The following is a 57,671-nucleotide window of genomic DNA, read 5'->3' on the forward strand; positions in this document are numbered from 1 at the left end:
GGAGAATCCCTTCCTTCTTTTTCGCGTGAAAATGAGTCAGACCTATACTATATTTTAGGTCACGAAAACTGGTCTCTATGCCCCATCTGTAGGCATAGAGATCTTTTAATTTTTCTGGAGAATAATCGGTGTTTGTCACCAAAGTTTCAAAGACTCCCGGCTTGATTTCTAGACGCACCATTCGAAAATAAAGTTCGTAAAACTGGAGTGGATCATTTTTTCGGCTAGAGCTTGGTAGAAAGTCAAAGGGTGAGTGATTAGGTAAACAGCGATAGTGATTAGGTAAATTTTGATACTGTTGTTTCATCTCATTGGTCTGTTTCCGGCAGATGTTTAGGTCAAATTTTTCATCAAAACAAGGAGTATCAGGGAGATGAAAACTCTTTTTCATAGAATTATTTCCATCGCGAATACGAATAATATACGACCAATTTTTCTCCTGGCAATGCGCCATGACATCGTAGGATTCATACCCCCTATCCATTATCACCAGAGCTTGTTCAAAAGGGACAACTCTCCATCATGTCGATGAAAGCTGCACGCTCATCAACCTCCCGATTATCCTGAATTCGTAGGTCATGGTAAATCTCTTGTTCAAGATTGTAGAGAGCATTGATATGAATGAGATTGTAAGGAGTGTGGTGTGGTCCAGTTTGGAACGAGGTCGTTTTATCAGAACGATTTCTTGGTAGAACCACATCACTACCATCAACAGCTAGGATAAGGAGATCTTTAGAAGTTGGAATTTTAGAAGTAATATTGGCAAACAGGGTTTTAAAAGCTTGATGTTTGATCCGATATCGTCGTTGGACAAAGGCAGATTGAGTGACTGGCAAATCTAAATCAAGTAGCTCTTTGGCTAAGGTATTACCACCCATGGTCAGTATAGCTTGAATCATGGTTTCCATAGTTAGCTGACTTTTCCGACTAAAATCTTTTTCAGGATGAAGCACAAACTGGTTTGCGATGGAAACGATGTCGTTAATACTATCAAGTAAATGAGCTTTAATCTGGTCTAGCATGATTTTTCCCCTTTTATTTCTAGTGTAACATAAAAAACTAACCTACCACAAAACGTGATAGGTTAGCTAACTTAATGACATTGTGAATAGGCCGTTCCTTATTTATGCTGGTTTCTGGGATATTTTAAAAATACTTGTATTGGTAGAAATGTAAAATAGCCGATTTAATCGCATTTTAAATTTATTTTTACAACTCATTAATACATTCTTTTTTACTTTTGGAGCGAATTGGGGACAACGACTCCAATTTCCTCATCACCCCCTGCAGCTTCTCTGCTGTCTAACTTCTTCGTCTGTTTTAATTCGCAAAAAAATTAAAAAAATTGAGAATTATTTTTTTATCATGACTTTTTATTACTATAGTTGATTGATTTTATTTTAGTGATACAATTAAATCGAAAAATAAAACAAAGGAGATATTAATATGTCTACACAATATCGTTGCATTTGGAAAAAATTAGCAATTGCTTTGTTAATTTTTGTAACCGCTTTCTCCGCTATCCCTAGCCAAGCTAGTACCGGGAAGAGGATTAAGAAATTCCCGAGTACTTCACATATCGAACTTCGCACGGATGTTAGTAATATCCCTGGTACATTGCCATTTGATGGGCAAAATAGACAACTTTCGCTTGGAGAGCTAGATAGTCTCAACCGACCTACCTATGCACATATCCAGCTCAGAGACCAAGACGAACCTACGCTGACACGAGAAACTTTGACATACAATCCTGTTGGTTGGTTTAATTACAAAGTACCATATAACGGGAAAAAAACTTGGTTAATGAATAGGGGGCATTTAGTTGGTTATCAGTTTAGCGGTTTGAATAACGAGGCTAGAAACCTGGTGACCATGACAGCCTACCTTAACACAGGAGCCCTATCGGGAGCTAATGATAGTAATCCAGAAGGAATGCTTTATTACGAGAATAGACTGGATAGCTGGTTAGCTTTGCACCCAAACTATTGGTTAGATTATAAAGTAACTCCGGTATATCAAGACGATGAACTAGTCCCTCGTCAAGTGATTTTGCAGTATGTCGGTATTGACTCAGAAGGGCAGGCGTTACAGATTAGATTAGGCGGCGAAAAAGAAGTAGTAGACAATTACGGTATTACTACCGTTACACTAGAAAATGTATCACCTTTAGCGGAAATTAACTATGAGACAGGCATGTCTCCTACTATTAGGTAAAAAATATAAGAGGCTGGCAAAAACTAGCCAGTAAATGAAAACACAGATAGATTGAGCTGATTTTGATGAAATCCAGCCGAACTATCTGTGTTTTTCTTTTTATTGTTACTATCTTGGGCTAATTTTTTAGCCAATTTCGTTAAATTCATACTCATTAGGAGGAAGCCTATCTCTGTTTCAACCACCTTTTATCCTCTGACATGGACTCTACGCACGCCAAAAACACCCTTCATCCTACCAAATACGGGTTCGACATCCACCTTGCGTTTGGCATAAATTGTCAGATACTGACTTGTCCCATAGTAAGTTCTACCTTATTTCTTTGTCTTATTCTAGTTTCCAGTTTTTAAGACAGACTAGAACTTACTTTGGGAATTTACTTTGAAAAGTTAGCACTCTCTTTTTCTTTTTATTTTAAAAAAATCCATTGACATTTTTTTGAGATATGATATACTAGTCAAGTACTGCTGGTTTAGCTCAGTCGGTAGAGCGCATCCATGGTAAGGATGAGGTCGCCGGTTCAATCCCGGCAACTAGCATGGAATAACGTTAAAACCCTTGATACACAAGGGTTTTTATTATGTCTTCTCCAATTTGCCCCAAATTTTTAGAAGATTTTTCTGACCTTGTCATTGCTCTTCTCTTTTAATGATTCAAGCTGATGGACATAGACCTTGAGTTTAATGTTTAAATTTTCATGTCCAAGTAATTGAGAGATAGAGATGAGCTCTACTCCTTGCGTAATCAGGTAAGATGCGTAGGTAGGTCTCAATGAGTGTATATGAACATTTCGACCGACAATCTTCTTAATCAGAAGCAAAGACTCTATTCTGACTTATTCTCAATCCAGCACTTTTCTTTATAGTCTTTCATCAACTTGACAGTATGATCATAGATAGGTATTTTACGCACTGAACTGGTATTCTTAGTCGGAGCAAAGTCAAAGGTGGTATTGTAGTTGTATATCTTGTTGACATCTATAATCTTGTTTTCAAAGCTGATGTCATTCCATGTCAGCCCCAATGCTTCAGCAAAGCGTATGTCTGTACCTGCTATTAGGTAGATAATGACGTAGGAGTGGTATCGAATATTCTGTCTGGCACATTCGATAAGACTTGTATATTCGTTGATTTCAAGAAATTTTGCTTCTTTTGGTTCGGACTCTACTGATGAACGTATGGTAGTAAAATCGCAGAAATTCCGCTCAATAATGCCTCATGTACCGCCATCTTCACGGTTGCCTTTGCTTGATAATGGAACTTTTCAACTGTTTCCTGTGTGTGAGTACTGGCAAACTGATTCAGTACTTGTTGCTACATACTGTTGGTTATTTCGCATAGTTTCGTATTTTCGAAATATAATTTTATTTTCTTTTCTGTATACTCGTATTTTTTCCAAGTAACCTGGCTGAGATTTGATTTTTTGTGAATTTGTACCTAATTGCTATAGCATTCAAAATATGCCATTGATTTACCCTTTCTATTTTGTTAAAATGGGTGTAGGAAAGAGACCTACTGAAAAGCAGTTTTTTACTATACTTGTCACCCTACACTCAAATTTTACGACGGAGAGTGTTGGGATTTTTTGTTTTTTAAAAAGAAAAGGGAATGAGAAAGAATTCGACTAGTCAAAAACATATGTAGGCTCGGGCTAAAATAGTCCACTGGACTGTTTCACTCCCACACCCGCACAACTCCAACATTCAGAGTAGTGACTGTTAAAGCCAATCAACCACTGCGCTGAGAGGTTGACACGAACTCTGAGAAGTGGCGCTGAACTTGAGCCCAGTCTCATCACGATATGGGACCAAGTCCTAAATGTAAACTTTATGGAGCTAAACTCCTGACAGTCATATTGTAGGATATTTTATAAATAAGTCAAGAAATTAGAATAAATATAGTTCTTTCAATTTGCCATACACTTTTACTTTTCTCAGACTAACTTCTAGAATGTCTGAAACTAGAACTTACTTTGAGAATTTACCAAAATAAAGAGAAAATAAGTCGTTCCTAAAAATTATCTGACACTTTTAAGGAATTATGCTATACTATTGTTATAAAAATCACAAAGGAAACGATATGAAACTGCAAAACCTTCAAGTTGGACAATCTTATTTAGTCAAAGATTGTCTAACGCAAGATGATATTCGTAAACACTTAGCGCACTTGGGTTTAAAAGTCGGAGAAGAGATTCGCATCATTTCAAAAACCAAGACCAATGCAATTTTCCAAGTCAAGGCAAGCCGTCTAGCCCTAGACAGAGAAATTATTGAATCTCTGGTTTTAATAGAAAAGTCAGCTACGGAAATAATCAATCTATCTGAGGCACCTATTGGTAGCTCAGCTAAGGTCATGGACATCTATGCAACAGGTGCACTCCGTCGTCGCCTCATGGATATGGGACTTACAAAGAACACGCAGCTATTTCTCAAAAAAGTCGCTCCCTTGGGCGATCCAATCGAAATTACCTTGAGAGGATATGAGCTGACACTACGCAAATCCGAAGCGCAAATGATTGGTGTTCAAATCACAAGCGAGGTGAAGAAATGACAAAACACATCGCCCTTGCAGGAAATCCAAATAGCGGAAAAACAACTCTTTTCAACCTCCTAACAGGAACCAACCAACGTGTTGGTAACTGGCCTGGAGTCACCGTTGAAAGAAAATCTGGAACAATCAAAAAGCGAAAGCATTTACTAATTCAAGATTTACCAGGTATCTACTCGCTGTCTCCCTACACACCAGAAGAACGGGTTGCCAGAGATTATTTGATAGCGAAACAACCAGCTGCTATCCTCAACGTCCTTGATGCAACAAACTTGGAGCGAAATCTCTATCTGACCTTGCAGTTATTAGAAATGGGCCTTCCTATTGTTATCGCCCTCAATATGACAGACGCCCTGAAAAGTCAAGGTCGCTCAATAAACAGCGACCAGCTCTCCTATCAACTGGGAGTTCCTGTACAGCCTATCAGTGCACTAAAAAAGCTAGGTATATCCCAGCTCCTCCATGAAGTAGAAAAAATTACCAATCAGCAAGCCGAGCCAATCTATCCTCAGTATGATAAGCAATTTGAAGCCGGTCTCGCCCGAGTTATTGACCTGTTATCGGATTCCATCCCAAATCATCAAAAACGCTTCTACGCCATTAAGCTACTCGAACAAGATCAAGTCATTCTAGACCAATTGCAACTCAATGCACAAGACATGCTTGATTTGACCGAAATCATTGCCATTTTGGAAAAAATTTACGCAGACGATATGGAAGCCATTATCGTCAATCAACGCTACCAATTTATCGAGAAAATCACAGAACTGGTCACAAAAGACAGCGATAAGACTTTTAACCTGTCTGATAACATCGACCGACTTGTTACCAATCGTTTTCTTGCCCTCCCTATCTTTGCGGCAGTCATGTGGCTGACCTACTTCCTGTCTATTCAAACGGTTGGTACAATGAGGACTGACTGGGTGAATGATGTCCTCTTCGGAGAGCTTGTTCCAGGCCTTATTCAGGAAAATCTAGATCGATTTGAAATCGCTGGCTGGCTACAATCTCTGGTCCTTGATGGCATTATTGCAGGATGCGGAGCCATTCTAGGTTTTGTACCACAAATTTTCGTCCTCTTCGTCTGCTTGGGAATCTTGGAAGACATCGGCTATATGAGCCGAGTCGCCTTTGTCATGGATAGGATTTTTAGACGTTTTGGTCTATCAGGCAAATCCTTTATTCCCATGTTGATTTCCACAGGCTGTGGCGTTCCTGGAGTCATGGCAAGCCGGACTATTGAAAATGAACAGGACCGAAAAATCACCATTATGACCGCAACCTTCATGCCCTGTTCTGCCAAACTTCCTATCATTTCACTGGTAGCCGGTGCTTTCTTTCCTGACAACCCTTGGATTGCTCCAAGCGCCTATTTTGTCGGTATGGCTGCCATCGTCCTATCCGGAATGGCACTAAAAAAGACCAAGCAACTTGGTGGAGTCCCAAGCCCCTTTATCATGGAATTACCATCTTATCACTTACCGAAACTCAGTACGGTTCTCCGATATGCATTCGATAAGGCACTTAGTTTTATCAAACGAGCTGGTACCATTATATTTGTGACCAACATCATTATTTGGTTCAGCAGTTCCTATAATTGGTCTTTACAAATGGTAGAAACAGATGAGAGTATCTTAGCCTCCATTGGGCGCAGTTTTTCTCTCCTCTTTGCCCCACTTGGTTTCGGAAATTGGCGAGCAACTGTTGCAGCCATTACAGGTCTCCTAGCCAAGGAAACCGTCATTGCCACCTTTGGTATCCTCTATAAATTAGGAGAAACAACCGAAGAAAATCCCGAACTCTGGGGGCTTTTACAACAAGACTATTCAGCATTGTCAGCCTACTCCTTCCTAGTCTTCAATCTCCTCTGTGCCCCTTGTTTTGCGGCTATTGGTGCCATTCACCGTGAAATGGGAGAAGCCAAGTGGACATGGATTGCTATCGGTTTCCAAACAGGTTTAGCCTATGCAAGTAGTTTGGTTATCTATCAGATTGGTCTTGTACTTATCTACGGGCAATTACCGACCATCTGGACATTTATCGCTATCTTTCTAATTATCACAGCCATCTACAGCCTAGTGAAAAAACCAGCCAACACTCTTCCGATTGTCACGCTAAAAACATTAGAAAAAGGAGAATATTAATGCCCACACTTATCTTCTTTCTCATCATCGTCATCTTATTTTCTCTTGCTATTCGCAGTCTCATCAAAGGAAAAGGATCCTGCGGAGATTGTTCCTGCGACTGTACTATTAAACAAGAGATGAACGAATCTTCTCACCATAGACATCCATAACAAAAAGGTCTGCCTCATTATTGTGCAGACCTTTTTACATGTCGCTTGTCTATTAAATTTTTAAGTAGCGGTTCATGGAAATGACTGATCCCAAGGAACCAATAATAATACCAATTACAAAAAGTGCGCCAATCATTCCTGGAACAAAGACATCCATACTAATCAGAGACAAATCTTGACTAGCAAGACTAGCATTTACCGAAGTATAAATCATCTTATAAAGAGAATAGACTAAAACAGAAGGTAAAATAGCTCCGAGGAACCCTACCCAGGCACCTTCCCAAAGGAATGGTCCACGAATATAACTGTTTTTAGCACCAACCAGACGCATAATCTGAATTTCACGGCTACGAGAAATAATGGTAATTCGAATAGTATTGGAAATCAAGAAAACAGCAGTAAAGAGCAATAAGCCAGTTGCTGCCAATCCCCATGTACGAACTAGATTAGCTAATTTAAAAATACGTTCCGTTTCAACTTCCCCATCGCGTACCTCTGTAACACCATCAATTTTAGCAATCTCTGCTGCAACAGTTTTTACATATTGCGGTTCAGTCGTATCAATGATATAAGCATCGTAAAGTGGATTGGCATCTCCTTGGAATAGGTTCCAAGTATCTCCCAAGGTAGCTGTTAATTTCTGCAACTGTTCATCCTTACTTGAATAAGTAACAGATTGTACATTTTCTAAGGCTGTAATCTGATTATACACCTTTCGATAATCTGGATTAGCTACCGTCTCTCCTGCTTCGTTCACAATCGTCTCAGCTTGATCGGTTGAGTTCGCTCTCAAATACACATTGATGCGTACATTCTGTTCCAAATCCGAAGCGAGCTTTGCTGTGTTCAAAATAACTGAAGCAAATAGACCAACCAAGGTAAGGGTAATGGCTACAGATGAAATGGCTGCAATCGTCATCCAACCATTTCGCTTCAAACTCTTCAATGACTCAATAAAGTGTCTAAAAAATCGATTACTCATCGTATCCATATTCTCCTTCCGCTTCATCACGTACTACACGACCATCTTCAATCGCAATAACACGATGACGAAGTGTATTTACAATCTGACTATTGTGTGTCGCCATCAAAATCGTTGTCCCCTGTAAGTTAATTCGCTCCAATAGATTCATGATTTCCCAAGAGTTTTCAGGGTCCAAGTTACCAGTTGGTTCATCAGCAATCAATACTTTAGGATTATTTACAATGGCACGGGCAATAGCAATCCGCTGTTGCTCACCACCTGAAAGTTCATTTGGGAAAGAACGAATCTTGTGCTTCAAACCAACCAAATCTAAAACTTCCATTACACGTTTCTTGATATTCCGTGGTTTCTCACCGATAACTTCCATCGCATAAGCAATATTTTCAAAGACAGTCTTTTTAGGTAAGAGTTTGTAATCTTGGAAAACCACTCCTACACTACGACGCAGAAGAGGAACATCTCTCTTTTTAATTTTTGCAAGGTCAAACTTACCAACCTTTAGACTCCCCTTATCGAGCTTTTCCTCCCGATACAAGAGTTTGATAAAGGTTGACTTACCTGCACCAGAAGGACCTACAATGTAGGCAAATTCTCCCGCTTCAACATTGACTGATACTCCGCGAAGGGCAGTCGTTCCGTTTCCATATTTCTTGGAAACGTCTTTCATTTCTATTATTCCCATAGGATTTCCTGTCTTAGACAGTCCTTTCTTTAGATTTGAGAACGTTTTTTCAAAATACAGTCAGTATTCTATCAAAAAACTTCCTTGGTGAGCGAAAAACGATCTCTTATTATACAAGCACCTCACTTGTAAATACAGGTTCTTAGCTAATTCGCCATTTTAAATAAGCATCTATAAAGCCGTCCAAGTCTCCGTCCATAACCTTATCGACTTGAGCCACCTCATAACCAGTACGGTGGTCTTTTACCATTGTATAAGGTGTAAAGACATAAGAACGAATCTGACTTCCCCAAGTGATTTCTTTCTTGTCTCCCTTGAGTGAGTCTACTTCTGCCGCTTTCTTCTCCTGCTCCAATTGATACAATTTAGCCTGCAAGAGTTTCATTGCACGGTCTCGGTTTCCATACTGAGTACGGTCAACTGTGGACTGAGTCACAATCCCTGTCGGAATGTGCGTCAAGCGAACACCAGTTGAGACCTTGTTGACGTTCTGTCCACCAGCACCTCCCGACCGGAAGGTATCCATCTTCACTTCATCATCTCTGATTTCAATTTCAATGGTATCGTCCAACTCAGGCATTACCTCTACAGATGTAAAGGAAGTATGACGACGCTTAGCTGAGTCAAAAGGTGAGATGCGCACCAAACGATGAACACCCATTTCTGACTTAAGCAAGCCATAGGCGTTTGGCCCAGTAAAGCTTAGAGTTACGGACTTAATACCTGCCTCATCACCAGCTTGATAATCCAATGTTTCAACTGTAAAACCCTTGGCATTTCCATAACGCTGATACATCCGAAGGAGCATTTCTCCCCAGTCTTGTGCCTCGGTACCACCCGAACCTGGATGGATTTCCAAGATAGCGTTATTGTGATCATAGGGTTCCGACAAGAGCAAGGTCATCTCGTAGGCAGTCATGGCTTTGTCCAATTCTGCCAACTTCTCAACCAGTTCTTCCCGAACAGACTCATCTTCTGCTAGAAAATCTAGCAAAATTTCGGATTCATCATATAAATCCAACATCTGATGGAAATTTCCATAAGTATTTTTTAATTCATTCAACTCCTGAGACGTCTTCTGGGCTGCCAAATTATCATTCCAGAAATCTGGCTCCGTCATCTTGTTCTCAAGAATGGCAATCTCTTCTTCTAGACCTTCTAAGTCAAAGAGACCCCCTAAAAGAAGTTAATTTTTTGCCAAGTTCTTCAATCTTTTGGCGAATTTCTGCTGTATCCATATACACCTCATTTTTATTCATAATCTTTATTATATCACATTTGCAAGTCCTTGACCATGTTGAGAAAGGCCGTTTGCTCTGCTATGACATCATCATTATCCGATTGAACTCCCGCAATAAAGTCTACTATCTCCTCATTGGGTTGTTTGACCAACTGTCCCAGAGCCCAGATAGCTGTCGCCATATGGACGGGATTTTGCTTCTTATCGATGATTTCTAGGAGTTTGGGAATGGCAGAGCGGTCATTACTATTGGCCAAGGCTATGATGGCATTGCGCTGGAGAATGTTTTTCCCCCGCCAAGAACCAGCAATCATGCCAAATTTTTCCTTGAACTGCCCATTTGACAAGTCCAAAAATGGAATCAGCTCTGGCTCAGCCAAATCTGGATCAATGTCTACAACAGGTGGACTGGAAATTCCTTTATTGTATGGACAACAAATCTGGCAAATATCACAACCATAGATGACCGTCTTGATTTTCTTACGAAACTCCAAGTCCATCATCCCCTTATCCTGTGTCTGAAAAGACAGACAACGGCGGGCGTTCATAGTCGTATCCCCTAACAAACAAGATGTTGGACAGGCTGCAACACAACGATTGCAATCGCCACAGTCGTAGTCCACTGGCTTATCAGGCTCAATCTCAAGGTTGGTCACCAACTCGCCCAAAAACATATAGGAACCAAATTCCTTAGAAATAACCAGGCCATTCTTACCGATAAAACCAATGCCTGCTCGTCTGGCAACAGCAGTATCCACCAAGGCACCCGTGTCCACCATGGCCTTGTATTCCAAACCATCCGTCAGTTTTTCAATCCCCCTCGCCAAGCGCTCCATCTTATCTTGCAAGATATAATGGTAGTCTAGGCCCCAAGAGCTAGGTGTAATCTTTCCACGTTTGTATTGGGTCTTCTGCGGTTTGACAGGCAAATGTCTAGGATAAGCTACCGTGATAGAAATGATGGTTTTAGCTGATTCTAACGATAATTTGGGACGGATACGTTCTTCAATGTTCTTATGTTCAAAGCCTGACGAACGCCCCTCTTCCTGACTAGCACGAAGTGATTTCTCCAAATAAGCAAAATCATCAGCCGTTGTAAAACCAATCTTCGAAATTCCGATTTCCTGAGATAATTTAATAATCTCTTCCTTAATATTCATTATATTCATTTTAGCAAACTTTGGATATATTTAGCAAGACCTACATAGCTAAATAAGTTATTAATATAACAAAAAACGTTAGCGCAAAACAAAAAATATTCATACGAACATAGGCCTTCTCCCGCCAAATACTGGTCAAGACATACATGACATTAATACCGATTGCTCCCCCTAAGCCGTTAGCCAGTAAATCAGTTATATCTGCAACTCCAAGCAAAAGAAAATATTGCAGAACCTCAAAACAGAGACTCACTAACATAATCAAACATAGATTAGCCACCCACGATGCCTTGCGAAATAGCATTTCCATATAAATACCAAAGGGAATAAAACTTACAATATTAAATAGAATTTCTGGAAAATCCAGCACTCCATCATAGACTGCTGTTCCTGCAAACGGAATTAAGTTTATACTAGCATAACCATAGCGTCCATATAAGATGCTCAAGTCCATCTTAAAGACAATCATCCAAGTAAGTAAAAGGAGATAGGCAAAAAATAAAAACATACTCATTTTCTTTGTCTGCATAGAAATTCTCCTCTCAACTAGCATATTTTATCATTATATCATAAATGCCGTTCCATAAAATGTCACTTCTGTGACAAAGCTCGTTCCATATTACAAGTACTTTACATCCTGCTAAAAAACAGAAAAGGAAGACAATACCAAGCCTCCCCTTATTCAAAAAAATATCTTACTTAAAATGTCTGATTGCTATGCTGAAAAGCCTTATATTGATGGATTTGTAGCATCAAACGCTCAAAGTTCGCCTCCTTACATGCTCGCATGATTAAGAAGCAATCAATAAACTTCCACAAATAAAGTCCCAAAAATAACAAGAACCCAATCAAGATAAATAGCGTAACAAAAGATACTGCAAAAGCAATCAGCTTGGCAAATCCCAATTCTTTATTCCCGACATAAAAACGGTCGACACCAAACTCACCGAAGAAAATAGCCAAAATAAGAGCGACAAGAGGGTGACGCATCTCAACCATCATAAGAACGTTTAAAGCCTCATCATCTAAATCTTCTAGTTCTTTTTGCAGAATGAATAACTTATCAGATGGCAAATAACTGCTTTTACTTAAAATATAATTCTGAAGATAATTCATATAAACTCCTACCTCTTCAAAATTATAGCAGTTTCTTATTCTTCAAGCAAGCCTACAGGGGAAAACAGTGCCAGAAATCGTTTACATTTTTTCTTTTTTTGCTATAATGAAACTAGATTACAAGGAGGTTCATATGAGAGTTACTATTCATTATCCAAAACCTATCAAACAACCATCCTCCCAAAAACTTCCACTCCTGGTAGATGGAAAAATTGCTGGGACAGTTACTCAAGGAAAAATTCTAAGCTTACCAATTACACAATCATCTGTTACACTAAGCGTTCGAGGGGATAAAAAATCAAGCATTCAAGTTAAAGACGGCGATAGGGTTCAAATAATAGAAAACAGTAAGTACTTCACCCTTTACTATTTCAGCTTGGCTATCCTTCCAATTGTCATCTTTTTCCAATTTTCTACGATGATAAAGATAATCCTACTTGCTACATCTCTAATCTTTACATTTTTGGGACAAGTAATCTTCCCAAAATACATTATCAGTACAGAAAAAAGCTCAGACCACTAAATCTGAGCTTTTTCAAATGATATAGTCTTCAGTTTGCTTTTAGTACAAGGCAACGAGTCGCAGGCTGTACTAAAGTACAGCAAGGCGAGTTAACGAAGTAATAAAAGATAAGCTGAATAACTATAATTAGATAGCTTTTTCATCCAAGCCCAACTTACGTTGAACAAATTTAACAATTTCTACAACGACAACCATGAGACCTGAACCGATTACTGTTACCATCCATTGAGTTGGTGTCAAGATAGATACCTTGAAGAAGGTATTGAATCCTGGAATCACAACAGTCGCCATCAAGAGCAAGAAGGCTGCTACGATAGACCAGTTAAAGAGCTTGTTCTTGAATGGACCAACGGTAAAGATAGATTGGTAGACAGACTTAACGTTGAAGGCATGTACCAACTGAATCAACCCAAGAGTAACATAGGCCATTGTCAAGGCATCTGCATGGATTTCTTCATAAGTGCTGTGTTCTGGGTAAAGCAGTGCAAAACCATAGACACCAAGTACCAATGCTGTTTGTAGAATACCCTGATAGACAATAGAGCTCAAGACACCACCTGAGAAGAAGCTTGAGTTACGACCACGAGGTTTGTGCTGCATCACACCTGGCTCAGCAGGTTCAACACCAAGGGCAATCGCTGGAAGTGTATCTGTTACCAAATTGATCCAAAGAAGATGAACTGGCTCCAATACGTCCCAACCAAAGAGGGTAGCAAGGAAGATACACAATACCTCAGCAGTGTTGGCTGACAAGAGATACTGGATGGTTTTTTGGATGTTTGAAAAGACCTTACGTCCTTCTTCAACCGCCACAATGATAGTTGCAAAGTTGTCATCTGCAAGGACCATATCAGAAGCACCTTTCGAAACTTCCGTACCTGTGATACCCATACCGATACCGATGTCGGCTGTCTTAAGTGATGGCGCATCGTTAACACCGTCACCAGTCATGGCAACAACCTTACCATCATTTTGCCAAGCCTTAACGATACGAACCTTATGTTCTGGAGATACACGAGCGTATACCGAGTATTGTTTGAAGACTTTTTGGAACTCTTCATCCGTCAATTCGTTGAGCTCTGCACCTGTAAATACATGGTCTTCTGTATCGTTTGGATCGATGATACCAAGACGTTTTGCAATCGCCTCAGCTGTATCTTGGTGGTCACCCGTAATCATGATTGGACGGATACCAGCTTCCTTAGCAACACGAACAGCTTCTGCCGCTTCAGGACGCTCAGGGTCAATCATACCAACCAAACCTGAGAAGACAAGGTCGTTTTCAACAACGTCAGATTCCAATTCAGGAATAGCATCAACATACTTGTATGCCATCATCAAGACACGGAGGGCTTGTTTAGCCAAGTCCTTGTTAGTTGCAAGAATGGCTTGTTTATCCGCATCGGTAATCGGACGAATTGTACCGTTTTCTTCAATTTGCGTTACACGTTTGAGCAATTGGTCTGGAGCACCTTTAACAGCTACAAAGAAGTTTCCAGCAGCTTGTTGGTGAACAGTTGACATCAATTTACGTGTTGAATCAAATGGCAATTCAGCCACACGAGGCTCCGATACCAAGACTTCACGAACGTCAAAGTTTTGATCCAAACCAAATTGAACAAGTGCCGTTTCCGTTGGGTCACCGATCAATTTACCAGTTGGGTCAACTTTTGTATCGTTGGCAAAGTTCATAACACGAAGCGTTGTATTGCTTGCATCCAAAGCTTCTTTAGCATCCACCAATTGACCGTTTGTATAAACTTTTTCAACAGTCATCTGGTTCATAGTCAAAGTACCAGTTTTATCCGATGCGATGATTTCAGTTGAACCAAGTGTTTCAACAGCAGGCAACTTACGGATGATCGAGTTACGCTTAGCCAAGACCTGTGTACCAAGCGAAAGAACAACTGTAACAATAGCTGGCAAACCTTCTGGAATGGCAGCAACCGCAAGAGCTACAGAAGTCATAAGAGCAGGCAAGATACCTTCACCACGTACGAAGACTGAAACAGCCATCGTTACCGCTGCAATTACAAGAACTGCGTATGTCAAGACTTTTGATAGCTGGTGCAAGTTTTGCTTCAATGGTGTATCAGTCTCATCAGCATTAGCAAGCATACCAGCGATGTGCCCAACCTCTGTGTACATACCTGTATTTGTAACCACACCAAGACCACGGCCGTAAGTAACGTTTGAGTTCTGGTAGGCCATGTTGACACGGTCACCAATCGGTGCATCTTCAGCCAAAACTGCTGACAAATCTTTATCAACTGGTACAGACTCACCTGTAAGAGCTGCCTCTTCGATTTTGAGGGAGTTAGCTTCCAACAAACGCATATCGGCAGGGACAACATCACCTGCTTCAAGCAAGACGATGTCACCTGGTACCAAGTCTTTAGAATCAACTTCGACTACATGATTGTCACGAAGCGCACGCGCAACTGGGCTTGACATGTTTTTTAGCGCCTCAATGGCTGCCTCAGCTTGACCCTCTTGATAAACACCAAAGGCAGCGTTCAAGATAACCACGGCTAAGATGATAATGGCATCTGTCAAACCGTGTGAACCTTCTGTAATCACCGTCAAGATTGCTGCTGCAATCAAAATGATAATCATCAAGTCTTTGAACTGATCCAAGAATTTAGCTAAGAGTGTGCGTTTTTCACCCTCATCCAATTCGTTACGACCGTAGTCTGCTAGACGTTTGCTTGCCTCATCACTAGACAAACCGTCCAAAGAAGACCCCATGCTTGACAATACTTGCTCTTCGCTCTGTGTATAAAACAAATCGCGTTTTTGTTCTTTTGACAATTTCCTTCTCCTTCTCCGTCCCTTTTTTACCTAACAAATAAAAAAGAGACCTGTTTAATGAGAACCTCTCTTCACAGCTCGGCACTTCTATCTAGGGCTAGTTTTCTATCACTCATCTTTATACTCTTCGAAAATCAAACTCAGGCGTTGTTGACTTGAATTGATGAACTTTAGTTCAATCTGCATCGGCGTCGCCTAGCCTGACTTTGATTTTCATTGAGTATTAGTTTTTTTGAAATACAGTCAGTATTCCTTCAAAAAACTGCCTTGATAGACAAAAAACTATCTCTTATCTAAAAATACCTTACTTGCGAAGACAGGTTCTAAAACAAGTCTCGCTATTTAATATATTGCCGGAAACAAGTCGGATTGACGACAATATCACGGAATTTTCCGCTAGCTACTCCCTCGATTTGTTAACTATTATATCAAAAATCCCGAGAAATTCAAGAATATTTTTCTGGAAATAAGAGATTATTTCCACGAGATTTCCAAATCATAGGAAGCAAAAAGCTGCTGGTTCTCCAATCCCTTTAATTCATATTGCAACTGGACACTTTGATCCGAACGGTTTAATTGGTAACGTTTTGTATCGGTCACAAAATGCTGGATTCCTAACGGTGTAGGAACGGTCACAATAGCTTCTTTACCAGAAATGAATCGCATAATAGACTTCGGAGTGGAAAAGCGTGTCATCACTAACTCTTCTTCGTCACATTTTATGACAACTTTTTCAGCTTCATCGTTACTATAAATGAGATAGATATTCCCATCTTTTTCCTTAACTTCCACTTGAAATTGCTGATCCACTACCTCAATCTGCCCGTCCAGATCAATTTCATTTCGCAAATGAATATCCATAGTTCCTCCTACTATTTTTTAATCCTAGTAACAAAGGATGAACGAAGCAGAGTAAAGCCTGTATACGCTGCAATGAAGACAACTAAAATTTTCAAATTATTAATATCCAAATTTGATAGGAAGAAAGCAGCTGTCAAAACACCTAGCACCCCACCGACAATGATTCCTGGAACTCCTGGCCAGTTTACTCGTCCTGATTGGATAAACTGCTTGGCACCAGCTGTCATAATCATAGCAGCATTCAACATCATAACTGGAAGAGCAACCGCTGGACTAATTCCCATCAATGAGAAGAAAATTAACTCAGGAGCATAGTTACCCAGTCCCATACTCATCAGCATTCCCACCATAAAATCAAAGGCAATACCAACAGCCAGTTTCCAACCAGTTAAGCCCTTTACTTCATTGGTAAGATCTGCGCCAGGGTTAGTAATCATGCGATAGACCATGAAACAGGCTGCAATAATTAGTAAAATCCCAAGAATTCGTTGAACTTTCTTTGTATCCCATTTTTGAGTTACCTTAGCACCAACAAAGGCACCCGTAAATGCCGCTGCTGCCATAGCAATCAGAGTGACCATATCAACCTCAACTATCGTAATAAACAATAGCGCCTCTACTAAGACTGGTATGATGTGCGCCGTTGTCATGGTCGCAGGAATTTTACGATCGTCTTCCACCAACTTTGTCAGTTTAAACATAGTGGTTGTTGTTGCAAAGGTTCCAATCCCCAAGGTGTCTAGCAAATCAGTAACATAACCGATACCAAATCCTGTCCAAAATTTCTCTTTTAGAGAAATATCGTGCTTTTTAGCATAGGATAGAATTGTGTAAAGCATCCAAAGAATCAGGGCTACAATAAAGACCTGAATTGTTAATAAGATAATTTGATTATTCATTTCTCCATTATACCAAAAGATTCCATTGGGTACATAGCAATATCCTTGTGTTTTAGAAAAATCAGGAATTTATCTCCCTTTTTTGTTATAATGAAACTATGATAGAAAAAGTATTTCGCGATCCAGTTCATAACTATGTACATGTTGATCATGAGCTGATTTATAAACTTATCAATACAAAAGAATTTCAGCGACTACGCCGCATCAAGCAACTAGGGACCACTTCCTATACCTTCCATGGTGGCGAGCATAGCCGCTTTTCACACTGCCTTGGCGCCTACGAAATCGCCAGACGGATTACTCAAAAATTTGAAGACAAGTATCCACAAATCTGGGATACAAATGAGTCCCTACTGACCATGGTTGCTGCGCTACTCCATGATGTCGGACACGGAGCCTATTCTCATACCTTCGAGCGTCTATTTGATACAGACCACGAGGAAATGACCTGTGCTATTATTACTAGTCCAGAAACGGAAATCAATGCTCTGTTGAAACAAGTTTCACCTGAGTTTCCAGACAAGGTTGCTAGTGTTATCAAACACACCTATCCAAATAAACAGGTCGTTCAACTCATTTCGAGCCAGATTGATGTTGACCGGATGGATTATCTATTACGAGATTCCTACTTCACTGGTGCGAACTATGGTGAATTTGACCTAACTAGGATATTACGTGTCATTCGCCCGACAGAAAATGGAATTGCCTTCAAAGAATCTGGTATGCATGCAGTAGAAGACTACGTTCTCAGCCGCTACCAGATGTACATGCAAGTCTATTTTCATCCAGCAAGCCGCTCTATGGAAGTCCTATTGCAGAATTTACTCAATCGTGCCAAACTACTATATACTAGTGAACAGGAGTTTTTTGCACGAACTTCACCTCGGCTATTACCTTTTTTTGAGCATCGTATCCGTCTAACCGACTACCTCAGTCTTGATGATGGAGTTATGAATACTTACTTTCAATCATGGATAGATGGACCAGATCGTATATTATCTGACTTAGCCCAGCGCTATATCAATAGGAAAGTGCTCAAATCCATCACTTTTAAGGCCGAAGAAGAGGAGGCTTTGGACCGCCTGCGTAGCCTGGTCGCAGATGTCGGGTTTGACCCAGAATACTATACTGCTATTCACCACAACTTTGATTTGCCGTATGACATTTACCGACCGAATGCAGAAAAGAAACGGACTCAAATTGAGATTTATCGCAAAGATGAAACCTTGGTAGAACTATCCTCTCTGTCACCAATTGTCCATTCCTTATCAGGCACAATCCATGGCGATAGCCGCTTCTATTTCCCAAAAGAAATGTTAGAAGAAACAGGAATTTTCGCACCTCAAATAGCTGATTTTAACAGCCACATACATAACGATCATTTTATAATTGGAGAATCAAATGAGCATTAAACTTGTCGCCATCGATATTGATGGTACACTACTAAATAGTCAACACCAAATTACAGCTGAAGTACACTCAGCAATCCAAGAATCAAAAAAAGCAGGCGTTAAAATTGTTATTGCTACTGGTCGCCCCATTTCCGGTGTTCAAGCAATTTTAGAAGAACTCAATCTTACAGAAGCAGGTGACTACGTCATCACTTTTAACGGTGGCTTAGTCCAAGATGCAGCAACTGGTGAGGATATTGTCAAAGATACCTTGACTTATGAGGATTATCTCGACATCGAATCTGCTGCCCGTAAACTCAAGCTCCCAATGCATGCCAGCACCAAGGAAGGTATCTATACTGCCAACCGTAACATCGGTAAATACACCATTTACGAATCCACACTAGTAAGTGCACCCATTTTCTATCGCACTCCTGAAGAGATGGCTGACAAGGAAATCATCAAAACAATGATGGTTGATGAGCCAGAAATTCTTGATGCTGCTATTCCACTTCTACCGACCAGCTTGACTGAGAAGTACAACGTAGCAAAATCAGCACCATTTTATTTGGAAATCACCCCTAAAACTGTTAACAAGGGACAAGCTATCATTCATCTAGCTGAGAAACTTGGACTAACAATGGATCAAACCATGGCCATCGGTGACCAAGAAAATGACCGTCCAATGTTGGAAGTTGTTGGTAATCCTGTTGTCATGGAAAACGGAAATCCTGAATTGAAGAAAATCGCCAAATACATTACGAAGTCAAATGATGAGAGCGGTGTAGCCCACGCTCTTAGAGAATGGGTACTGAAATAGCCTCTTAAAATATCAAAAAAAGCATCGGATTCAAAATCCGATGCTTTTTGTTATTAGAAGTTCAACAAAGCCAAGAAGCTTTCTGCTTCAAGTGATGCACCACCAACAAGCGCACCGTCAACGTCTGGACATGCCATGTATTCAGCAACGTTTGATGGGTTTACAGAACCACCATATTGAACGCGAACTTTGTCTGCAACTTCTTGACCGAAATCAGCAGCAACAACGTCACGAACAGCTTTACACATGTTTTGTGCATCATCTTTAGTAGCTGATTTACCTGTACCGATTGCCCAGATTGGCTCGTAAGCAATAACAAGTGATGCTACTTGTTCAGTAGTCAAGTCTTTCAAAGCTGCAGAAACTTGAGCACCTACGAATTCAACTGCTTTACCAGCTTCGTAAGTTTCAAGTGACTCACCACAACAGATGATTGGAGTCAAACCGTTACGGAAGATTGCATGAGCTTTTTTATTAATATCTTCATCAGTTTCGTGGAAGTAATCACGACGCTCTGAGTGACCGATAACAACATAGTTAACACCCATTTCAGCCAATACTTTTGGAGATGTTTCACCAGTGAAGGCACCAGCATCTTCAAAGTAGCAGTTTTGAGCAGCAACTTTCAATTCAGAATCTTTAGCGAACCACAAGAGAGCGTTCAAATCTACAGCTGGAGCTGCGATAGCTGCTTCAATTTTGTCGCCTGCAGGCAATTTTCCTGCAATAGCCTCAACGAATGCTTGTGCTTCTTGAGGATTTTTGTTCATTTTCCAGTTACCGGCAATGATTGGTTTACGTGACATTTCACTTACCTCTTCTATATTTATTGTACAAGGTACATTATAGCATAAACTTAACTAAGATTAAAGAATTTCTGTGCATTTTATGAATACTTACAGAAAAACTCTCTACCCGAAAGTAGAGAGTTACAATTAAGTTGTCTGACTATAATTGTTATTTCTGGGAACTCAATCGAATTAAGCTTCGATTTCTGTAACCATACCTGAACCAACAGTACGTCCACCTTCACGGATAGAGAAAGTAGTACCTTGTTCAACGGCGATTGGGTGGATCAATTCAACGTCGATAGTAACGTTATCACCAGGCATTACCATTTCAGTACCTTCTGGCAATTTGATTGAACCAGTTACGTCAGTTGTACGGAAGTAGAACTGTGGACGGTAGTTGTCGAAGAATGGAGTGTGACGTCCACCTTCTTCTTTAGTAAGGATGTAAACTTCACCTTTGAATTTAGTGTGTGGGTTGATAGAACCTGGTTTAGAGATAACTTGACCACGTTCGATTTCATCACGTTGTACACCACGAAGAAGCACACCAACGTTATCGCCGGCAAGACCTTCGTCAAGTTGTTTACGGAACATTTCAACACCAGTAACAACTGCTTTAGATTTTTCTTCTTGAAGACCAACGATTTCGATTTCGTCGTTGACACGAACAGTACCACGGTCGATACGTCCTGAAGCTACAGTACCACGACCAGTGATTGAGAATACGTCCTCGACTGGAAGCAACAATGGTTTGTCAGTGTCGCGTTCTGGTTCTGGAATGTACTCATCAACAGTGTTCATCAATTCCATAACGATGTCTTCGTACTTAGAGTCACCCTCAAGAGCTTTAAGAGCTGAACCTTGGATAACTGGAAGATCATCACCTGGGAAATCGTATTCTGAAAGAAGGTCACGGATTTCCATTTCAACCAACTCAAGCAATTCTTCATCGTCAACCAAGTCAACTTTGTTCATGAAGACGATAAGGTGTTTAACACCAACCTGACGTGAAAGAAGGATGTGCTCACGAGTTTGTGGCATTGGACCGTCAGTTGAAGCTACTACAAGGATCGCACCGTCCATCTGAGCAGCACCAGTGATCATGTTTTTAACGTAGTCCGCGTGTCCTGGAGCGTCGATGTGAGCATAGTGACGTTTTTCAGTTTCGTACTCAACGTGTGCAGTGTTGATAGTGATACCGCGCTCGCGCTCTTCTGGAGCAGCATCGATAGACGCATAGTCTTTAGGTTGGTTAACTGATGAAGGCAAGCGACGTGCCAATACAGTTGTGATAGCTGCTGTCAAAGTAGTTTTACCGTGGTCAACGTGTCCAATTGTACCAATGTTAACGTGTGGTTTACTACGATCGTATTTTTCTTTTGCCATTTTGGTAAAAGCCTCCAATAAAATATATTTTATAGATAGACAGTAGGCAATACAGTCTAACTTTACCTTACTATTCTATCAAATTGTAGCAGAATTGCAAGCATTTTCTATCGTTTTTTATTTTATCCATTTTCTGCAAGGGCTATTAGCTTCGCTTATAACTTTTTTTATCATCCCATTTTAACCTATTACTCAACTAAAAACACCTCACTGCCATAGGAATATTGATGTTACCATAGCTACAAGGTGCCACAAATACGAGACTACTGCGACAGACCTTTCTCCATTCAGTCATCCTACGACTCCCTGACAAGCCTCTTGCTATAGGTATTGAAAATATATTGACTATTTTCACTTAATGATGCAGTTGATAATAAGGCTGAATAGGAATGGACGCGCCAATACTAGAAGAATAAATCCAGTCCTTGCCTTCCAACTGAGCAAAATCTTCTGCTTTTCCTGTTAGGATAATGCCTGCAAATTCTAGCTTATCAATCTCTTCTTGTTTAGTAAAGTCAGTGCCACCAAACTTATCGACAAAGGCCTGCAAGTCATCCACAGGTATGTCCAAATACTGCGCTCGTTTCTGATCTCCCGATTCTAAGAACTCTTTCATATAGTCCATACCTGACATATAGTCTCCAGGCATATCCGAAAAGACCAGTTGAATATCCTCTGGATCTAATCCCAAAAGCTGCTCTGGACGATAGTAATGGGTACTCTGCTTCCCTTCTGTCCCTATCCAATACCAATTTTGCTTGAGGTTGCTAGGAATCATCTCCTTAATCTCTGCCAAGCTGTACTTCTTATCAAAGGAAATAGCCACTTCTACTAGCTGACCGCTCATTTCTCTTAGATAGGGCAACTCTTTAGCAATCTCTGACTCACCCCATACAATCTGATTCTTATTGTAAAAAACAGGTACCTTGGTATTGGTTGTATGGTCATATAGGTATTTGAAGGTATTCCCAGGTATATGCTGGGCAAAGTCATAATGACTATCAAACAGGTCATAGTAAATTTCATGCTGACCAAAAGCCATAGGAACACCGTCTAAATCCTTGTACAAATTGAAGTAGAGTTTTCCAGATACATAACTTGTGCTTTGGATTTTAATGCCATCATGATTTATATTTGGATAGGCGATTTCCATTAGCATCGTTTGTTCCCACACCTCACGACCTTCTCGTGCACCGACGATGATTTTTACGGTTTGAACGCCAATAAGCATTAAGATGAAACCGATGAGCGATGATAGCCCTATTGTTTTCCATAAATTCTTCCGCTTACTCTTTTTTGTCACTTCTTCAAAAGTCTTCATAGTCATATCCTCTCTCTTCTAGCATTTTCCTCAACTGCTTGCGTCCTCGGTAAAGGCTGATTTTCACCCAACTTTGACCAGCACCTAAAATATGCGCAATCTCCTTGATACTCATATCTTGGAAATAATAGAGGTCAATCACCTGCTGGTACTTACTGGGCAAACCTTCCACCGCTTGATAGAGCTCATCATGCCCCTCTTGGTCATAGATCAAAAAATTTTCAGGTCTAAAAAACTCCTTTTGTAAAATTTCATGGTAGCGCTTGTCTCGCCTGTATTTGTCAATGTAGGCCCGAACTGCAGAACGGTAAAGCCAAGCTCGTAGTTTTTCGAAAGGAAGGACAATATCAGATTCAAGCAATTTGACTAGAACATCTTGGGCAATATCCTGACTGTCAGCTGGGCTGGCTCCTGATTTTTGCAAATAGTAGGAAATCTCCTCTGCAATACCAATAATTTCTTTTTCATATTGATCCAGTTTGATACTTATCTCCTCCTTTCACTAATAAAACGAATGAATTGACTATTGGTTACACCTTTCTGATATTATTATACATAAAAAACAACCTCCGAAGAAGTTGTTTTGTAGTGGTATTAACCTGAGTTGCGCAAACCTGTCGCCACACCATTGATGGTAATATGAATGAGATTCTCTTGTTCTTTGCTCAATTCTCCACGACGAAGCCGATGAATTAATTCAATCTGAATATAGTTGAGCACATTGAAATAAGGCATCCGATAATCAAGACTGGCTTTTAGGAACGGTAGTTCTGCTAAAAGCTCATCATTTTGCTCGATTGATAAAATGATTTCTTTGGTCAACTGCCATTCATCTAAAATGACATGGAAGATATTTCGTACCTCTTCGCTTTCACACATTTTAGCATATTCAAATGCGATATTCATATTGGATTTAGACAATACCATATCCACGTTTGATAGAAGTGAACGGAAGAATGGCCAAGATTCGTACATTTTTTGTAACTTAGACAAATTATCAGGGTGCTTATCAATAAAGCGTTTGAAACTTGAACCAACTCCATACCAACCTGGCAACATAACACGGTTTTGTGACCAGGAGAATACCCATGGAATCGCACGCAAACCACCGATTTCTGTGATGGTTTTTCGAGCCGCTGGACGTGAGCCAATGTTCAGACTTGATACTTCACGAATTGGACTAGCGGCAAAGAAATAATCATAAAAATGTGGATTGTTGAACACAAGATCTCTATAAATACGATAGCTATCTGATACAATTTCATCCATGGTTTCGCGATAGCCATCGATTTCATTTGGATCGGTAATCATTTGTGTGACCATACGGTCAAGCGTTGCAGATACCAGCATTTCTAAATTATAGTAGGCTGCGTCTTTGTTACCGTATTTATTGCCTATCACTTCGCCTTGTTCTGTCAAACGAAGCCGGTCCTTGATGGAACCAAATGGCTGAGATGTAATCGCATCGTAGGAAGGACCACCACCACGACCAACAGTACCACCACGACCGTGGAAGAAGGTGATGTTTACTCCGTAGTCTTGACCAATTTGCGTCAATTCATTCTGTGCTTTGTAGAGTGTCCAGCCGGAGGATAGGTAGCCACCATCCTTGTTGGAATCTGAGTAGCCAAGCATGATTTCTTGGTAGTATTTATTGCCTGCAATCCAACGTTTTGCTAAATCTAATTGCAGATATTGACGCATGGTATCAGGTGCATTATCTAAGTCCTCGATTGTCTCAAAAAGTGGAACAATCTGAACACGGGCCTTATCGACATCTACTAGACCAACTTCTTTTAATAGGACAGCTAATTCCAGCAAATCAGAAACACTCTCCGAGTGTGAAATAATATGTTGCTTGATGATTTCCTCACCTAGCTTATCTTTCAATTCACGCGCAGCAGCAAAGATAGCCAATTCTTTTTCTAATTGTTCTGACTTTGGCATGTACGTTGCAGAAAGAATGCGTGGATCAGTTTCCAACTGTTTCAAAAGAACATGGCATTTAGCTTCCTCAGATAAACTGGAGTAGTCTTCTACGATACGGGCAGAAGCCAATAGTTCCGCAACACTTGCTTCATGAATAGAAGAATCTTGGCGCATATCGATACTAGCTAGGTAGAAACCAAACGCTTCAACCGCTTCAAGTAATTCTGTAAAATCACCTTTCAATAGCGCCATAGATTTATTTTCAATCAAAGATTGTTTGATAGCTAATAAATCAGCTTTAAACTCGGCTACATTACTATAGCGAACATCTGACGGCTTATTGTGAACTAGATAATCTCTTGTATTTGCAAGTTTCATCTGAATATAGTGAAAAGCACGACGATAAGGCTCATTTTCACGGTAGACAGAACTATCTTCAGATAAATCCGCCAGCATCTTAACCGCTGTAGATACATTCACAATGGAAGTTGAGAGCGAAAAATTCCGATAGAGTTTATAGAGTTGCTCATCGTAATAATTCATAATGACTTCACACTGAGTCAAGGCTGACAGCTTCAAGGTCTCTGCAGTAACAAATGGATTTCCATCACGGTCTCCCCCAATCCACATACCCATTGTAATTGGACGAGGGTTATTTAAGGCGATTCCTTTCTCAGCGGCCAAACGTTTGTATTCCCGCTGCAACTTAGTGACAGCCTTAATAAAGGAAGAATTGTAATACTCCATAACGTTTGTGATTTCGTTGGTTACCTTCAACTTCTTCTCACGAATCATATCCGTCTGCATGATAATTTCAATGTAACAACGGAGCTCATCTTCCCATTTGTTTTTATTGAGCAAGCCCAATTTTACATCGCGATAACGACGAAGCAACTCATGAATATGCTTGGTTAAATCAAGCATAGACTGACGTTGAACCTGAGTAGGATGGGCTGTCAAGACTGGAACAACATTCAACTTTTCAAGGATTTCAGCTGCATTTTCTTGTTTGGAAACCATATCAATTGTTGTTGAAATCTTACCAAGATAATCTTGATCAATATTGTTTTGATGGTTGATTTCATAGGCCAAATCAACATCTTCTGATATATTAATCAAAAGTGGCAAAACAGCAAAGTATCGAGAAATAACTGCTAGTTCATCATTATTCAACTGACTGATAATAGCAATCAATGCCTGATAATCATCCTGACGAGACAATTGAGATAATTCTACAATTTTAGCAAAAGTCTCTGCAGGCATCATTTGGGCTACTACTTCTTCCAAAATAGATGTTAGAATCGTTACTTCTTCACGGATTGCTTCCTTGTTGTTATAGTTTTCTAATTTTTGAATAGCCATCTCCTACCTCTTTCCTATCTCTAAATTAACGTACGCTCTATTTCTTCTTCAATTAATCGACGTTTTTCACTAGCATCAATATTCAGAACAAACCCTATCCCGATGGAAATAATCAAAAGACTCGATCCACCCTGTGACAAGAAGGGGAAAGTTACCCCCGTTGCAGGAATAATTCCTGAAATTCCTCCGATATTGACAAATGTTTGAATTAGAAGCATACCTGCCATTCCAAGTGCCATCATCGCATTAAATGGACTACGAGCACGGACGCCTACAATAATAATTCGAATAATCAAAAAGAACAATAAGGCTAGAATTAAACTAGCTCCGACAAAACCGAGTTCTTCAATGACAATCGAAAACGCAAAGTCGGTGTGGGCCTCTGGTAGATACCCCTTTTTCTCAATCGAATTTCCCAAGCCACGTCCAAGCCATCCACCGTTACTCATCGCATAGTAAGAATGAGTCAATTGAAGACCTGAGTTGGTGGCATTACCAAATGGATCAAAATAGGCCGCGAAACGACGAGCAATATAACCAAAGAGCGGAATTTTTTCCACCGTTTCTACACCCAAAATACGAATCGTCCCTAGAATAACTGTTGAGGCGGCCACAATTCCCAAAACCGCTGTTGAAAACCAGCGATAGGCAATCCCACTCACACTAATCATCACGACCATAATCAGCACAATAATCGTCGCATTTCCCAAGTCAGGCAGTGTCGCAACTAGACCAAGGAGGAGCAGACTGACCACCCGCCAATCTGTAAACTCTTTCGGAATCCAACTTCCTTTAATCAACGATACATAGTCATAAGTCCGAATATCCGCCTGTTGTTTTGCAAACTCATGTGCTAGATACCAAATGATAATTAATTTCAAATATTCTGCCGGCTGCAAGGTTCCTGCGATTGGCAGAGGAATCCAGCCATGAGCCCCGTTAATCGGAGGAAACAACCGAGAAATAGCTAACAGAAACACTTCTACCAAAATAACCGAATAGATAACAGCTTTCTTACGTAAAAAACTTAATTTCATACGATAAATCGTATAGATTGCTACCAAGCTGACAATCCAGAATCCTGCCTGGTTAATCACTGTTCTAAATGGATTTCCACCATTAATAATTTGCGTAGCACTGGTTGTCGAATAGACCATGACCAACCCAATCACCGATAAGATGAGATAGGGAATCAGTATGGAATAATTCAACAACTGGCGTTTGTCAATCTTCATTGCTTATCCAACCTTCTTCGAGTATAGCTCTTATTATAGCATACTTTGTATAAAAATACTTATCACTTTCTAAGTTGCTCTGCAAACATTCGGAACTAACTTTTGTCGATAAGAAAAAGGCCGAAGCCTTTCATATCTATTCAAATGTTTCAAGATAAAATTCAATTTCATCCCCATTCGCAACTGTAAGGTCTTTCGCCCCTTTATCAGCCATTTGGCCATTAACTTTATACATCCAGTATGTATTGGTGCTCGCATCTTGGCTAACACCATCAATTTCTGTTATCAAACCATTGTCTTCTACAATGTCATGATGTTCTTTAAGTACATCCATGACACTATCACCTTCTTCCGCAGTGACTTCCTGACGATTCGCTTTGTCCTTGGTTGTAATCTGCAAAGTGACTTCGAGAGCCGAGTCACTCTGTTTCTCAGTAGTGTTTGTACAAGCAGCCAAGAAGAGCGAGAAGACAACCGTCAACATAATACTAATTTTTTTCATTTATAAAATCTCCTAAAAATATAATCAATAATTGGATAAAACAAAACTGTTGAAGCAGCGTGTAAACTATCAAAGACTAAACCATTAAGCCAGAAGACGATAGGGGAAGTCCCAAACTGTGTAGCAGATAAAAAACTTATCGTTAGCCCATACAAAAAGACAAGAATCCCCGCCAGAAGACTCTGTAGCCACAAGGGAATGTTCTCTTTTTTGATAAAAGGACCGATTGCCAACCACCATATAAATTGGATAAAAGCAAAACTAAGAACTTGCCACAAAACAACTGTGCCAAATCCAAATAGCAAGCCACTCCCTACCATCACTAGTATCATCAATATCCAGCTCTCCAGCAAACTGAAATAGGACAGAACAATGAGGAAAATAGCCGTGAGAGGCTTTATATTGGGAAATGGCCCAAAAACCACCCTTAAAACAATCGTCAAAGAGGACAGAACAACTAGCTGACTAACACGTCTTACTTTTTCACTTTTGTCATGCATACCAATTTAGCCTACCCTATTCCCTTTATTATGTCAAGTTCAGATAATCTTTTACTATTTCTTGAATCGTATTTTTTTGATTTTTTCATGATTTTACGGTAGAATTGAGGAGATGAGAAAGAAACTAAATCCGATGATTGTTGTTGGTTTTTTCCTATCCTTCTTTGCTCTTATTTTCATCACTGGGGTGACTGGAAATACTGTAAATAAGTCGGAGGTAACTAACGAACCCGCAGTCACACAATCAAACACCAGTACAAGTTCTAAAACAACAAATTCTAGCTCAAGTTATTACATTGCAAATGCGCTCGAAATGAAACCTATCATCGACGTTTCTGCTTGGCAGAGGCCGTCTGAAATTGACTACGATACCCTTAGCAAAAACATTTCTGGCGCAATCGTTCGTATTCAAAGTGGATCACACGCTAAAAACGAAAATACTGCGACTGATAAAAATGGGTTAGATAAATCCTTTGATACCCATATTAAAGAATTTCAAGCAAGAAATATACCTGTTGCTGTCTATGCCTATGTCACGGGAAATAGTATTGAGAACATGCAGGAGGAAGCTCGAAGCTTTTATAAGGCCGCAAATAAATACAAGCCAACCTTCTATTGGTTAGACGTTGAAGAATATACCATGGATGATATGAATGCTGGAGTGGAGGCTTTTCGAAAAGAGTTAGAAACTCTCGGCGCTAAAAACATTGGAATTTACGTCGGAACCTATTTCATGGAAGACCACAGCATCAATGTAGATAAATTTGACGCCATTTGGATTCCTACATACGGTGATGATTCTGGCTACTACAATGCCGCTCCAAATACTGACTTGGACTACGATCTTCACCAATATACCTCACGTGGTTATGTAAACGGCTTTGAGCACCACCTAGACCTCAACATTATTACTACCCTGAAGGATCCTAATGAAGTTTATCAGAAACTATTTACAACACCCGAATAAAATGATACAATTTCACTAATTACATATACACAAAGGAGTGCTTCGGCTGAGATCGCAACTGCGAAATCCTCGAACCTGATCTAGTTAACACTAGCGTAGGAATTGTGTGCTTTATAGAATGATACTATACTCTGCTATAAACACTCCTTTGTTGACCATCTACAAAGGAGTCTTTTTATGTCCACATCAAAATTACCCATCCTAGCCGAAGTTGCTATCTTTTCTGCAATTGCCCTCGTCTTTGACAAAATCCCGCTCTTTACAATGCCCCAAGGTGGATCTGTGTCTTTAGTCATGCTTCCAATCTTACTGCTTGCTCTGCGCCACGGACTAGGGGTGGGAGTTCTTACTGGTGGTATTGTCGGAACCATTCAACTTTTCTACGGTGGCTACTTCCTAAACGTTTTTCAAGTTTTTCTTGACTATGCACTTTCTTACGCCGGAATTGGTTTAGCAGGTTTAGTAGCCCCCACCCTATCCAAACAAAAAGATCTAAAAAATGCTACTCTCATCATTACTCTGGCTAGTTTTCTAGGAGGAAGCATCCGATTGATAGCCACCTTCTTATCAGGAATTATTTTCTACGCAGACTACGCTCCAGATGGTATGCCTGTCTGGTTCTATTCCTTTACCTACAATATCAGCTATATTCTTCCTTCCACTGCAATTGCCTCTATTCTGCTCATTTTACTCTATAGAGCAAGACCAGGTTTTTACAATCTTTAACCAAAACTGCCTGCTGGATTTTATCTAACAGGCAGTCTTTTTAATTATTTTTACTTGCTTTATGCTATAATAGGAACGTTATAATACATTTTGGAGGAAATTATGGCTTCTTGGATTTCAAGAATTATTAAAGGTATGATTATCGCACTCGGCTTTATCTTACCTGGTGTCTCTGGGGGGGTACTCGCTGCTATCCTCGGAATCTATGAGCGACTAATTGGATTTTTAGCAAATATTCGAAAAGATTTCAAGGAAAACTTTCTTTATTTTGTTCCTGTAGGAATTGGTGGAATTTTGGGAATCGCACTTTTCTCTTTCCCTGTAGAATTTTTATTGCAACATTTCCAAGTCCCAGTTTTGTGGGCCTTTGCGGGAGCAATCGTGGGAACTATTCCTAGCCTACTTAAAGAATCAACTCAAAAGAGCAAACGAGATAGCCTTGATTTGGCTTGGTTGATTGGGACATTCATCATTTCTGGCCTCCTACTTTACAATTTGAGCGATCTTGTCGGGACACTTCCAGCTACTTTTGCTAGTTTTGTATTGGCAGGTGCCTTGATTGCTTTAGGGGTACTTGTTCCTGGACTCAGCCCTTCAAACTTACTATTGATTTTGGGTATCTACACGCCAATGCTAAATGGTTTCAAATCACTTGATCTATTCGGTACCTTCCTACCAATCGCAATCGGTGGCGTTCTTGCAATGGTTGCATTTTCAAAAGCAATGGACCACGCTCTGAAAGTATACCATTCACGTGTTTATCACTTTATTATTGGTATCGTCTCATCTTCTACTCTCCTAATTTTGATTCCACAAGCAAGTAATAAAGAATCTATTTCCTATGCTGGAGCGAACTTTGTTACATGGATTGCTGCTATTGTCCTATTTATACTAGGAGCATGGTTAGGGCTTTGGATGAGTAAACTTGAGGAAAAATATAAATAATGGCAAAAAAGGTTAAAATAAAGAAAACCTTGGTGGACCAAATATTGGACAAGGCTAAGATCAATCATGATAGCCTTGTTTTAAATGCCTTCGAAGGTCAACTTCCACCAGGAATTGAAGAACACGAAATTTACAAAACACTGGCATTAACTGGAGATAAAACTGGACCAATTATCGGCATTGTCCCAATCACAGAACACCTGTCTGAGAAAAAATTAGCCAAGATCTCTGGCAATAAAAAAGTGAGTATGATTCCGCAAAAGGACTTGGAAAAGACAACTGGCTACGTCCACGGTGCCAACAATCCCGTAGGCATTCGTCAGAAGCATAATTTCCCAATCTACATTGATCAATCTGCCCTTGAACTCGGTCACTTGATTGTCTCTGCTGGAGAAATTGGTCGGTCGATTCGAATTGACAGTCAGGTATTAGCTGATTTTGTAAAAGCTGACTTTGCCGATTTGATTGAGGGGAGGAACTAGACTTGAAAATCTACTTTGTCCGTCACGGTAAGACCGAATGGAATTTGGAGGGACGCTTTCAAGGCTATTCTGGAGATTCGGCTCTCTTGCCCGAATCTTATCAGGATTTAGAAAAACTAGGCAAATACCTTGCTGAAATCCCCTTTGATGCTATTTATTCTAGTGATTTGCAGCGCGCACATAGCACTGCCGTAGAAATTGCTAAAGCCAATCACTATTGCCAAACCGTTCTAACCACGCAACAATTACGTGAATGGAATTTTGGAACGCTAGAAGGAAGCAAGATGGCAATTTTTCGTGCCATCTACCCCAAACAAGCCTGGGCACTCAAACATAATCTAGCGCTTTTTAACAATGACTTATTTGAAGCTGAGAGCGTTCGCCAGGTAACTCAACGAATGGTGGACTTTGTCCAATCGCTGAAAGGGCAAGACATGGAAACAATCCTCATCGTCAGCCATGGTGCCTTTCTAACCGCTTCTATCCATCGCCTACTTGGTTTTCCACCAGCCCAACTGCGTCACCGAGGTGGTTTGGATAATGCATCGGTTACTATTTTAGAAACAAGCGATTTCGAAAACTTTACAGAATTAGCTTGGAATGATACCAGCTATAAAGCAAAACAGTAGAATTTTCTGCTGTTTTTTCCTATCCTATTAGTAATTTATACTGATTTTTTCTCTCTTCTATGATAAAATAGAAATAACAGACTTTGGAGGAATAAAATTTTTATGTCAACTGAACATTTTGAAGAATTAAATGACCAACAGATTGTCCGTCGTGAGAAAATGACGGCTCTTGCTGAACAAGGCATTGACCCATTTGGAAAACGTTTTGAGCGTTCTGCCAACTCAGCTGAATTGAAGGCCCAGTACGAAGACAAATCAAAAGAAGACTTGGAAGAATTAGGGCAAACAGCAATCATTGCAGGTCGTATTATGACCAAGCGTGGTAAGGGTAAGGCAGGTTTTGCTCACATTCAAGACCGCGAAGGCCAGATTCAAATCTACGTTCGTAAGGATGATGTTGGCGAAGAAAATTATGAAATCTTCAAAAAAGCAGACCTTGGTGACTTTATTGGTGTCGAGGGAGATGTCTTCAAGACAAACGTTGGTGAGTTGTCTATCCATGCTCGCAAGTTGACTCACTTGTCTAAAGCGCTCCGCCCATTGCCAGAAAAATTCCACGGTTTGACAGACATCGAGACCCGCTACCGCAAACGTTATTTGGACTTGATTACCAACCGCGAGAGCTTTGATCGCTTTGTGACCCGCTCAAAAATTATCTCAGAAATCCGCCGTTACCTTGACGGACTTGGTTTCTTGGAAGTGGAAACACCAGTTCTTCACAACGAAGCTGGTGGTGCTGCAGCTCGTCCATTCATCACCCACCACAATGCCCAAAACATTGACATGGTCCTTCGTATCGCGACAGAACTCCACCTCAAACGCTTGATTGTCGGCGGTATGGAACGCGTTTATGAAATCGGCCGTATCTTCCGTAACGAAGGTATGGATGCGACCCACAACCCTGAGTTCACTTCCATTGAGGTTTACCAAGCTTATGCAGACTATCAAGACATCATGGACTTGACCGAAGGTATTATCCAGCACACTGCCAAGGCTGTTGTCGGTGATGGTCCTGTGACTTATCAGGGCACTGAAATTGCTATCCATGAGCCATTCAAGCGTATCCACATGGTTGATGCTATTAAGGAACAAACTGGCGTGGACTTCTGGCAAGAGATGAGCTTCGAGGAAGCAAAAGCCCTTGCAGCTGAGCATAAAGTCCCTGTGGAAAAACACCATACAGAAGTTGGTCAAATCATCAACAGCTTCTTTGAAGAATACGTTGAAGCAACCCTTATCCAACCAACCTTTGTCTATGGTCACCCAGTAGCCGTATCTCCACTGGCTAAAAAAAACGATGAAGACCCACGCTTCACAGACCGCTTCGAGCTCTTCATCATGACCAAGGAATACGGAAACGCCTTTACAGAATTGAACGACCCAATCGATCAATTGGAACGCTTCGAAGCCCAAGCCAAAGCTAAAGAGCTCGGTGACGACGAAGCAACAGGCATTGACTACGACTACATCGAAGCCCTCGAATACGGTATGCCACCAACAGGTGGACTGGGAATCGGTATCGACCGCCTCTGCATGCTCCTGACAGACACCACTACTATTCGGGATGTGCTCCTATTTCCGACTATGAAGTAAGCAAGAGTAGCTTGCTAGGATTGTTTTCACTAGAATGTACCAATCGCTCTCCAGTTTCTTGGCGATTGGCTGAAAAGGTCTGATAGACCTTTTCACTCCCTACAATGAAATAGGTGACAAGCTGACAAGGTCTACCAGACCTTATCACTCCCGAAAATGAAATAAAAATTACAAACTGTTTAACACCGTTACTTGAAACACTCTTGGAAATTCTAAGAGTGTTTTTGCATGCAAAAAACCCCGACCACTTGGTCAGGATTTTCAGGAGATTATGAAAAATATTTAGGATTGGGAGTGGGACAGAACTCAAATAATCATAGAGAGTTCCCCTCACTTCCCAACAGTAGTTCGAGCTAAAATAGTCCACTGGACTATTTTAGTCCCACCCCCGCATAGCTCCAACAGTCAGAGTAGTGACTGTTGGAGGTTGGAAATAAAGCGAACACCGTTCGCTTCAGCCGTAGAGGAAGATGTGGAGTGTAAAACACGAATTGTTGAAATTTGCTTCGCAAATCTTATCTCCAACCTTTAACAGTCCACTGGACTGTTAAAGCCAATCAACCACTGCGCTGTGATGTTGACTCCACTTTAGAGAAGTGAGGCTATTATAACGTCCCCTCCTTTTTATCTCATGAGTCTTGGGACCGATTCTCTTCTTTTTTTGCAAAATATTCTCGGACAATTGGCGCGACTTCTGTTCCGTAGAGTTCGATGGCACGGAGGACATCTTCATGTGGCATAGATCCGATTGGGAGATGGAGGAAGAAGCGGTCCAAGTCAAGTGTTTCTATTGTCTTAATAATTTTTTCAGCAACTCGTTTTGGATCTCCGACGATGGTTGCCCCTTCGTCTGTCAAGGAATAGAGATATTGCGCCTTGGTCATCTCGCCCCAATGTGGGCGGTCTTTGGCGATGTTATCTGTCAAAACCTTGGTTGGATAGAAATATTCCTCTACTGCCTTGTCATGGTCGTCTGCAATCCAACCCCAAGAATGGGCTGCAACTTTCGTTTTCTTTGGATCATGACCTGAGTTGCGGGCAACCTTGCGATAAGCATCGACTAAAGGTTTAAAGCGATGGGCACCTGCACCAATGACTGCATACACAATAGGCAAGCCTTTCTTAGCAATCTTGATGGTGGATTCTACATTGCCCCCAGTTGCCACCCAAATGGGAAAATCTTCCTGAACAGGACGTGGATAGACTGGCTTATTATCGACTGACTGGGTAAAATGTCCATCCCACTTGAGATTGGTTTCCTTGTCGATTTCCAGAAGCATATCTAGCTTTTCATCGAAGAGTTCTTCATAGTCATGGAGATCATAGCCAAACAAGGGGAATGACTCCGTAAAGGAACCACGACCCGCCATGATTTCCGCTCTGCCATTTGACAAAGCATCAATGGTGGTGTACTGCTGATAAAGTCGTACAGGGTCCATGGAGGAAAGGATTGAAACTGCTGATGTTAACTTGATATGCTTGGTATTGACGGCACCAGCTGCCAGCACAATCTCAGGTGCAGAAACCGCAAAATCTTCTCGGTGATGCTCCCCAATCCCATATACATCAAGCCCCACCGCATCAGCTAGTTCGATTTCTTTGACTAGCTGGCGAATCCGCTCGTCGTGGCTGTAAGTTTCCCCTGTTTTTTCTAGTGGAGTTGTTTCGCCAAATGTTGAAATACCTAATTCTACCATGATGTGTTCTCCTTTGAAATCACTATTTCTTAATTGATACGTCTATTTTATCTCTAATTAGTGATACAATCAATTGATTTGCTCAAAAAATAAAACGACTAGGAAAACCTAATCGTTTCAATAGATTATTCATAGCGCAAAGCTTCAATTGGATCAAGCTTAGATGCTTTGTTAGCAGGTAGTACACCAAATACAATACCAACTACCGCTGAGAAAGCCAAACTTCCTAAAACAACCGGTATTGATATTTCAGCAGCTATTCTTTCGCCCAACGCCTTGCTCACATTGAGCAAGAAAACTATTGTCTGAGCGATTGCGAGACCAATCGCTCCACCAAGAGTGGTCAAGACCATGGCTTCTATCAAGAATTGAATCAAGATATTTCCTCTAGTTGCTCCAAGCGCTTTTCGAAGACCGATTTCACGAGTCCGCTCAGTTACTGATACCAGCATGATATTCATGACACCGATACCACCAACTAGCAAGGAGATACCTGCAACAGCACCGATAAACAATGTAACGCCAGACATTTGAGATTTAAACTCCTCCAACATAGCTGACATATCATAAATCTCGTATCTCGCTTCTTTCAATCCAGTCGCTTTAGTCAAGTAATCTGCAGCAGCCTGACCAACTTCTGTTGCCCGTGTAACATCTTCAACATGGACAAAGATTTGAGAATTTTCTTTCATGCCTGTTTCAGCAGCCAGCTGCGTATTAGTCATGACGGCATTTCCACCTGAATTCATTCCATAAATAGCTGTCCCTGCTTTTGGATCTTTGTAAACCCCTATTACGAGATAAGCATTGCTATTAACACTAATCGTCTGATTGAGAGAGTTCTCTATAGAACCAAACAACTTCTCTGCTAGTGCCGTATCTAACATAATCATACGTGAAAAACGACTATAGTCGTTAGCTGTAAACTGACGACCAGCTAAAATCTCATACTCTTTCACAGCAAAGAAATTCTGGCTAACACCAGTAATAGTGACATTCTCTGCTTTTTTATTGCCCGATCTGACTTCAGCTATGTTGCTGATACTGGAGTAATAGTTTGATACGCCATCAATCTCTAGCAGTCCTTTTAAAGTAGAATCCGTCAAATCCGGCTCTTCCTCTAAAATTGGTTCTTCCGTCGACGCTGTGCCAAACGGACCGAAAGCTGTGCCTGAACTGGAGAAGGCAGTAAAGTAAACCTGAACATTATTTTGATCACCAGCTAGAGACTTTTCTATGCTTTTGGCCACCCCTGTTCCCATGGCAACAATAATGACAACTGCAGCCACACCAATGATGATACCTAACATAGTAAGGAGCGATCTCATTTTATGAGCCATAATAGATTTGAGGGCGAATTTCCAATTTTCCATCTAAACTCCCTCCCTTCGACTATCTTCGGTAATTACTCCATCACGTAGAACGATTTTTCGTTTTGCGTAGGCAGCAATCTCAGGCTCGTGCGTAACCATGATAATGGTCTTTCCTTCATTATTCAACTCCGTCAGAAGTTGCATAATCTGCTCACCTGTCTTGGTATCTAGGGCACCTGTAGGCTCATCTGCTAAAATAATAGCTGGGGTATTGACTAGTGCACGTGCAATAGCTACCCGTTGTTTTTGACCACCAGACAATTCTGATGGTAAATGCGTCATCCGCTCTGCCAATTCAACTTTTTCAAGATATTGTTTAGCTAGTTCCTTACGTTTGCTTGATGGAACTCCAGCATAAATCAAGGGTAATTCTACATTTTGAAGGGCGTTAAGTTTCGATAAGAGGAAAAATTGTTGAAAAACGAAACCGATTTGGTCATTCCGAACCTGAGCTAATTTTTTCTCAGAAAGTTGACTGACTTCTTCACCTTCCAACCAATAGTTTCCTGAACTGGAACGATCTAAAAGCCCAATAATGTTCATCAAGGTTGATTTCCCTGAACCAGAGGGCCCCATAATGGCAAGAAATTCTCCCTCTTCCACCTCTAAATCAATATTCTTTAAAACTTGGAGTTCTTGATCACCATTTTTGTAGGATTTATTGATACTTGTTAGTCTAATAAGCTGGTTCTTCATTGGCTTCAACCTCTTTGCCATCTTCGAGATTCGGAGTTGGAATGGTAATAACCTTATCTCCTGCTGCTATACCAGCGGTCACTTCCTGATTCAAAGCATCTGCGTTCCCCAGAGTGACTTCTACTTTCTTAGCTTTCCCATCAACCAAGGTCCACACATAGTTTTTATCTTCTTCTGGCACAACTGCGGACACCGGAATTAAAATGTTTTTACTTGTATTGACAACCTCAATATTTACAGAAAATCCTTGCTTCAACTCACCTAATTCACTAGTTAAAGCTGCCTTAAATGGATATTTAGCACCTGAACCACTGGTTCCTGTTGTAGCAGCACCAGCTTGATCACTAGATGGATAGTTTGAAATATAGGTAATTTTCCCTGTCCAAGTCTTATCGGGATATACCTTGCTAGTCAGCTTGACCTCTTGATCCACTGCAATGTTAGCCAAATCGTATTCTGTCAAACTACCTGTTACTTGCAAACTACCTTGGTTTACAATATGTACAACTGTCTGGCTCGATGTAGAATTCTTAGAAACAGCCTTATTCACCTCAACAACTGTACCAGCAACGGTACTAGTTACTGTCGCTTCTGTTAAGGCTGTATAGGCTTTATCAACCGCAGCTTGAGCATCTGCGTATGAATCATTCAAGTCTGCCAACTGCATATCTACTGAACGTTGTGCAGTAGCAGTTGCTGCAGCATCTGTTTCTGCATCACCAGTTGTTTGAACAGTCTGACCGTTGGTTCTTAAGTCTGCAATTTGGCGACCAATCTTATCACGACCACGAACAGCAGTATCCAAAGCAGACTGTAATTCTGTAGCATCATAGCGAATCAAAGGAGTACCTACTTCGACCTTAGCACCTGGAGCAACCAAAACCTCACTCAAATCTCCCTTAGAAGGATCATAGTAAACATACTGCTCGTCTGCTGCTGTAATCGTTCCTGTAAGTAGCGTTGAGGAAGCAATTGAGCCTTCTTTAGCAACAGTATAGGTCATACTCATGGCTATATCTTCCGAAGATGATGGCGATGTTAGCATATTGCTAAAAATTAAAGCCCCACCTACTAAGGCAACTGCGACCACTCCAAGACCACCAAACAAAGCAATTTTTGCTTTCTTTGTCTTTAACATAACAAACTCCTTTTCTTTACAAAACATACCTATTTGTGTTGTCTATATAATACACAAATACAAGAACAAATGCAAGTTTTTTCCTAACTATTTTATAAAAAGTTCGGCGATTTTCCCACTTACATTTTTGTAAGGTAACGTAGCAGATTTTTGATTGACATACAAAAAAGCGTTACAATGAATATAATTATTGACCTTTATTGGAGGAAATTTATGAAAGTGTTTGATATTATCGCTATCGGAGGCGGGAGCGGAGGCATCGCTACCATGAACCGAGCCGCTATGTACGGTGCCAAGACAACAGTTATTGAGGGAAGCTATCTAGGAGGGACCTGTGTTAACCTTGGCTGTGTACCCAAAAAAATTATGTGGTACGGCTCTCAGGTAGCAGAAGCCATTCAGCATTATGGACCTGAATATGGATTTACTAGCCAAGAAGTGACCTTTGATTTTGCCACCTTGCGTAAAAATCGCGAAGCCTATATTGAGCGTTCACGCGCATCCTACGGTAATACTTTTAACAATAACGGAGTAGAAGTTATCCAGGGTTTCGCACGTTTTGTGGATAATCAAACGGTTGAAGTCAATGGTGAGCTGATTCGTGCAAAACACATTGTCATCGCAACTGGCGCCAAACCGGTAGTCCCTGCTATTCCTGGTAGTGAGCTAGGGATTGTATCTGACGATGTCTTTGCATGGGAAGAATTACCTTCTTCTGTGGCTGTGATTGGTGCTGGTTATATCGCTGTGGAAATGGCCGGTCTCCTACATGGACTCGGTGTCCAAACTAACCTCTTTGTTCGTGGAAATCGCCCTCTTCGTAGCTTTGATACCTACATTGTTGATGCCTTGATGGAGGAAATGCAACGAACCAACCTTCCACTCCATACCGAGAAAACTCCTGTCAGTCTTGAAAAAACTGATGATGGACAAATCCAGATTAACTTTGCTGACGGTAGTAACCATATTGCTCAGAAGGTCCTTTGGGCAATTGGACGTAAACCAAATATTGACAAACTCAACCTGGAAGCAACTAGTGTTCAACTTACTTCTTCAGGACATATTTCTGTCAATGAATACCAAGAAACAGCTGTACCAGGCATCTATGCCCTCGGTGATGTAACTGGTGAAAAAGAATTAACACCCGTTGCAATCAAGGCAGGGCGCCTTTTGGCAGAACGTTTATTTAACAATAAACCAACCGCAAAAATGGATTACACAACCATCCCAACTGTCGTCTTTTCTCACCCCGCTATCGGAACCGTTGGTCTAACTGAGGACGAAGCGATTACCCAATACGGTCAGGACAATGTAAAAGTCTACACTTCAGCCTTTACTTCTATGTACACTGCCCTAGAAAACAATCGCCAAATGGCTAAGTTTAAATTAGTAACTGTAGGAGAAAATGAAAAAGTCGTTGGACTGCACGGCATTGGCTATGGTGTCGATGAAATGATTCAAGGATTCTCAGTTGCTATCAAAATGGGAGCTACAAAAGAAGAATTTGATGCCGTTGTCGCCATCCATCCGACAGGTTCTGAAGAATTTGTTACTATGCGTTAACTCAATTGAAAAAGTCCAGACATGAAGGTCAGCACTGTCTGGACTTTTTCTTATGGTAATATAGCAATTGCTCGCACTGGTGAACCCGAAGCCTTCTCCCAATGAGGAAAAGCGATTGAAATCAATGCACCTGTTGGTGGTACCTGATCCAAGTTTGCCAATACTTCCAACTGATAAATATCTTTTGATAGGAGATAGTATTCTTCTGGTAAACTTCCTCCGTGTTTGGCTGCAGATACTCCTGAATCGGTATCCAATGTTTCATGACCAACTGCTTTCACCTGACGTTCTTCAATCAAATATTCTAGAGCTTCATGACTCCATCCTGGTGTACGTTGAACTCCATCTTCGTCTAGATTACGAATGGCATCTTGACTGGGCCAGCGCTTTGACCAATCCGAACGAAAGGCAACAAAAGATTCTGGCGCTATCGGACCATATTCAGCCTCAAAGTCTAAAATATCCTGCTTAGTTATCTCATAGTCATTATTTTCTATAACAGCAGCTGATTTATCAATAACGTAGAGCGGCAGGAGTAAATCTTTCAAATCAATCTCATCAAGATAACGAGCTCCTTCTACAAAATGAATCGGAGGATCAATATGGGTTCCGTACTGCCCCACAACCGTAAATTGTTCGACAAAGAAGCCATCCTTATGAGTAAATAGGGCTTTCTTTTCGAGAGCTGGTAGCGCAGGGAAATGCGGGCTCTTTTCATTGATTTGGTGAGTCAAGTCTACCCAAGTTTTAGATTTAAGAGTACGGTAAATATCAAGCAATTCTGTCATAGAAATTCTCACTTTCTTTTTTTATTATTCTAGCATAGGTATAGGTTGTTTTGCATATAATTTGTTGTTTTTTACTATATAAGTTTCTTATTAGCTGTTATAAAAATCACCTATAGAGTTGTTACAGCCGATGAAAGAGCATTGACTTTCTTATCCAATCTCACTATAATTTTTGTTAACCATAAAATTTTAAGAGGATAACAAATGAAAACGACTTCTATCAAATCACTTGTTTATATCGCTATTGGAACAGCCTTAATTTCCACCCTTTCACAAATCAGTCTGTCTATCGGACCTGTACCATTTACATTACAAACCCTAGCTATCGGCTTAGTAGCTTGTCTATACAAACCCAAGGAGGCAATTACAAGTGTCAGCTTATATCTAGTTCTTGGCGCTATCGGTTTACCTGTTTTTGCTGGTTTTTCTGGTGGCTTTGCTGCACTCACAGGACCGACATCTGGCTTTCTATGGGGGTTTCTACTCTACACTATCATCACTTCTGCCCTCACTAAATCAGACTCCTCACCAGTCACAATTTTTCTAGCCTGCCTACTTGGAACAAGCATCTGTTTCCTTCTCGGCTGTTTTGTATTTAAACTAGTTTCAGGTGCCAGTTGGACTGACACTATCGGCTGGACTGTTCTGCCTTTCATTCTTCCTGATTTAGCTAAAATTACACTAGTCATGATTTGTCATCGTTTATTGCAACCTGTTATCAAAAAAGAAGCCTATTTTGCTTAGGCTTCCTTCATTTATTTATTAGCAAACGCGAATAAAATTCTTCGTTTTACGTATTTTATTAAAAGTTTTTTCACTTGGAAAATCGTCGTACTAATATACTATCTATTTTTGCCAATTTTGAATAAATGTATCTGCAATTGTTGATGTATTCAAAACATGGTTCGAACCACTCTCCCAAGTAACTTCTCCACTTTGATTTTTTTTAATAAACTTGTATTCTATCCTAGTATTAACTGGTAGATTTATATCGTAAAACCATGATGGATATTGTGCTATAGTTGCAGTTGAATTGAAGAATGTCCCCACAGCCTTTTCTGGATTCCAATTACCAAGCTCACTGACATTACCAACTACATACACATTCTCTCCATATGATGTCTCAGCATTATTTACGATAAAACGAATAGGAACTTGAGTTGCCGTTAATATTTCAAAGTTTGAAAAAATAGTCTCCATTCCACTCTGATTCAATACCTTTACATTATAAATTCCAGCAGGAGTTTCTGGTACTCTAACTTTAATAAGCGTATCAGACCACTCAACTATATCCGAAAGTGTATTTTCAAAATAAACTTGACCTACTTCACTACCAAATCCTGTTCCTGAAATACTAACCTCATTTCCACTAATACCTATTGAGGGACCGATGTTTCCGATTGATATGTCACTATTTTCATCACTATACACCCACACTCCAACTTCACCTTTGCTCAGCTCAAATGAAGCTACTGCACCATTTGAATCCACAGATATGGAATCTGAATATAATAGACCACTCAATTGATCCTCGTAATTTCCTAATGGTAAACTTGTATATAAATTTTCTATTTTGTAACTACTACTTCCCTTGTTAACTGCAATCAAGGCTACAGTAGAACCAAATTTCCTCTCAAAAATGAGCACATCTGAGTTTATCCACCTCTCTTGTGTCGTACCATATGCCAAAGCGTGATTATGTTTTCTCAAGTTTGACAACTTGCTTATTACTTTATATGCATTACTATTTTTATTGAAAGAACTTATATCAGACCTATTCTCTGGATCATTTCCTCCTTGATCATATTGTTCACTTCCGTAATAGACTGTCGGAACTCCTCGAGAAGTTAATAAAAGTGCGTAAGCTTGATTCACTGCAAGTTGATTTCCATTAACTAATGTTGAAAAGCGACTCATATCATGATTATCAATAAAGGTAACCTGATCATTTATTTCTTCGTAGTCATTTTCAGTCGCTTGCAAAACATTATAAAAATCCAGCATTGTAAATGTATCACTCGAATAGAGATTTCTAATAGCATTTGCAAATCTAAAATCTAATAAACTCATACCACTATTGTTCGCGAATGATGTCATTTCTACTTCGGCCTCAGTACCTCCTGTATACCATTCACCAAAAACAAATATCCCCGTCTTCTCATAAATATAGCTCAGCCAATTTTTTTGCCAACCAAGAGACATATGTTTTACTGTATCAACTCTGATTCCATCAATTCCATAATCTATCCATGATACGATAGCGTCTTTTTAATAGATAATAATTTCATAAGTATTATATAATAGAAAATCTTACTTTAATAGTGTTCATAGGTAGTAAAAATGAACAATTTCCATGGGTTAGTATTAGTAAGTTTTAAACTTATGCCCCAATTTTGCCCCAACAATACCTTTAGTATCCTTTGGGGCATACCTACTACACAATGACACTTATTACTAGCATTGTACCACTTTCATTTCTCGAAAGCTACCATATTAACAGGGATAGTCTGAATTCCCTATTTCGTCATTTTGCCCATTTTGTCAAAATAGAAACCAAATCTAGCAACCATTATTGTCAAATTTACGATTTTGACAAACAAAAAACGCCCCCAGCAAACACTGAGGGGCTTTGAAATACAATGATAGCGGTTGGGCGGCGTATCCAACATCTCAGGTACTCTCTCGAGTGCGTCAGGAGCCTTTCTGACCTCGTTATCATTCATTGTATTTAGTTTACTACTTATCTTCTATTTTGTCAAATGCTTTGATGCGACCATTTCTCTCCATGTGATTTAATTTGGAATCTGTGATGTCATAAACCGAAGCCACAAAGAAATAGTCGTTTTTCTTATCTAGTTTGACAGCGACTAGAACATTATCTGCAAGGACTTTGATGACTTCAAAACTCTCTGTCTTCACATTTTTGTTTTGACCGACAAAATCCGGCGAATCTAAAATAGTAGCAACATCAGGGATATACTTAATCATCTTTCGATGTCTGCTTTTTAACATATGTTTTTCAAGATTTTCTTCATGGATTAGAATATCAGTTGCAGAAGTTTTTAGTCCTACTATTTCCTTGATTTTATGACTGATTTTTACATTGTATTTCATAATTTTTATTATACCACATTCCTTTTCACAAACATAACCCCCAGCAAACGCTGGGAGGAAAATCTATTTGAAAGTTCCCCATGCAGGTCCAAAGCGTTTACCATCTTTGGTCGCGCCAGTTGCTACATAATTGCGATTGCCAGAGCTACCAACATAAGACACCCACACATAACCATTAGTATCAATGATGACTGTGTCATAGTCAAATAATTCGCCACGCTTGTATGTTGCAACAATCTGACCTGATGTGTTCGGAGCACGACGAACATTGATTGCATCTACCGTTACGGCCATGGTGCCTGTCTCATGGTATGTACGGGCACCTGCTGATGTCGGTGCTGTCTGCGTGACCGTTCCAGGCGGTGTGATGTAATGCACAACCTGTTGACGGTAGCTAGCAGCACTATAGTAGTTGCGGGCAGGGTACCGCTTACCGTACATATTTTGCTCCAAGATAGCCAGCTGGTCGCCATTGACAGCCTCAACAATTGCGACGTGCCCGTATGGATTAGTCGCCGTTGCCCCTAATGTCAAAATCTGGCCGGGCACAAATGGCCCAGATGTGGATACGGTCCAGCCGTTAGCTTGCCAATTATACGATGAGCCAATATTTTTGGCTGAAATGGTATCACCAATAGCACCACTGACCCAACCAACACCAGCACCAAGACCGACTGTTGCATCTGGGCTAATCATACGCTCATACCAGCTGGCCAAAGCGTAGCATTCGCCATTTCCAACAGATACACCGGACCCGACTTGCGCCCGGACATTATTTAGTGCTTCATTTACTGTCGTCATTGTTTTCCTCCTTTTCAATGTAAAATGGAGCCAACACCCACAGAAAAGGTGTTAAAGCTCCCAAAATAATTATGAGCAAAATCGCTTTAATTGGTTTCATTTATTCTTCCCAATCAGCTTTTCAAATGCAGCTGTCACATTTTCGAAAATTGATGTGTCCCCCTTGGCTTTGCCGTAGTTCTCGACCAAGCTCTTAAAGGTCAAAATGAGATAGCCAACGTAAATTGTGTAAAGAAAAGCCACCCCTGTCTGCTCGGGCAAAAGCACTGACATCGGAATCAATACAGTAAGTAAGATGATTCCCATCATCTTGCGAATCAGCCCGTTAATACCGATTTTAGACTTATATTCGATGTCTGGATTAATCATAGCAGCAAACGTACCTGACAGAAAATCAACAATTTCCATGACCACGATTAAGCTAAGCAAAAAGAGGACAAGACCGTCCTCTGTTGCGATGAGCTCACGTAGAAAATCAAACATTCCTGCAGGGTGTGGTTGAATAGTTAACAAAATCATTTGTACTCCTCCGAAAAATCATTTTACGAATATCGTTCTGCGTGTTCGATTGGCATAGGCTACTCTTCCTTCAGCTCAAGTTCAGCCAAGATAGCATCTTCCACCTCGTAGCGTTTTTCACGGAACTCAGCTTCTTGCTTGCGCATCTCTTTACGGTTAGCTGCATAGAGTTCTTGATTGTACACAGTTTCGAAAATCTTCGATACGCCTTTATCATCGATATTGACTGTATAAGTTTTTACAATCTCATCACCGATTTTTAAGTTTCCGATTAGTTGAGTGGTTTTTATAGTTTCAAGTGGCATGATTATTCTCCTTCAATGATTTCCTCTGGTTTAGTAGCTTCGTCCAGTTGCTGAGTCAAATCTGCAATTTCTGCCTGCAGACTAGCGATGGTCTGCTGTGCTTCTGTCAGCTGTACAGCTAACAGATTCTTAGTCGTCATCTCCTCTGACAGTTTTGTCGCGAGGTCGTTACTAGTCAAGCGTAGAGCTTGTGTGATTTGTTCTTGGTTCATAAATTCTCCTATAAATTTAATTCAAATTTCCAGTTGTCCCGTCTAGCTTTTATGTGCGTACGAAGTGCTTCGTTAAACTCAAAATTGTTGTAAATAATGTGATTCCAGATGTCCCATAACGCTGCCACTGCTGTATCCAGTCGGACAGGCTTCGAATTTTTATCTGGGGCCACAAAGTGCTTAGACCAAATTTCGGACTCTGCGTTGATGTTAGCAGGGACTATACGTTGAGTGACAGAATTGATATTCCAACCGACGTCACCTTGGGCGTGCCTGAATAGCGTGTTATCTCCATAGAGCCTTACATTATCTTCTGTGTTTATGTTGTTTGTGTTTTCCACAACAAGCCCCGCAAATGTTGCAGAGTTAAAAACTTCTCCACCATTCCGATTGCTCCCGATGATTGTTCGCGAGTAATTCCCTTCAGTTTCGAATTTTATAAATTGAGTAGGGTGTCCAGTATAGATACGTCTTATTGCAGCTACGTTTGTGTAGAAGTTGATTTTGCTTTCGTCGAAATTGACATCCATACCACCGTTGAGGGCTTTAGCAATACCGCCAACAATCTGCTTAGCTGACACAGCCACTGCCTGGACGCTCGTGATAAATGCGCTTTGGGCAAACAGTTGTTTTAGATAAGCATCATTTGCCATTAACTTATTAAAGAAAGCTTGGTCAAATACCAATTTGCTACCGTCGATACTATTAGTAGCTATCCTAGCCGACTCTATAAACCCTGTTGTGATTTTTCCAGCATCTAAATTGCCAATCATTGCGTTGTTGATTACACCGTTATCAATCAAAGTCTGGCCTGTGATATGTGTCAGTCGACCATCGATTCTATTAGTACCATTAGCCAGCAAATTAATTTGGTTAAGTACCGTTCCTGCGCTGGTTAAGTTTTGGACAGCCCACGACCCTGCCAATTGAGTGACACGAGTAGTGACTGCTTCCAATTCGCGATTGGCATCAGTTGGATTAAGACGATGGTCAGAGGCTGCCCCTCCTTTTTCGATTTGCATGTCCGCAAATACCATGTTTCCAACCGTTCCTGGTCCGAAAATGATGATACAGCAAATTCTGTCACAATCCTGAGGAATGGTCAGAGTGACAGATTTTCTTTTGAGCGATGTAGGGCCAAAACTACTCGCTTTTGGTATCTCAGCAGCTGGAATCTCTTTCCGGACATCGAACAAGTGGTTGTTAATGATGATAATTAGTCCAGCATCGTTGTTTGAGAATCCAGCAACATCAAACGACACAGTTACCTGCTCATTGGCTGAAACAGGTATGTCGACAATCTGATAAAAACCGTGCGCAAATGCCCCTGTATTTCCTGTATCCACATGCAGAGCCCCAACACGCTTGACTTGACTTGCTAGTTGCGGATCTATACTCAAGTCGGGTGATGAGGTATTATTTTCCCAAAATTGCAACCCCTCTTTAAAATTGCTATTGAGGAAATAATTTTTTCCTCCAGCACGAGGCAATCGAGTGATTTCCGTCTGCCACAGACTGCTGGTTAAAACCTGCCTAGCTAGATTTGAGTTGACCTCATTTTCGGAAGCGCCAAGAATCCGCTCGTACAACCTTGCTGTCTCTTGCACTCGCTGAAAATCGACCAGATTAGCCTTATTATCGACAGAGGATTGGATAGCCGCAAACCGTCCGTCAACCGTGTTTTTGTACTCGGCAATTTTGGCATCTGCGTAGTTCGTAGCGTCTTCAAGGGATGGAGACCAATCAGTCGCAATCGTTCCGCGTTCCAACTTCATTCCCGCAAAATATAAGATACCGTTTAAATCACTGCGCTCAATTCGTGGAGCAATGTAACCATCAGTAATAACCTTAAAAGTTATAGATACCCTTTGAAAATTAGCAGTCATGTTGAATTTACGATAATAATTATCAACAACAGACATCTGTTCTGTACGATAATTATTTAGATGAATATAAATTTCAGCAGAATCGCTTGCAAGACTGGATGCAACATAGGCGCTGAATGTATACACTTCTCCAGCCCTGACTTGTATAAGTTGAGTCAAGCCTTCCCACGGATAGTCAGCTTCGATAGCTGATAATCCATTGTATTTCCATGGAGCAATCTTTCTGCGCTGACCATTATAGTCCCATTCGCCACTAAAATCTTTTGTATTTTTTAGTAGATTGTTTCCGCCAATCTGTAAATTCTCAAACCGCTGCGTCACACCATCAATACCGCTCTGCAAATCAACGGTCTTACGATTGATGCTATCAATCTGACCAGTCTGAGCATTAACGGTCTGTATCAGATGCTCATATTGTGCCCTAGTTTGGCTCAGATTGTCCTCGACGGTCTTGGTCCGACTAGTAACACTGTCGATGTCTCCTGTTGCTTTATTAAGCGTTTTAGACAGTTCTGTGACGGTGACTTTTGTTCCATCAACTACATTCTCAACTGTTGTTACTCGATTGATTAGTTCGGATTGACGTTGGGCTTGTTTTAATATCAGATGCGCCTGAGATTCTGCGCTTGACTTAACTTGGACCAAGTCATTATTAGCCTGTTCCGCCAGCGCTCTAGCTGCATTAGCTAGATTAGTAGATGTACCAGCGATGCGTAGGCTTTCAGCTATCTGACGGTCTTGGTTTTGCTGGGCAAGTTGATATTGACGGTTAGATTCAGCGAGCTGTCCATCTATCTGTTGCTTGATATTGTCTGCATAAGCTTCAGCTTCTGCTTTTGACTGCTCGAGACCGTCATTGATGGATTCAATTCGCTTGTCAAATTCAGTGTTGAAATGGCGGTTAGCATTATCAATTTCCTTCTGTAGTTTTTGCTCGAAAGATGCTGATAACGTATTTGTAGCTTTATCTACACTGCCAGCAACCATACTAGCCACTGTAGACTTGACAGATTGCGACACCTTACCAAATCCGATTGACTTCAATCGCTTAGACATCGGTCCAAAATGGTAGCTAGTAATTTTCAAACGCAAGTCCACATCAAATCTCTCATGGAATACACTTACTGTGTCGAACATCTTAACAGATACATCAGACTTACCTTTGACATCTAGATTGATAGAGTTTTCTACCAAATCACAAAGAGTTGAGCCAAAATACCTCTGCCCATAAGCTAAAAGGCTTGCTTCATCTGTCACATCCTGGTCGTTAACCTCGATATCTGTTTCATAGATTTGACGATATTGCCCAATCAACGGACTGTCCACTGTCACAGCAATAACACGATCTGCCTCACCCTCAGACTGTCCTTGGATTGTCTTTTTGAGGTGCAGTCGTGTCTTTAAGTTGTTAATGTTCTCAGACTCTTCATAGCTACTGAGATTCTTTTTATACATAAATAGCGACTCATTCTCAGTACCACCATTTTTCAACAGTTTAACCTGGTACTTGTCACGCACCAAGTCACCACCCCACTGACCAACAATAGAGTGTTTGTCCTTGACCAAAGCATCCATAACCGAAACATTGGACTCGTTAAAAGTATGACGGTCTAAAATGTCACTAAAAAACGTAAATGGACATGGTCTCTTAACGCTACCTGCCAAAGCAGTCATGACAGTCTGCCCTGGGACCCTATCAACAGAGATAGTGTTGACAGAATAGTAATTCAAGAGCGTTGCGACCTGCTTAGCATAGACCTGCACATAGCCATTGGCTTTCTTCGCCTCGAAAATGAAAAATTCCTGCTCACCATGTAAGTCATCCGCCAATAAAAAGACTTCTCTTTTGAGCAGATTCCACTTCCCGTCAGTCAGCGGAAATTTAAAAGATAGTTGGTAGGTACTATTGGCTTCCTGCACGATATCATCATCGTAAGCAAGATTAAGCGGGATATTACCGTCTTTTAGATAAATCAAACCTTGTACCTCCAATTCCCTTTGATTGTTATTTTTGAAACAGTTCCACTTGTTGCAATACCGCTTTTTCCGACAGGTATCTCAAAGAATGGACCACGTTTGCGAATGGTGTTCTTTACAGCACCATTCTTATCATAGACATTCTGACGCTTGTGACGGCAATCAATAGTTGCACGAGTATCTATTTCCAGCTCCATGACCTGCTGACCAATAGTCAAGATCACCCGTCCCGACCCCTCTATGATGATGATAGGTTCAGAATAGACCGTGCCAGGATTTTGAATAGAACCAGATGAAGTCAAAACGACATCGGCTGGATTTTTGATATAGCGAAACGGATGCATGGACACCGTGATTTCGACTTTCCATCGATGCGGACCGAGCGGCATATAGCTACTAGACACCAAATCACAGTAGAAAAGGCTATCTCTCAGATAGCCAAATTCCACTATGTTATTATCAGGTTGAAATGTCTCAATCAGTCGCATAGCATCCGACAAATGCCTCAGCGTGATGATAAATGTCCTGTTGTAGCCATCATACGCACCCTCACTGACATGTAGTTGACCATTGGCACCGAAGACCTCGACTTGTTCAGACCGCTCAATCGATGCCTGAGCCTTACCAAAGTCAAGTACATGGCAATCTAGCAAGGTCGAAGTATCTAAGCCGTTGACGATTATATAGTTCATTAGATACCCTCCCTTGCCATAATCGCTCCTTGATGCATATAGCTATTTTGAGCCATTTTTTCACCGTCCAAATAGACTGCCAACTCCTTATCCACCAAAGCAGACAGGAATCGCTCGATGTTAGCCAGACGAGCAGCTAAACTATTTCCGCCATCATTTCCAGCCAAATCACCAGATGATGATAACAGATTTCGACGCACATCCACCGATGCACTTGAAGTCATATCATAAGCCAAGGATTGATTTTCAAAAGGTTTGGCAATCGCTCCAGCCATGCCAGATACCGTTCCCATGACATCCCTAAAACCAACTTTCAAGTTCGTATTCAAGCCTTCCATGATAGCAAGACCTGCAGGTTTCAACAGTACACGGTCGTATGAGATAGGACCCTTGTTTTCAGCAATCCATCCAGCGATACCGCCTACGAAGTCCGTGACTGCTCCCCAGGCAGATTTCAAGCCGCCCAGAAAACCGTCCATTATTGCTGCGCCCGCGCCTGAAATGTCGATGTTTGCAAGCCCAGTAATGGTTGATGTAATATTGCCAATGATACCACCAACAGCGTTACCAACACTAGATACGACACTTTGGAATCCTTTGAATGCACCTTTGATGCCTGATATTACTCCGTCGATGATACCTTTCGCAACTTGAATGGCATCTTGAATGCCCATCCAAGCCAAGGAAAAGACATTCTTAAGCACACCAACAGCATTTCCAGCGCCAGAAAATGCCAATTTGATCCAGTCAATGACTGTTCGGATGATATTCCCAGCTGTTTGAATAGCTGACTGGATATTGGTCCATGCTGATTTGATAAAAGCACTCAAACCTTGACCAGCTGTCCCCAGATTGCCAAACATTCCAATGGCTACGCCAACCCATTCAGCAATTGTGCTCAGCACAGGCTGAACGAAATTCAAAGCCTGTACTAAAAAATCGACCACAGGAGTCAGGAACTCGATAGCCGCTTTTAAAGCATCAAAAGCAAATCCGACACCTTCAAGAGCTCCTTTTACAACACCGCCAAGAAACGACCCTAGTATTTGAAAAACAGGCATCAAAGCCCCACTCAGAATATCAATCAAAGGCTGTGCCGCATTCCACATTGCGACAAAAGATTGAACAACCGAATCAATCGCAGGACTGACGATAGCCATAAAATTTTGAAAACCAGCTTGAACTGCAGGTAATACAGATTCAATCAACGTCTGGATTCCCGAAAAGTCCAGTTTTGAAATCCCATCCATGATAGTCGTTATGATTGGTCCAATCGCTCCAATAATCGAAGAGAAGAAACCAGGAACTTGTCCAAATAATGTCTGTACAGTAGACCAAACACCCTCAAAGCCAGTTCGAATTGTATTTGCAAAATTGACAATCGTTGTTGCAGTACCTTCATCGACCCCCATTTGAGCCATAAAATCAATATTGTCTTTCTCACTCAACGACCCAAAAATCATGTCATAAAACGACGTAATGACCGACCCAATTTGACCGGATAAAGACACAATCTTTGAAGCTGTTTCTTTACTAAAGCCAACCTTTTCGAGCATATCGATATTGTCTTTCTCGCTCAAGGAACCAAAAGTCATATCGTAAAATGTCAAGATGATTTCGTTTAGCTTATTTAACTCACCCATGACCTTCCCAGACACTTCTCCGCCAAAGACTCTACCTAAACCGTCTCCAAGAATAGTCCCAAGCATTGTCGGCAAACCCTTGAAGATATTACCAACCATGGGAAAGAAATTTCCAAATAAGAAATTAGAAGTCGTCGTTGCCAAGTCTTGTAATTGTGGAGCTATATTCTCGCCCAAGGACAAGCCTGCCAGTGTATTTTCCCAACTCGCTTTCATAGCAGCTAAGGACCCTGAATAAGTATTCTGAGCTTCGGCAGCTGCAACCCCAGCTATCCCCATGCTTTCTTGCACAAGGTGGATAGCTTCGACAACATCCGCATAGTTGCTGATGTCAAATTTACGCCCCATCGCTGACGGCAAACCTTCAGCAGTCTTCAATAATCGTTCCATTTCTGACTTTGTACCACCAAAGCCGAGCTTAAGATTATCCAGCATGGCATAGTTTCCGCGAGAAAGACTTTGATAAGTCTGTTGTATGACGCCAATGTCCGTTCCCATTTTCGCAGCGTTGTCTGTCATGTCCATGATAGCTTTGTTAGCCATGTTAATCGCTTTGGTCGAATCACCACCAAGTGATTGTTTTAAGCTCGCACCCATGGATACAGCTTGCTCTGCGTATGTATTTGCAGAAACACCTGCCTTGTAAGCCTCTTTTGCAAACCTCTTAGCAGATTCTTGTGCACCGTCGTAAATAGTATCCAGACCACCAAATGATTGTTGAAGAGCAGCGCCCGCTCCCAAAGCCGAACTAATTATTTTGCCGATTCCTGCTGCTGCAAGTGCACCACTTAAAGCAGAGACGAGCGAGGCTCCAAGGCTTGACCCAGCTGACCTACCAGCGCTATCAACTTCACCACCCAATAATTTTGATATTGAACCGCTAATGCCTTTTGCGGACGGGACTATCTGCACATAAGCAGAACCTAAATCAGTCGCCATGCTCCTCACCTCCAATCTCTATTTCTAGCGCACGCATAGCACGTTCAAACTCCTCACCAGATGAAAAGACCCTCTCTTCACGTTCCACTTTCGAACCTTCCAAGGCTTGAGTGACAGAGTTTGGACGATTCCGTCCGGCCTGTCCATCCTTAGTTTTAGCCCAAAAGAGCAAACGCACCGTATCATAGATACCTGCAAGCAGCAGAGTATCCAAGTCTTCCTTCTGACCAGACAAGACCTTCTTAATCCGTGATGTCTCGCCCAAACCATTAGCAAAAACAGCTACCCGCAAAATAGGTAGCTGTTGATAATCATATATGCCATAAGTTTCAGCTAAGTCACAGACAAGAGCATCCTCATCTACCGCAATCATTCTGGCGAGGATTGCGAGTTTTTTAAGTCTTTGACTTGTTCAAAGACATCCTTGATTTCAGCACCAAGAGCAGGAATAGGCACTAGTCCCTTTTCTGTACGGACATGGTCCTTTAGTTTCTTAGCTTCGGCACCAAGTAACAGATTGACAATCCGAATCATAGCACTACTGTCTCCAGCTTCTTCGTCCGCGATGGCCTCGAAAAGCTCATAGTTTTCCAAACGGTCTTGGTCAATGCTAAGCACAAGACCTGTACTAGTTTTTACTTCAAACATTCAAACCTCCTTAAGATGACGATGGCGAGCTTGTTCCTGTTGACTCGCTAGCTCCCTTAATGTACTCATAGTGTGTATTGCCTTTGCTATCTGGCAGAGCTTGGATAGTTGTTTCATAACCAGCCAAGTCACTGTCGGCGTAGGTAATCTCCCCAACTTCCAGCACCTTAGCATTTGGGATGACAATCCGCTTCTTCGCACCATTTTTCAGCAGCATATCCACTACCAATGGATGCGCAGGCAATTCCTTAGAGTTGACCTCGACTGTGATGCCAGTTGCAAGGTCGCCTGTCACATTTTCAGGACCATAGACCTCTTTCAAGACCTCCACGTTTAAGACTTCAAGCAACGTATAGGTAAATTTGTCTGATTTTCCTGTTTGAGGAGTATCAACCACATCACCGCCCCATGCTTTCAATTCTTCCGATTCACGAGTGTCCTCGTTAGTCAAGCCATCATCTGAAATGTAGCCTAAGTTTTTAAAAGCCGCGTTTAGCTTAGTAGTCGCATTGGTCGGCAAGCTCGTTCCCGTTGGAGCTGAGGAAATCGCCCCAGCAATATCGGGCTTTGCCGATGACACAAGTTTTGCATCTGCCATGTAAATTCTCCTTTTTTAAAAATAAATAAAATCCACTACCGCTTGATAGCGATAGCGTTTGGTTTCCGTATCTGTAAAATTATAGTCCGAGTTCAATTCAACTCTACTGATAGACGGCAATGCCACCATCTTCTCAATCGCTTGTTTGACTTCTTCGTTCAAAAAGGCAGCTTCTTCCAAAGACTGCCCATAAGATTGTATCGCCAAAGTTGCTTGATTCAGATAGTTCTTTTTTCCACCGCTCGTTTTCTCAAAAATCACAAAGCTGTCAGGCATTTTCTCCTGATGTTCCGTATAGACAGGCACAGAAAGATGCTCGGTTAAAAAGTTCAACGTGATGACTTCAATCATGACTTCACCGCCTTTAACAAGGTATTGTGCTTCTTGTTGTCCCGTTTAGCTTGATAGCTATCAGCATAGACCATAGCGTTGGCACGAGTCTTGCCGACAAAAATGTCCGACTCATATCCAGTACCAGCACGATTTCGAATGCCATTTGCCTTGTCAGTCAAAACTGCCTGCATCTCAGGCGATTTCAACAGTTCACGAACACCCGCACGGTTCAGCTTAAATTTCATTCTAGCCATACCGTTCCACCTGCACTTTCTTATTCCATTCAAGCGGGATCAGATGGTCAAGACCTTCCAGCGGTTCACCAACTGTTCGCCATCGTTGGCCGAAAAAGCGAACTTCCTTATTCGTCCAGTTGTGAACATCGCCTTTAGGAATTGCAAGAGTATAGACAACTTTTTTACCAGTCAGATTGATTTGATTGGTAATATCCTCAGTTGATGCAGGCGCAATCAAGACGTTCTCAACCACAATCTCCACATCCGCAGTCTTTGGATGACCAAACGAATCCTTGTCAATGATCTGTTTGTCAATCAAGACAATCGGTATCCCTTTAATCCGTCCCATAAATATCCCTCGCTCCAAAACGTTGCTTTTTCAGACCTAGTCGTTTAATTTCCGAATCTTTGATAAAGAGACCACCACCAGGAACCAGGTAAGACCCTGAGATAGAGTAGCCAAGGGCTGACTCGGAATACTGCGTCATAGGTTCCTGGTCAGTCGAAGTCATAAGAGTACGTGCGACAACATCAATAGTCACAGACTTAACCACTGTTGCGAAATAAGGCTTTGCTTCGACCATCTTGTCGAGGTCCTTACCTACTTTCTCAGCCTCAACCCTAAGAGAGTCGGAGACGACTTTTAAAAGCGCCTCTGCTCTCTTGGTTTCGGCCGGTTTTAGTCCCCGCCACAATGTGGACAAGTCTTCAATTGTAGCGAATGGTTCCATGGATTACTCCTCTTCTGATTTAGCAGCTTCCAGTAATTCCAAGAGCTCTGCTTTTTGTGCTTTCTTGTTGTACTCAATGCCGAGTTCATCAAGTTTTTTCTTAAGCTGTGGAACAGTCAATTTTTCAATAGCTTCTTCAAATTCCGAAGCAAGTACCCAGTTTCCACCTGAAACAACACCATTTGCTTCAATTGTTGCGCCAGTTTTAGTATTCATATACAAAGTCATATTAGCCACCAACTTTCACGATACGTGCAAAGCTATCTGCATCCATGATGCCCCAACCAATGTACGCTTCACAGCGGATATATACTTGGTTATAACCTTTAAGATCGCGTCCAGTATTATCTGGGTCACCGTATTTAATGATTTCCATTGGGACTTCTTTAGCATAACCCCACTTAAACATTGTTTCAAAGTCACCGACAATAGCAACGTCTTTTGGATCAGTCATGCTATAAGATGTTGTACGGTTTTTATCAACTTTCAAACCGTTGATGGTATCTGGCACACCACCCCAAGCTAGGTCAGGATAAAGTTTTCCACCTTCAGCATTTTTTAATTTAGAAAGTGCAGTTGTAAAGATCGGGTCAAGGATTGCTCCTGTGATATCACGTTCTGATCCGTCAACCAGACCCACAGCATCTTCCATGTTTCCATCTGGGTCACCTTCAGTAAAATTGACTGTTTGAGTAACTTTCTTATCAAAGCAGTTATCACCAATGATTGTAGATGCTTGTTTCGTGCGTGGATTGATTCCATGAAAACTCATAATATCGAGACCACGAGCCAGTTTCTTAGCGAACCCGTCCGTAAAATCACTCAGCATATCAATTTTTGCTTCTTCAGAGGCATATAGAAACTCATCTGATACACGAGCCCCATACTCAACTTTTATAGGGACGATAGTTACTGGTTCAAGTGTTACGCCACCATGCGATTTTTTTCCATTTTCTGCAACGATATCAATGTCCGAATCGAAATCAAAAGTAAACTCTTTTTGACCATTAAATGGGATTGGCTTTTGCGGTGATAGCTTAGCGATAGACGAGTGACCTTTTACTTTGCTGATAACTTCTGTGACGAGTTTTTCGTCAAATAGTGTTCCTTTTGACAATTGTGCTTCTGCCATTTTATATTTCTCCTTTAATCTTCAAGTCCTAGGTTCTGAACCATTCCTCTGAATAGTTCACGGTTGTTATTGGCATCTTTTGGAACATTCGGCTCCGTTGATGCCATTGGCGGTGTTGGTTCTGTCGGCTTCATAAAGCTAGCCAAACGTTCGGCATCTGCCTTGATGGCTTCCTCATCATCTCCTGCAAGACGGTCAGCAAGTTCAATCGGTAAGCCATTGGCAACTGCTACACGCAAGCGCAAGTCTTTGCCTTCGTAAGTTTTGATTTGACCTTGCAGCTCTGCAATTTGTTTTTCAAGATCAGATGTACTTGCTTTAGTTGATTCAGCTGCAGATTTCAACACACCGTTTTCTTTTTCAAGTTCTGAGACACGATTTTTCAACTGATCATAATCAGCGTATTTTTCTTTTTGACGCCCTAAGCGTTCACCGATAATGTGATCAAGTTCTTCCTGTGTTTCGATTGGTTTAAATGACATAATTAACGTCCTTTCTCCGCATTTTCCCGTGCGTTCGGTAATTTTTGTCCATTAAAAAAGCACCCATTTTCTGGATGCTACTTTTAATAACTGATTCTTTGCTTTCTTTTAGGCTTCGTCATATAGCAAGCCCAGTGCGCTAGCAAAGCACTATCCATTAAGCTGATGTCTCGGTCATCATAAAGGGACTTGTAACCAAATCCCCCGTTCGAGCCTATATTCCGTTTATCACAATTGGTCACAACATCAGTCAAAG

General features: G+C 41.0%; 58 protein-coding genes, 1 tRNA gene, 2 pseudogenes and 1 riboswitch (1 of these 62 running past the window's edge). Of the genes and pseudogenes, 15 read left to right on the top strand and 46 right to left on the bottom strand.

Features of this window, described 5'->3' with window-relative positions; translation table 11 throughout:
* A pseudogene (locus tag ODU37_RS05600) lies at positions 1–1,022 on the bottom strand (IS4 family transposase); the annotation flags it as partial.
* Between the two features lie 424 nt (positions 1,023–1,446).
* Here ODU37_RS05600 and ODU37_RS05605 point away from each other — a divergent pair.
* Positions 1,447–2,214, top strand: coding sequence for a DNA/RNA non-specific endonuclease (locus tag ODU37_RS05605; RefSeq protein WP_044670946.1), 768 nt, complete (start codon positions 1,447–1,449; stop codon positions 2,212–2,214).
* A 115-nt stretch (positions 2,215–2,329) separates the two neighbouring features.
* Here ODU37_RS05605 and ODU37_RS05610 read toward each other — a convergent pair.
* Positions 2,330–2,492, bottom strand: a pseudogene (locus tag ODU37_RS05610) (transposase); the annotation flags it as partial.
* Positions 2,493–2,680: 188 nt separating this feature from the next.
* Between ODU37_RS05610 and ODU37_RS05615 the strand changes: the two are divergent.
* Positions 2,681–2,753, top strand: a tRNA-Thr gene (locus ODU37_RS05615).
* Between the two features lie 68 nt (positions 2,754–2,821).
* Here ODU37_RS05615 and ODU37_RS05620 read toward each other — a convergent pair.
* Positions 2,822–3,034: a tyrosine-type recombinase/integrase gene (locus tag ODU37_RS05620; protein ID WP_161496818.1), complete on the bottom strand. Its 213-nt coding sequence runs from the start codon at positions 3,032–3,034 to the stop codon at positions 2,822–2,824.
* 5 nt (positions 3,035–3,039) lie between these two features.
* Positions 3,040–3,426: a tyrosine-type recombinase/integrase gene (locus ODU37_RS05625; protein WP_079739267.1), complete on the bottom strand. Its 387-nt coding sequence runs from the start codon at positions 3,424–3,426 to the stop codon at positions 3,040–3,042.
* 866 nt (positions 3,427–4,292) lie between these two features.
* Here ODU37_RS05625 and ODU37_RS05630 point away from each other — a divergent pair.
* Positions 4,293–4,763 carry a ferrous iron transport protein A gene (locus ODU37_RS05630; RefSeq protein WP_014637631.1) on the top strand — a complete coding sequence of 157 codons (471 nt, stop codon included), beginning with the start codon at positions 4,293–4,295 and terminating at the stop codon, positions 4,761–4,763.
* Entirely contained in the window at positions 4,760–6,904 is a 2,145-nt protein-coding gene (feoB, locus tag ODU37_RS05635; RefSeq protein WP_249562186.1) for a ferrous iron transport protein B, read from the top strand. The genes ODU37_RS05630 and feoB overlap by 4 nt, the downstream gene beginning before the upstream one ends.
* Before the next feature lie 204 nt (positions 6,905–7,108).
* On the opposite strand, the gene ftsX is transcribed toward feoB, so the two are convergent.
* The 6 genes from ftsX to ODU37_RS05665 all read right to left on the bottom strand — a co-directional run bounded on the left by ftsX (position 7,109) and on the right by ODU37_RS05665 (position 12,239).
* Positions 7,109–8,038: a permease-like cell division protein FtsX gene (gene ftsX, locus ODU37_RS05640; protein WP_172013802.1), complete on the bottom strand. Its 930-nt coding sequence runs from the start codon at positions 8,036–8,038 to the stop codon at positions 7,109–7,111.
* The gene (gene ftsE / locus ODU37_RS05645) at positions 8,031–8,723 is read right to left on the bottom strand and encodes a cell division ATP-binding protein FtsE (RefSeq protein WP_002936190.1); all 693 of its coding nucleotides are present in this window, start codon (positions 8,721–8,723) and stop codon (positions 8,031–8,033) included. Before ftsE ends, ftsX begins: the two co-directional genes overlap by 8 nt.
* 142 nt (positions 8,724–8,865) lie before the next feature.
* Positions 8,866–9,961, bottom strand: a protein-coding gene (gene prfB / locus ODU37_RS05650) for a peptide chain release factor 2 (protein WP_105095241.1) whose coding sequence is annotated in 2 segments (ribosomal slippage) — positions 8,866–9,888 and positions 9,890–9,961 — 1,095 coding nt in all. Because the reading frame shifts where the segments join, the coding sequence is not laid out codon by codon here.
* Positions 9,962–9,995: 34 nt separating this feature from the next.
* On the bottom strand, positions 9,996–11,123 hold the full coding sequence (gene queG / locus ODU37_RS05655; RefSeq protein ID WP_249562187.1) for a tRNA epoxyqueuosine(34) reductase QueG: 1,128 nt from the start codon (positions 11,121–11,123) through the stop codon (positions 9,996–9,998).
* A gap of 40 nt (positions 11,124–11,163) precedes the next feature.
* The gene (locus tag ODU37_RS05660; protein WP_105153567.1) at positions 11,164–11,652 is read right to left on the bottom strand and encodes a VanZ family protein; all 489 of its coding nucleotides are present in this window, start codon (positions 11,650–11,652) and stop codon (positions 11,164–11,166) included.
* Positions 11,653–11,822: 170 nt separating this feature from the next.
* On the bottom strand, positions 11,823–12,239 hold the full coding sequence (locus ODU37_RS05665) for a TM2 domain-containing protein (protein ID WP_024411787.1): 417 nt from the start codon (positions 12,237–12,239) through the stop codon (positions 11,823–11,825).
* Positions 12,240–12,372: 133 nt separating this feature from the next.
* Here ODU37_RS05665 and ODU37_RS05670 point away from each other — a divergent pair, with 133 nt between their 5' ends.
* On the top strand, positions 12,373–12,762 hold the full coding sequence (locus ODU37_RS05670; RefSeq protein ID WP_105153568.1) for a hypothetical protein: 390 nt from the start codon (positions 12,373–12,375) through the stop codon (positions 12,760–12,762).
* Positions 12,763–12,888: 126 nt separating this feature from the next.
* On the opposite strand, the gene ODU37_RS05675 is transcribed toward ODU37_RS05670, so the two are convergent.
* The 3 genes from ODU37_RS05675 to ODU37_RS05685 form a co-directional block, all read right to left on the bottom strand.
* On the bottom strand, positions 12,889–15,573 hold the full coding sequence (locus ODU37_RS05675; protein ID WP_105138956.1) for a cation-translocating P-type ATPase: 2,685 nt from the start codon (positions 15,571–15,573) through the stop codon (positions 12,889–12,891).
* 474 nt (positions 15,574–16,047) lie between these two features.
* Positions 16,048–16,434, bottom strand: coding sequence for a DUF1934 domain-containing protein (locus tag ODU37_RS05680; protein ID WP_136581472.1), 387 nt, complete (start codon positions 16,432–16,434; stop codon positions 16,048–16,050).
* 11 nt (positions 16,435–16,445) lie between these two features.
* The gene (locus ODU37_RS05685; RefSeq protein WP_014637620.1) at positions 16,446–17,333 is read right to left on the bottom strand and encodes a sulfite exporter TauE/SafE family protein; all 888 of its coding nucleotides are present in this window, start codon (positions 17,331–17,333) and stop codon (positions 16,446–16,448) included.
* 98 nt (positions 17,334–17,431) lie between these two features.
* Between ODU37_RS05685 and ODU37_RS05690 the strand changes: the two genes are divergently transcribed.
* Positions 17,432–18,745: an HD domain-containing protein gene (locus ODU37_RS05690; protein WP_002936179.1), complete on the top strand. Its 1,314-nt coding sequence runs from the start codon at positions 17,432–17,434 to the stop codon at positions 18,743–18,745.
* Positions 18,735–19,544: a sugar-phosphatase gene (gene yidA / locus ODU37_RS05695; RefSeq protein WP_009909496.1), complete on the top strand. Its 810-nt coding sequence runs from the start codon at positions 18,735–18,737 to the stop codon at positions 19,542–19,544. Before ODU37_RS05690 ends, yidA begins: the two co-directional genes overlap by 11 nt.
* A gap of 53 nt (positions 19,545–19,597) precedes the next feature.
* Here the strand turns inward: yidA and tpiA are convergent, their stop codons facing one another.
* From tpiA to ODU37_RS05735, 8 genes are all read right to left on the bottom strand, one after another.
* On the bottom strand, positions 19,598–20,350 hold the full coding sequence (tpiA, locus tag ODU37_RS05700; protein ID WP_014637617.1) for a triose-phosphate isomerase: 753 nt from the start codon (positions 20,348–20,350) through the stop codon (positions 19,598–19,600).
* Positions 20,351–20,524: 174 nt separating this feature from the next.
* Positions 20,525–21,721 (bottom strand): elongation factor Tu, encoded by a 1,197-nt coding sequence (gene tuf / locus ODU37_RS05705; protein WP_012775011.1) that lies wholly within the window; start codon positions 21,719–21,721, stop codon positions 20,525–20,527.
* Between the two features lie 355 nt (positions 21,722–22,076).
* Positions 22,077–23,048 (bottom strand): anti-sigma factor, encoded by a 972-nt coding sequence (locus tag ODU37_RS05710; protein WP_249562188.1) that lies wholly within the window; start codon positions 23,046–23,048, stop codon positions 22,077–22,079.
* A complete protein-coding gene (locus ODU37_RS05715) occupies positions 23,029–23,532 on the bottom strand; it encodes an RNA polymerase sigma factor (RefSeq protein WP_044759532.1) in 504 nt (167 codons plus the stop codon). The genes ODU37_RS05710 and ODU37_RS05715 overlap by 20 nt, the downstream gene beginning before the upstream one ends.
* Before the next feature lie 104 nt (positions 23,533–23,636).
* A complete protein-coding gene (ppc, locus tag ODU37_RS05720; RefSeq protein WP_249562189.1) occupies positions 23,637–26,333 on the bottom strand; it encodes a phosphoenolpyruvate carboxylase in 2,697 nt (898 codons plus the stop codon).
* A gap of 20 nt (positions 26,334–26,353) precedes the next feature.
* Positions 26,354–27,568, bottom strand: coding sequence for a cell division peptidoglycan polymerase FtsW (gene ftsW / locus ODU37_RS05725; RefSeq protein WP_011922075.1), 1,215 nt, complete (start codon positions 27,566–27,568; stop codon positions 26,354–26,356).
* 136 nt (positions 27,569–27,704) lie between these two features.
* Complete coding sequence (locus ODU37_RS05730; protein ID WP_105135603.1) at positions 27,705–28,070, bottom strand: DUF4430 domain-containing protein; 366 nt, start codon at positions 28,068–28,070, stop codon at positions 27,705–27,707.
* A complete protein-coding gene (locus tag ODU37_RS05735; protein WP_024401727.1) occupies positions 28,067–28,570 on the bottom strand; it encodes a hypothetical protein in 504 nt (167 codons plus the stop codon). The genes ODU37_RS05730 and ODU37_RS05735 overlap by 4 nt, the downstream gene beginning before the upstream one ends.
* A gap of 112 nt (positions 28,571–28,682) precedes the next feature.
* Here ODU37_RS05735 and ODU37_RS05740 point away from each other — a divergent pair, with 112 nt between their 5' ends.
* The 6 genes from ODU37_RS05740 to lysS all read left to right on the top strand — a co-directional run bounded on the left by ODU37_RS05740 (position 28,683) and on the right by lysS (position 33,912).
* The gene (locus ODU37_RS05740) at positions 28,683–29,537 is read left to right on the top strand and encodes a glycoside hydrolase family 25 protein (RefSeq protein ID WP_024414788.1); all 855 of its coding nucleotides are present in this window, start codon (positions 28,683–28,685) and stop codon (positions 29,535–29,537) included.
* Between the two features lie 23 nt (positions 29,538–29,560).
* Positions 29,561–29,656, top strand: a riboswitch (TPP riboswitch).
* 58 nt (positions 29,657–29,714) lie between these two features.
* A complete protein-coding gene (thiT, locus tag ODU37_RS05745) occupies positions 29,715–30,263 on the top strand; it encodes an energy-coupled thiamine transporter ThiT (RefSeq protein WP_024414787.1) in 549 nt (182 codons plus the stop codon).
* A gap of 102 nt (positions 30,264–30,365) precedes the next feature.
* Positions 30,366–31,208, top strand: coding sequence for a DUF368 domain-containing protein (locus tag ODU37_RS05750; protein ID WP_172013820.1), 843 nt, complete (start codon positions 30,366–30,368; stop codon positions 31,206–31,208).
* Positions 31,208–31,690 (top strand): aminoacyl-tRNA deacylase, encoded by a 483-nt coding sequence (locus ODU37_RS05755; RefSeq protein ID WP_105105985.1) that lies wholly within the window; start codon positions 31,208–31,210, stop codon positions 31,688–31,690. The genes ODU37_RS05750 and ODU37_RS05755 overlap by 1 nt, the downstream gene beginning before the upstream one ends.
* 2 nt (positions 31,691–31,692) lie before the next feature.
* Positions 31,693–32,319 carry a histidine phosphatase family protein gene (locus ODU37_RS05760; RefSeq protein WP_105105984.1) on the top strand — a complete coding sequence of 209 codons (627 nt, stop codon included), beginning with the start codon at positions 31,693–31,695 and terminating at the stop codon, positions 32,317–32,319.
* Positions 32,320–32,421: 102 nt separating this feature from the next.
* On the top strand, positions 32,422–33,912 hold the full coding sequence (gene lysS, locus ODU37_RS05765) for a lysine--tRNA ligase (protein ID WP_044679026.1): 1,491 nt from the start codon (positions 32,422–32,424) through the stop codon (positions 33,910–33,912).
* Between the two features lie 629 nt (positions 33,913–34,541).
* Here the strand turns inward: lysS and ODU37_RS05770 are convergent.
* The 4 genes from ODU37_RS05770 to ODU37_RS05785 all read right to left on the bottom strand — a co-directional run bounded on the left by ODU37_RS05770 (position 34,542) and on the right by ODU37_RS05785 (position 38,816).
* On the bottom strand, positions 34,542–35,609 hold the full coding sequence (locus ODU37_RS05770) for an LLM class flavin-dependent oxidoreductase (RefSeq protein ID WP_053867214.1): 1,068 nt from the start codon (positions 35,607–35,609) through the stop codon (positions 34,542–34,544).
* 125 nt (positions 35,610–35,734) lie between these two features.
* The gene (locus ODU37_RS05775; RefSeq protein WP_014637586.1) at positions 35,735–36,982 is read right to left on the bottom strand and encodes an ABC transporter permease; all 1,248 of its coding nucleotides are present in this window, start codon (positions 36,980–36,982) and stop codon (positions 35,735–35,737) included.
* On the bottom strand, positions 36,983–37,678 hold the full coding sequence (locus ODU37_RS05780) for an ABC transporter ATP-binding protein (RefSeq protein ID WP_044679028.1): 696 nt from the start codon (positions 37,676–37,678) through the stop codon (positions 36,983–36,985).
* A complete protein-coding gene (locus tag ODU37_RS05785; RefSeq protein ID WP_105159930.1) occupies positions 37,659–38,816 on the bottom strand; it encodes an efflux RND transporter periplasmic adaptor subunit in 1,158 nt (385 codons plus the stop codon). Before ODU37_RS05785 ends, ODU37_RS05780 begins: the two co-directional genes overlap by 20 nt.
* Positions 38,817–39,029: 213 nt before the next feature.
* On the opposite strand from ODU37_RS05785, the gene gorA reads away from it, so the two are divergent.
* Positions 39,030–40,379 (top strand): glutathione-disulfide reductase, encoded by a 1,350-nt coding sequence (gene gorA, locus ODU37_RS05790; protein WP_105159929.1) that lies wholly within the window; start codon positions 39,030–39,032, stop codon positions 40,377–40,379.
* A 50-nt stretch (positions 40,380–40,429) separates the two neighbouring features.
* On the opposite strand, the gene ODU37_RS05795 is transcribed toward gorA, so the two are convergent.
* Complete coding sequence (locus ODU37_RS05795) at positions 40,430–41,167, bottom strand: cyclase family protein (RefSeq protein WP_013730222.1); 738 nt, start codon at positions 41,165–41,167, stop codon at positions 40,430–40,432.
* Between the two features lie 204 nt (positions 41,168–41,371).
* On the opposite strand from ODU37_RS05795, the gene ODU37_RS05800 reads away from it, so the two are divergent.
* Positions 41,372–41,911: a biotin transporter BioY gene (locus ODU37_RS05800; RefSeq protein ID WP_023369594.1), complete on the top strand. Its 540-nt coding sequence runs from the start codon at positions 41,372–41,374 to the stop codon at positions 41,909–41,911.
* A 102-nt stretch (positions 41,912–42,013) separates the two neighbouring features.
* Here ODU37_RS05800 and ODU37_RS05805 read toward each other — a convergent pair whose 3' ends face one another.
* From ODU37_RS05805 to ODU37_RS05900, 20 genes are all read right to left on the bottom strand, one after another.
* Positions 42,014–43,426 carry a carbohydrate-binding module family 20 domain-containing protein gene (locus tag ODU37_RS05805; RefSeq protein WP_347269326.1) on the bottom strand — a complete coding sequence of 471 codons (1,413 nt, stop codon included), beginning with the start codon at positions 43,424–43,426 and terminating at the stop codon, positions 42,014–42,016.
* Between the two features lie 477 nt (positions 43,427–43,903).
* The gene (locus ODU37_RS05810) at positions 43,904–44,281 is read right to left on the bottom strand and encodes a PBECR2 nuclease fold domain-containing protein (RefSeq protein WP_105106048.1); all 378 of its coding nucleotides are present in this window, start codon (positions 44,279–44,281) and stop codon (positions 43,904–43,906) included.
* 63 nt (positions 44,282–44,344) lie between these two features.
* Positions 44,345–45,082 (bottom strand): PlySs2 family phage lysin, encoded by a 738-nt coding sequence (locus tag ODU37_RS05815; protein ID WP_105106047.1) that lies wholly within the window; start codon positions 45,080–45,082, stop codon positions 44,345–44,347.
* A 96-nt stretch (positions 45,083–45,178) separates the two neighbouring features.
* Complete coding sequence (locus ODU37_RS05820; RefSeq protein ID WP_236571408.1) at positions 45,179–45,601, bottom strand: phage holin family protein; 423 nt, start codon at positions 45,599–45,601, stop codon at positions 45,179–45,181.
* A 59-nt stretch (positions 45,602–45,660) separates the two neighbouring features.
* Positions 45,661–45,906, bottom strand: coding sequence for a hypothetical protein (locus ODU37_RS05825; protein ID WP_105106046.1), 246 nt, complete (start codon positions 45,904–45,906; stop codon positions 45,661–45,663).
* 2 nt (positions 45,907–45,908) lie between these two features.
* Complete coding sequence (locus ODU37_RS05830; protein ID WP_105106045.1) at positions 45,909–46,118, bottom strand: hypothetical protein; 210 nt, start codon at positions 46,116–46,118, stop codon at positions 45,909–45,911.
* 8 nt (positions 46,119–46,126) lie between these two features.
* The gene (locus tag ODU37_RS05835) at positions 46,127–49,981 is read right to left on the bottom strand and encodes a phage tail spike protein (RefSeq protein WP_249562191.1); all 3,855 of its coding nucleotides are present in this window, start codon (positions 49,979–49,981) and stop codon (positions 46,127–46,129) included.
* Positions 49,978–50,673 carry a phage tail protein gene (locus tag ODU37_RS05840; protein WP_105120776.1) on the bottom strand — a complete coding sequence of 232 codons (696 nt, stop codon included), beginning with the start codon at positions 50,671–50,673 and terminating at the stop codon, positions 49,978–49,980. The genes ODU37_RS05835 and ODU37_RS05840 overlap by 4 nt, the downstream gene beginning before the upstream one ends.
* Complete coding sequence (locus ODU37_RS05845) at positions 50,673–53,255, bottom strand: phage tail protein (protein ID WP_105183114.1); 2,583 nt, start codon at positions 53,253–53,255, stop codon at positions 50,673–50,675. The genes ODU37_RS05840 and ODU37_RS05845 overlap by 1 nt, the downstream gene beginning before the upstream one ends.
* Positions 53,245–53,628, bottom strand: a complete 384-nt coding sequence (locus tag ODU37_RS05850; protein WP_105120778.1) for a DUF5361 domain-containing protein — start codon at positions 53,626–53,628, stop codon at positions 53,245–53,247. Before ODU37_RS05850 ends, ODU37_RS05845 begins: the two co-directional genes overlap by 11 nt.
* Positions 53,625–53,903 (bottom strand): hypothetical protein, encoded by a 279-nt coding sequence (locus ODU37_RS05855; protein ID WP_029172691.1) that lies wholly within the window; start codon positions 53,901–53,903, stop codon positions 53,625–53,627. The genes ODU37_RS05850 and ODU37_RS05855 overlap by 4 nt, the downstream gene beginning before the upstream one ends.
* Positions 53,904–53,913: 10 nt before the next feature.
* Entirely contained in the window at positions 53,914–54,501 is a 588-nt protein-coding gene (locus ODU37_RS05860; protein ID WP_105120779.1) for a phage tail protein, read from the bottom strand.
* Between the two features lie 15 nt (positions 54,502–54,516).
* The gene (locus ODU37_RS05865; RefSeq protein WP_105120780.1) at positions 54,517–54,852 is read right to left on the bottom strand and encodes a hypothetical protein; all 336 of its coding nucleotides are present in this window, start codon (positions 54,850–54,852) and stop codon (positions 54,517–54,519) included.
* Positions 54,849–55,088, bottom strand: a complete 240-nt coding sequence (locus tag ODU37_RS05870; RefSeq protein WP_105120781.1) for a hypothetical protein — start codon at positions 55,086–55,088, stop codon at positions 54,849–54,851. Before ODU37_RS05870 ends, ODU37_RS05865 begins: the two co-directional genes overlap by 4 nt.
* Entirely contained in the window at positions 55,081–55,419 is a 339-nt protein-coding gene (locus ODU37_RS05875; protein WP_105120782.1) for a hypothetical protein, read from the bottom strand. The genes ODU37_RS05870 and ODU37_RS05875 overlap by 8 nt, the downstream gene beginning before the upstream one ends.
* Positions 55,406–55,801, bottom strand: coding sequence for a phage Gp19/Gp15/Gp42 family protein (locus tag ODU37_RS05880; protein ID WP_105183115.1), 396 nt, complete (start codon positions 55,799–55,801; stop codon positions 55,406–55,408). Before ODU37_RS05880 ends, ODU37_RS05875 begins: the two co-directional genes overlap by 14 nt.
* A 3-nt stretch (positions 55,802–55,804) precedes the next feature.
* On the bottom strand, positions 55,805–56,029 hold the full coding sequence (locus ODU37_RS05885; protein WP_105183116.1) for a HeH/LEM domain-containing protein: 225 nt from the start codon (positions 56,027–56,029) through the stop codon (positions 55,805–55,807).
* A 1-nt stretch (position 56,030) separates the two neighbouring features.
* A complete protein-coding gene (locus tag ODU37_RS05890; RefSeq protein ID WP_105183117.1) occupies positions 56,031–56,933 on the bottom strand; it encodes a phage major capsid protein in 903 nt (300 codons plus the stop codon).
* A 14-nt stretch (positions 56,934–56,947) separates the two neighbouring features.
* Positions 56,948–57,418, bottom strand: coding sequence for a DUF4355 domain-containing protein (locus ODU37_RS05895; RefSeq protein WP_105183118.1), 471 nt, complete (start codon positions 57,416–57,418; stop codon positions 56,948–56,950).
* Positions 57,419–57,498: 80 nt separating this feature from the next.
* Positions 57,499–57,671 carry the end of a terminase large subunit gene (locus ODU37_RS05900; protein WP_105183119.1) on the bottom strand. Its footprint extends 1,243 nt past the window's final position, so only the last 173 of its 1,416 coding nucleotides appear in the window; its start codon lies off the right edge, out of view; it ends in the stop codon at positions 57,499–57,501.

Source organism: Streptococcus sp. 2021WUSS109 (genome assembly GCF_044427305.1).
GTDB classification, from domain to species: domain Bacteria; phylum Bacillota; class Bacilli; order Lactobacillales; family Streptococcaceae; genus Streptococcus; species Streptococcus suis.

Excerpts from the sequence above, each read along its gene's own strand:
- ODU37_RS05605 (WP_044670946.1), top strand. The coding sequence starts at position 1,447 with ATGTCTACACAATATCGTTGCATTTGGAAAAAATTAGCAATTGCTTTG.
- ODU37_RS05630 (WP_014637631.1), top strand. The coding sequence starts at position 4,293 with ATGAAACTGCAAAACCTTCAAGTTGGACAATCTTATTTAGTCAAAGAT.
- feoB (WP_249562186.1), top strand. The coding sequence starts at position 4,760 with ATGACAAAACACATCGCCCTTGCAGGAAATCCAAATAGCGGAAAAACA.
- ftsX (WP_172013802.1), bottom strand. The coding sequence starts at position 8,038 with ATGAGTAATCGATTTTTTAGACACTTTATTGAGTCATTGAAGAGTTTG.
- ftsE (WP_002936190.1), bottom strand. The coding sequence starts at position 8,723 with ATGGGAATAATAGAAATGAAAGACGTTTCCAAGAAATATGGAAACGGA.
- queG (WP_249562187.1), bottom strand. The coding sequence starts at position 11,123 with ATGAATATTAAGGAAGAGATTATTAAATTATCTCAGGAAATCGGAATT.
- ODU37_RS05660 (WP_105153567.1), bottom strand. The coding sequence starts at position 11,652 with ATGCAGACAAAGAAAATGAGTATGTTTTTATTTTTTGCCTATCTCCTT.
- ODU37_RS05665 (WP_024411787.1), bottom strand. The coding sequence starts at position 12,239 with ATGAATTATCTTCAGAATTATATTTTAAGTAAAAGCAGTTATTTGCCA.
- ODU37_RS05670 (WP_105153568.1), top strand. The coding sequence starts at position 12,373 with ATGAGAGTTACTATTCATTATCCAAAACCTATCAAACAACCATCCTCC.
- ODU37_RS05680 (WP_136581472.1), bottom strand. The coding sequence starts at position 16,434 with ATGGATATTCATTTGCGAAATGAAATTGATCTGGACGGGCAGATTGAG.
- ODU37_RS05685 (WP_014637620.1), bottom strand. The coding sequence starts at position 17,333 with ATGAATAATCAAATTATCTTATTAACAATTCAGGTCTTTATTGTAGCC.
- ODU37_RS05690 (WP_002936179.1), top strand. The coding sequence starts at position 17,432 with ATGATAGAAAAAGTATTTCGCGATCCAGTTCATAACTATGTACATGTT.
- yidA (WP_009909496.1), top strand. The coding sequence starts at position 18,735 with ATGAGCATTAAACTTGTCGCCATCGATATTGATGGTACACTACTAAAT.
- tpiA (WP_014637617.1), bottom strand. The coding sequence starts at position 20,350 with ATGTCACGTAAACCAATCATTGCCGGTAACTGGAAAATGAACAAAAAT.
- tuf (WP_012775011.1), bottom strand. The coding sequence starts at position 21,721 with ATGGCAAAAGAAAAATACGATCGTAGTAAACCACACGTTAACATTGGT.
- ODU37_RS05710 (WP_249562188.1), bottom strand. The coding sequence starts at position 23,048 with ATGACTATGAAGACTTTTGAAGAAGTGACAAAAAAGAGTAAGCGGAAG.
- ppc (WP_249562189.1), bottom strand. The coding sequence starts at position 26,333 with ATGGCTATTCAAAAATTAGAAAACTATAACAACAAGGAAGCAATCCGT.
- ftsW (WP_011922075.1), bottom strand. The coding sequence starts at position 27,568 with ATGAAGATTGACAAACGCCAGTTGTTGAATTATTCCATACTGATTCCC.
- ODU37_RS05730 (WP_105135603.1), bottom strand. The coding sequence starts at position 28,070 with ATGAAAAAAATTAGTATTATGTTGACGGTTGTCTTCTCGCTCTTCTTG.
- ODU37_RS05735 (WP_024401727.1), bottom strand. The coding sequence starts at position 28,570 with ATGCATGACAAAAGTGAAAAAGTAAGACGTGTTAGTCAGCTAGTTGTT.
- ODU37_RS05740 (WP_024414788.1), top strand. The coding sequence starts at position 28,683 with ATGAGAAAGAAACTAAATCCGATGATTGTTGTTGGTTTTTTCCTATCC.
- thiT (WP_024414787.1), top strand. The coding sequence starts at position 29,715 with ATGTCCACATCAAAATTACCCATCCTAGCCGAAGTTGCTATCTTTTCT.
- ODU37_RS05750 (WP_172013820.1), top strand. The coding sequence starts at position 30,366 with ATGGCTTCTTGGATTTCAAGAATTATTAAAGGTATGATTATCGCACTC.
- ODU37_RS05755 (WP_105105985.1), top strand. The coding sequence starts at position 31,208 with ATGGCAAAAAAGGTTAAAATAAAGAAAACCTTGGTGGACCAAATATTG.
- lysS (WP_044679026.1), top strand. The coding sequence starts at position 32,422 with ATGTCAACTGAACATTTTGAAGAATTAAATGACCAACAGATTGTCCGT.
- ODU37_RS05770 (WP_053867214.1), bottom strand. The coding sequence starts at position 35,609 with ATGGTAGAATTAGGTATTTCAACATTTGGCGAAACAACTCCACTAGAA.
- ODU37_RS05775 (WP_014637586.1), bottom strand. The coding sequence starts at position 36,982 with ATGGAAAATTGGAAATTCGCCCTCAAATCTATTATGGCTCATAAAATG.
- ODU37_RS05780 (WP_044679028.1), bottom strand. The coding sequence starts at position 37,678 with ATGAAGAACCAGCTTATTAGACTAACAAGTATCAATAAATCCTACAAA.
- ODU37_RS05785 (WP_105159930.1), bottom strand. The coding sequence starts at position 38,816 with ATGTTAAAGACAAAGAAAGCAAAAATTGCTTTGTTTGGTGGTCTTGGA.
- gorA (WP_105159929.1), top strand. The coding sequence starts at position 39,030 with ATGAAAGTGTTTGATATTATCGCTATCGGAGGCGGGAGCGGAGGCATC.
- ODU37_RS05795 (WP_013730222.1), bottom strand. The coding sequence starts at position 41,167 with ATGACAGAATTGCTTGATATTTACCGTACTCTTAAATCTAAAACTTGG.
- ODU37_RS05800 (WP_023369594.1), top strand. The coding sequence starts at position 41,372 with ATGAAAACGACTTCTATCAAATCACTTGTTTATATCGCTATTGGAACA.
- ODU37_RS05810 (WP_105106048.1), bottom strand. The coding sequence starts at position 44,281 with ATGAAATACAATGTAAAAATCAGTCATAAAATCAAGGAAATAGTAGGA.
- ODU37_RS05815 (WP_105106047.1), bottom strand. The coding sequence starts at position 45,082 with ATGACGACAGTAAATGAAGCACTAAATAATGTCCGGGCGCAAGTCGGG.
- ODU37_RS05820 (WP_236571408.1), bottom strand. The coding sequence starts at position 45,601 with ATGATTTTGTTAACTATTCAACCACACCCTGCAGGAATGTTTGATTTT.
- ODU37_RS05825 (WP_105106046.1), bottom strand. The coding sequence starts at position 45,906 with ATGCCACTTGAAACTATAAAAACCACTCAACTAATCGGAAACTTAAAA.
- ODU37_RS05830 (WP_105106045.1), bottom strand. The coding sequence starts at position 46,118 with ATGAACCAAGAACAAATCACACAAGCTCTACGCTTGACTAGTAACGAC.
- ODU37_RS05840 (WP_105120776.1), bottom strand. The coding sequence starts at position 50,673 with ATGAACTATATAATCGTCAACGGCTTAGATACTTCGACCTTGCTAGAT.
- ODU37_RS05845 (WP_105183114.1), bottom strand. The coding sequence starts at position 53,255 with ATGGCGACTGATTTAGGTTCTGCTTATGTGCAGATAGTCCCGTCCGCA.
- ODU37_RS05850 (WP_105120778.1), bottom strand. The coding sequence starts at position 53,628 with ATGATTGCGGTAGATGAGGATGCTCTTGTCTGTGACTTAGCTGAAACT.
- ODU37_RS05855 (WP_029172691.1), bottom strand. The coding sequence starts at position 53,903 with ATGTTTGAAGTAAAAACTAGTACAGGTCTTGTGCTTAGCATTGACCAA.
- ODU37_RS05860 (WP_105120779.1), bottom strand. The coding sequence starts at position 54,501 with ATGGCAGATGCAAAACTTGTGTCATCGGCAAAGCCCGATATTGCTGGG.
- ODU37_RS05865 (WP_105120780.1), bottom strand. The coding sequence starts at position 54,852 with ATGATTGAAGTCATCACGTTGAACTTTTTAACCGAGCATCTTTCTGTG.
- ODU37_RS05870 (WP_105120781.1), bottom strand. The coding sequence starts at position 55,088 with ATGGCTAGAATGAAATTTAAGCTGAACCGTGCGGGTGTTCGTGAACTG.
- ODU37_RS05875 (WP_105120782.1), bottom strand. The coding sequence starts at position 55,419 with ATGGGACGGATTAAAGGGATACCGATTGTCTTGATTGACAAACAGATC.
- ODU37_RS05880 (WP_105183115.1), bottom strand. The coding sequence starts at position 55,801 with ATGGAACCATTCGCTACAATTGAAGACTTGTCCACATTGTGGCGGGGA.
- ODU37_RS05885 (WP_105183116.1), bottom strand. The coding sequence starts at position 56,029 with ATGACTTTGTATATGAATACTAAAACTGGCGCAACAATTGAAGCAAAT.
- ODU37_RS05890 (WP_105183117.1), bottom strand. The coding sequence starts at position 56,933 with ATGGCAGAAGCACAATTGTCAAAAGGAACACTATTTGACGAAAAACTC.